At 71.7% G+C, this 56,896-nt stretch carries 48 protein-coding genes and 1 tRNA gene (1 of these 49 running past the window's edge); 30 read left to right on the top strand and 19 right to left on the bottom strand.

What is annotated here, in order from left to right:
- Positions 1 to 1,146, bottom strand: partial view of a dihydrodipicolinate synthase family protein gene (locus KBY47_RS16450; RefSeq protein WP_210921871.1) — the 5' portion only. It extends 6 nt beyond the left edge of the window; the window shows 1,146 of its 1,152 coding nt (coding positions 1-1,146); the start codon lies at positions 1,144 to 1,146; its stop codon lies beyond the left edge, outside the window.
- Positions 1,143 to 2,294, bottom strand: coding sequence for a Gfo/Idh/MocA family protein (locus KBY47_RS16445; RefSeq protein WP_210921870.1), 1,152 nt, complete (start codon positions 2,292 to 2,294; stop codon positions 1,143 to 1,145). The genes KBY47_RS16450 and KBY47_RS16445 overlap by 4 nt, the downstream gene beginning before the upstream one ends.
- A 319-nt stretch (positions 2,295 to 2,613) precedes the next feature.
- Here KBY47_RS16445 and KBY47_RS16440 point away from each other — a divergent pair, with 319 nt between their 5' ends.
- The 3 genes from KBY47_RS16440 to KBY47_RS16430 all read left to right on the top strand — a co-directional run bounded on the left by KBY47_RS16440 (position 2,614) and on the right by KBY47_RS16430 (position 5,684).
- Positions 2,614 to 3,660, top strand: coding sequence for a LacI family DNA-binding transcriptional regulator (locus tag KBY47_RS16440; RefSeq protein WP_210921869.1), 1,047 nt, complete (start codon positions 2,614 to 2,616; stop codon positions 3,658 to 3,660).
- Between the two features lie 246 nt (positions 3,661 to 3,906).
- Positions 3,907 to 4,842, top strand: a complete 936-nt coding sequence (locus KBY47_RS16435) for a bifunctional helix-turn-helix transcriptional regulator/GNAT family N-acetyltransferase (protein ID WP_210921868.1) — start codon at positions 3,907 to 3,909, stop codon at positions 4,840 to 4,842.
- A 38-nt stretch (positions 4,843 to 4,880) separates the two neighbouring features.
- On the top strand, positions 4,881 to 5,684 hold the full coding sequence (locus KBY47_RS16430) for a sugar phosphate isomerase/epimerase (protein ID WP_210921947.1): 804 nt from the start codon (positions 4,881 to 4,883) through the stop codon (positions 5,682 to 5,684).
- Positions 5,685 to 5,698: 14 nt separating this feature from the next.
- Here the strand turns inward: KBY47_RS16430 and KBY47_RS16425 are convergent, their stop codons facing one another.
- On the bottom strand, positions 5,699 to 6,247 hold the full coding sequence (locus tag KBY47_RS16425) for a flavoprotein (protein WP_247694787.1): 549 nt from the start codon (positions 6,245 to 6,247) through the stop codon (positions 5,699 to 5,701).
- A gap of 90 nt (positions 6,248 to 6,337) precedes the next feature.
- On the opposite strand from KBY47_RS16425, the gene KBY47_RS16420 reads away from it, so the two are divergent.
- On the top strand, positions 6,338 to 7,474 hold the full coding sequence (locus tag KBY47_RS16420) for an IS3 family transposase (protein WP_210921866.1): 1,137 nt from the start codon (positions 6,338 to 6,340) through the stop codon (positions 7,472 to 7,474).
- A 549-nt stretch (positions 7,475 to 8,023) separates the two neighbouring features.
- On the opposite strand, the gene KBY47_RS16415 is transcribed toward KBY47_RS16420, so the two are convergent.
- Together KBY47_RS16415 and KBY47_RS16410 are read right to left on the bottom strand one after the other, a co-directional pair.
- Complete coding sequence (locus KBY47_RS16415) at positions 8,024 to 8,800, bottom strand: hypothetical protein (RefSeq protein ID WP_210921865.1); 777 nt, start codon at positions 8,798 to 8,800, stop codon at positions 8,024 to 8,026.
- Positions 8,801 to 8,901: 101 nt separating this feature from the next.
- On the bottom strand, positions 8,902 to 9,792 hold the full coding sequence (locus KBY47_RS16410; RefSeq protein WP_210921864.1) for an EamA family transporter: 891 nt from the start codon (positions 9,790 to 9,792) through the stop codon (positions 8,902 to 8,904).
- A gap of 88 nt (positions 9,793 to 9,880) precedes the next feature.
- Between KBY47_RS16410 and KBY47_RS16405 the strand changes: the two genes are divergently transcribed.
- The 3 genes from KBY47_RS16405 (at position 9,881) to KBY47_RS16395 (ending at position 13,462) form a co-directional block, all read left to right on the top strand.
- A complete protein-coding gene (locus KBY47_RS16405; protein ID WP_210921863.1) occupies positions 9,881 to 10,792 on the top strand; it encodes a LysR family transcriptional regulator in 912 nt (303 codons plus the stop codon).
- A 99-nt stretch (positions 10,793 to 10,891) separates the two neighbouring features.
- Positions 10,892 to 12,760 carry a glycoside hydrolase family 3 protein gene (locus KBY47_RS16400; RefSeq protein WP_210921862.1) on the top strand — a complete coding sequence of 623 codons (1,869 nt, stop codon included), beginning with the start codon at positions 10,892 to 10,894 and terminating at the stop codon, positions 12,758 to 12,760.
- 96 nt (positions 12,761 to 12,856) lie between these two features.
- Positions 12,857 to 13,462: a hypothetical protein gene (locus tag KBY47_RS16395; RefSeq protein WP_210921861.1), complete on the top strand. Its 606-nt coding sequence runs from the start codon at positions 12,857 to 12,859 to the stop codon at positions 13,460 to 13,462.
- 18 nt (positions 13,463 to 13,480) lie between these two features.
- Here KBY47_RS16395 and KBY47_RS16390 read toward each other — a convergent pair whose 3' ends face one another.
- The 3 genes from KBY47_RS16390 to KBY47_RS16380 form a co-directional block, all read right to left on the bottom strand.
- Positions 13,481 to 14,899, bottom strand: a complete 1,419-nt coding sequence (locus KBY47_RS16390) for a S28 family serine protease (RefSeq protein ID WP_210921860.1) — start codon at positions 14,897 to 14,899, stop codon at positions 13,481 to 13,483.
- Positions 14,900 to 14,970: 71 nt separating this feature from the next.
- Positions 14,971 to 15,357, bottom strand: coding sequence for a hypothetical protein (locus tag KBY47_RS16385; protein ID WP_210921859.1), 387 nt, complete (start codon positions 15,355 to 15,357; stop codon positions 14,971 to 14,973).
- Positions 15,358 to 15,429: 72 nt separating this feature from the next.
- Positions 15,430 to 19,149: an ABC transporter ATP-binding protein gene (locus KBY47_RS16380; protein ID WP_210921858.1), complete on the bottom strand. Its 3,720-nt coding sequence runs from the start codon at positions 19,147 to 19,149 to the stop codon at positions 15,430 to 15,432.
- 192 nt (positions 19,150 to 19,341) lie between these two features.
- Here KBY47_RS16380 and KBY47_RS16375 point away from each other — a divergent pair, with 192 nt between their 5' ends.
- The 3 genes from KBY47_RS16375 (at position 19,342) to KBY47_RS16365 (ending at position 23,090) form a co-directional block, all read left to right on the top strand.
- Positions 19,342 to 21,591, top strand: coding sequence for an MMPL family transporter (locus KBY47_RS16375; protein ID WP_247694784.1), 2,250 nt, complete (start codon positions 19,342 to 19,344; stop codon positions 21,589 to 21,591).
- 122 nt (positions 21,592 to 21,713) lie between these two features.
- Entirely contained in the window at positions 21,714 to 22,514 is an 801-nt protein-coding gene (locus tag KBY47_RS16370; protein ID WP_210921856.1) for an endonuclease I family protein, read from the top strand.
- A 210-nt stretch (positions 22,515 to 22,724) separates the two neighbouring features.
- A complete protein-coding gene (locus KBY47_RS16365; RefSeq protein ID WP_210921855.1) occupies positions 22,725 to 23,090 on the top strand; it encodes a peptidase inhibitor family I36 protein in 366 nt (121 codons plus the stop codon).
- On the opposite strand, the gene KBY47_RS16360 is transcribed toward KBY47_RS16365, so the two are convergent.
- The 3 genes from KBY47_RS16360 to KBY47_RS16350 are packed head-to-tail and all read right to left on the bottom strand — an operon-like array spanning position 23,087 to position 27,311.
- Positions 23,087 to 24,808, bottom strand: coding sequence for a thiamine pyrophosphate-binding protein (locus tag KBY47_RS16360; RefSeq protein ID WP_210921854.1), 1,722 nt, complete (start codon positions 24,806 to 24,808; stop codon positions 23,087 to 23,089). The two genes, KBY47_RS16365 and KBY47_RS16360, sit on opposite strands and share 4 nt — an antisense overlap.
- Positions 24,805 to 25,785 carry an agmatinase gene (speB, locus tag KBY47_RS16355; RefSeq protein ID WP_210921853.1) on the bottom strand — a complete coding sequence of 327 codons (981 nt, stop codon included), beginning with the start codon at positions 25,783 to 25,785 and terminating at the stop codon, positions 24,805 to 24,807. The genes KBY47_RS16360 and speB overlap by 4 nt, the downstream gene beginning before the upstream one ends.
- A gap of 56 nt (positions 25,786 to 25,841) precedes the next feature.
- Positions 25,842 to 27,311, bottom strand: coding sequence for a sodium:solute symporter (locus KBY47_RS16350; RefSeq protein WP_210921852.1), 1,470 nt, complete (start codon positions 27,309 to 27,311; stop codon positions 25,842 to 25,844).
- A gap of 183 nt (positions 27,312 to 27,494) precedes the next feature.
- Between KBY47_RS16350 and KBY47_RS16345 the strand changes: the two genes are divergently transcribed.
- The 3 genes from KBY47_RS16345 to KBY47_RS16335 all read left to right on the top strand — a co-directional run bounded on the left by KBY47_RS16345 (position 27,495) and on the right by KBY47_RS16335 (position 31,207).
- On the top strand, positions 27,495 to 28,991 hold the full coding sequence (locus tag KBY47_RS16345; protein WP_210921851.1) for a PucR family transcriptional regulator: 1,497 nt from the start codon (positions 27,495 to 27,497) through the stop codon (positions 28,989 to 28,991).
- A gap of 112 nt (positions 28,992 to 29,103) precedes the next feature.
- On the top strand, positions 29,104 to 30,261 hold the full coding sequence (locus KBY47_RS16340; protein WP_210921850.1) for an acyl-CoA dehydrogenase family protein: 1,158 nt from the start codon (positions 29,104 to 29,106) through the stop codon (positions 30,259 to 30,261).
- A gap of 61 nt (positions 30,262 to 30,322) precedes the next feature.
- Positions 30,323 to 31,207, top strand: coding sequence for an acyl-CoA thioesterase II (locus tag KBY47_RS16335; RefSeq protein WP_210921849.1), 885 nt, complete (start codon positions 30,323 to 30,325; stop codon positions 31,205 to 31,207).
- Positions 31,208 to 31,218: 11 nt separating this feature from the next.
- Here the strand turns inward: KBY47_RS16335 and KBY47_RS16330 are convergent, their stop codons facing one another.
- From KBY47_RS16330 to KBY47_RS16315, 4 genes are all read right to left on the bottom strand, one after another.
- On the bottom strand, positions 31,219 to 31,512 hold the full coding sequence (locus KBY47_RS16330; protein ID WP_210921848.1) for a DUF3303 family protein: 294 nt from the start codon (positions 31,510 to 31,512) through the stop codon (positions 31,219 to 31,221).
- Between the two features lie 152 nt (positions 31,513 to 31,664).
- The gene (locus KBY47_RS16325) at positions 31,665 to 31,886 is read right to left on the bottom strand and encodes a hypothetical protein (RefSeq protein WP_210921847.1); all 222 of its coding nucleotides are present in this window, start codon (positions 31,884 to 31,886) and stop codon (positions 31,665 to 31,667) included.
- Between the two features lie 155 nt (positions 31,887 to 32,041).
- Positions 32,042 to 32,830: a phosphatase gene (locus tag KBY47_RS16320; protein ID WP_210921846.1), complete on the bottom strand. Its 789-nt coding sequence runs from the start codon at positions 32,828 to 32,830 to the stop codon at positions 32,042 to 32,044.
- A 299-nt stretch (positions 32,831 to 33,129) separates the two neighbouring features.
- Positions 33,130 to 33,726, bottom strand: coding sequence for a TetR/AcrR family transcriptional regulator (locus KBY47_RS16315; protein ID WP_210921845.1), 597 nt, complete (start codon positions 33,724 to 33,726; stop codon positions 33,130 to 33,132).
- A 111-nt stretch (positions 33,727 to 33,837) separates the two neighbouring features.
- On the opposite strand from KBY47_RS16315, the gene KBY47_RS16310 reads away from it, so the two are divergent.
- From KBY47_RS16310 to KBY47_RS16295, 4 genes are read left to right on the top strand one after another with little or no spacing between them, the layout of a single operon-like run.
- Complete coding sequence (locus tag KBY47_RS16310) at positions 33,838 to 35,454, top strand: carboxyl transferase domain-containing protein (RefSeq protein ID WP_210921844.1); 1,617 nt, start codon at positions 33,838 to 33,840, stop codon at positions 35,452 to 35,454.
- A 20-nt stretch (positions 35,455 to 35,474) separates the two neighbouring features.
- Positions 35,475 to 37,406 carry a biotin carboxylase N-terminal domain-containing protein gene (locus KBY47_RS16305; protein ID WP_210921946.1) on the top strand — a complete coding sequence of 644 codons (1,932 nt, stop codon included), beginning with the start codon at positions 35,475 to 35,477 and terminating at the stop codon, positions 37,404 to 37,406.
- A 17-nt stretch (positions 37,407 to 37,423) separates the two neighbouring features.
- On the top strand, positions 37,424 to 38,344 hold the full coding sequence (locus KBY47_RS16300) for a hydroxymethylglutaryl-CoA lyase (RefSeq protein ID WP_210921945.1): 921 nt from the start codon (positions 37,424 to 37,426) through the stop codon (positions 38,342 to 38,344).
- An 8-nt stretch (positions 38,345 to 38,352) separates the two neighbouring features.
- Positions 38,353 to 39,513: an acyl-CoA dehydrogenase family protein gene (locus tag KBY47_RS16295; RefSeq protein WP_210921843.1), complete on the top strand. Its 1,161-nt coding sequence runs from the start codon at positions 38,353 to 38,355 to the stop codon at positions 39,511 to 39,513.
- A 3-nt stretch (positions 39,514 to 39,516) separates the two neighbouring features.
- Here the strand turns inward: KBY47_RS16295 and KBY47_RS16290 are convergent, their stop codons facing one another.
- The gene (locus tag KBY47_RS16290; protein WP_210921842.1) at positions 39,517 to 39,894 is read right to left on the bottom strand and encodes a hypothetical protein; all 378 of its coding nucleotides are present in this window, start codon (positions 39,892 to 39,894) and stop codon (positions 39,517 to 39,519) included.
- 143 nt (positions 39,895 to 40,037) lie between these two features.
- Between KBY47_RS16290 and KBY47_RS16285 the strand changes: the two genes are divergently transcribed.
- From KBY47_RS16285 to KBY47_RS16260, 6 genes are all read left to right on the top strand, one after another.
- A complete protein-coding gene (locus KBY47_RS16285; RefSeq protein WP_210921841.1) occupies positions 40,038 to 41,087 on the top strand; it encodes an ABC transporter substrate-binding protein in 1,050 nt (349 codons plus the stop codon).
- Between the two features lie 53 nt (positions 41,088 to 41,140).
- The gene (locus KBY47_RS16280; RefSeq protein ID WP_210921840.1) at positions 41,141 to 42,001 is read left to right on the top strand and encodes a siderophore-interacting protein; all 861 of its coding nucleotides are present in this window, start codon (positions 41,141 to 41,143) and stop codon (positions 41,999 to 42,001) included.
- Positions 42,002 to 42,150: 149 nt separating this feature from the next.
- Positions 42,151 to 43,593, top strand: coding sequence for a lysine decarboxylase DesA (gene desA / locus KBY47_RS16275; RefSeq protein ID WP_210921839.1), 1,443 nt, complete (start codon positions 42,151 to 42,153; stop codon positions 43,591 to 43,593).
- Complete coding sequence (locus KBY47_RS16270; RefSeq protein ID WP_210921838.1) at positions 43,577 to 44,866, top strand: lysine N(6)-hydroxylase/L-ornithine N(5)-oxygenase family protein; 1,290 nt, start codon at positions 43,577 to 43,579, stop codon at positions 44,864 to 44,866. The genes desA and KBY47_RS16270 overlap by 17 nt, the downstream gene beginning before the upstream one ends.
- Positions 44,863 to 45,417, top strand: a complete 555-nt coding sequence (locus tag KBY47_RS16265; protein WP_210921837.1) for a GNAT family N-acetyltransferase — start codon at positions 44,863 to 44,865, stop codon at positions 45,415 to 45,417. Before KBY47_RS16270 ends, KBY47_RS16265 begins: the two co-directional genes overlap by 4 nt.
- Entirely contained in the window at positions 45,414 to 47,189 is a 1,776-nt protein-coding gene (locus KBY47_RS16260; RefSeq protein ID WP_210921836.1) for an IucA/IucC family siderophore biosynthesis protein, read from the top strand. Before KBY47_RS16265 ends, KBY47_RS16260 begins: the two co-directional genes overlap by 4 nt.
- A gap of 61 nt (positions 47,190 to 47,250) precedes the next feature.
- Here KBY47_RS16260 and KBY47_RS16255 read toward each other — a convergent pair whose 3' ends face one another.
- Positions 47,251 to 48,849, bottom strand: coding sequence for a beta-N-acetylhexosaminidase (locus KBY47_RS16255; RefSeq protein ID WP_210921835.1), 1,599 nt, complete (start codon positions 48,847 to 48,849; stop codon positions 47,251 to 47,253).
- Between the two features lie 97 nt (positions 48,850 to 48,946).
- Between KBY47_RS16255 and KBY47_RS16250 the strand changes: the two genes are divergently transcribed.
- The 3 genes from KBY47_RS16250 (at position 48,947) to glmS (ending at position 52,051) form a co-directional block, all read left to right on the top strand.
- Entirely contained in the window at positions 48,947 to 49,825 is an 879-nt protein-coding gene (locus tag KBY47_RS16250) for a DUF4429 domain-containing protein (RefSeq protein WP_210921834.1), read from the top strand.
- Between the two features lie 121 nt (positions 49,826 to 49,946).
- Positions 49,947 to 50,204 carry a hypothetical protein gene (locus KBY47_RS16245; RefSeq protein WP_210921833.1) on the top strand — a complete coding sequence of 86 codons (258 nt, stop codon included), beginning with the start codon at positions 49,947 to 49,949 and terminating at the stop codon, positions 50,202 to 50,204.
- Between the two features lie 29 nt (positions 50,205 to 50,233).
- Complete coding sequence (glmS, locus tag KBY47_RS16240) at positions 50,234 to 52,051, top strand: glutamine--fructose-6-phosphate transaminase (isomerizing) (protein ID WP_210921832.1); 1,818 nt, start codon at positions 50,234 to 50,236, stop codon at positions 52,049 to 52,051.
- 194 nt (positions 52,052 to 52,245) lie between these two features.
- On the opposite strand, the gene KBY47_RS16235 is transcribed toward glmS, so the two are convergent.
- Complete coding sequence (locus KBY47_RS16235) at positions 52,246 to 52,809, bottom strand: GPR1/FUN34/YaaH family transporter (RefSeq protein WP_210921831.1); 564 nt, start codon at positions 52,807 to 52,809, stop codon at positions 52,246 to 52,248.
- Positions 52,810 to 53,007: 198 nt separating this feature from the next.
- Positions 53,008 to 53,535, bottom strand: coding sequence for a universal stress protein (locus KBY47_RS16230; RefSeq protein ID WP_210921830.1), 528 nt, complete (start codon positions 53,533 to 53,535; stop codon positions 53,008 to 53,010).
- 327 nt (positions 53,536 to 53,862) lie between these two features.
- On the opposite strand from KBY47_RS16230, the gene KBY47_RS16225 reads away from it, so the two are divergent.
- The 4 genes from KBY47_RS16225 (at position 53,863) to KBY47_RS16210 (ending at position 56,693) form a co-directional block, all read left to right on the top strand.
- Entirely contained in the window at positions 53,863 to 54,159 is a 297-nt protein-coding gene (locus tag KBY47_RS16225) for a hypothetical protein (protein WP_210921829.1), read from the top strand.
- A 405-nt stretch (positions 54,160 to 54,564) separates the two neighbouring features.
- A complete protein-coding gene (locus tag KBY47_RS16220; protein WP_210921828.1) occupies positions 54,565 to 55,785 on the top strand; it encodes a helix-turn-helix domain-containing protein in 1,221 nt (406 codons plus the stop codon).
- A gap of 121 nt (positions 55,786 to 55,906) precedes the next feature.
- On the top strand, positions 55,907 to 56,509 hold the full coding sequence (orn, locus tag KBY47_RS16215) for an oligoribonuclease (RefSeq protein WP_210921827.1): 603 nt from the start codon (positions 55,907 to 55,909) through the stop codon (positions 56,507 to 56,509).
- Positions 56,510 to 56,620: 111 nt separating this feature from the next.
- Positions 56,621 to 56,693 (top strand) — tRNA-His (locus tag KBY47_RS16210).
- Positions 56,694 to 56,896 lie beyond the last annotated feature (203 nt).

The following is a 56,896-nucleotide window of genomic DNA, read 5'->3' as shown; positions in this document are numbered from 1 at the left end:
GTCGACTCCGTACAGCGCGAGCAGGGTCTTCATCCGTTCCTCGGCGAGCTTGGGGTCGGGGAACAGGCCGAGGCCGTCGGCGAGTTCGTAGGCGCGGGCCAGGTGGGGCAGGGAGCGGGCCGACTGGAGGCCGCCGACCATCGTGAAGTGGGACTGGTGGCCGGAGAGCCAGGCCAGGAGGACCACGCCGGTCTTGTAGAAGCGGGTGGGGGCCTGGAAGAGGTGGCGGGACAGTTCCACCGTCGGGTCGAGCAGGGCACGGAAGCCCGCGACGTCCCCGGTGTCCAGGACGCGCACCGCCTCCGCCGCGAGCGGTCCGAGCGGGTCGAAGATGCCGAGCAGGGCGTGACTGAAGCCCTGCTCGTCGCCCGCGATCAGCTCGGGGTAGTTGAAGTCGTCGCCGGTGTAGCAGCGCACGCCCTTCGGCAGGCGGCGGCGCAGGTCGATCTCGCGCTGGGCGTCCAGCAGGGAGACCTTGATGCCGTCGACCTTGTCGGGGTGGGCGGCGATGACGTCGAGGAAGGTGCCGGTGGCCACGTCCAGGTCGCTGGAGCCCCAGTAGCCCTCGAGGGCCGGGTCGAACATGGGGCCGAGCCAGTGCAGGATCACCGGTTCGGCGGCCTGGCGCAGCAGGTGGCCGTAGACCTCCAGGTAGTCCTCGGGGCCCCGGGCCGCCGCGGTCAGGGCACGGGAGGCCATGACGATGGCCTGGGCGCCCGCCTCCTCGACGACGGCGAGCTGCTCCTCGTAGGCCGCGCGGACCTCGGCCGTCGTACCGGCGGCGAGCTGGTCGGTGCCGACGCCGCAGGCGATCCGGCCGCCGACGGCCCTGGCCTCGGCGGCGCTGCGGCGGATCAGCTCGGCGGCGCCCGCCCAGTCCAGGCCCATGCCGCGCTGGGCGGTGTCCATGGCCTCGGCGACACCGAGCCCGTGGGACCACAGGTGGCGGCGGAAGGCGAGGGTGGCGTCCCAGTCGACGGCGGCGGGTGAGTCGGGGGACACGTCGGCGCGGGGGTCGGCGACGACGTGCGCGGCGGAGAAGACCGTACGCGAGGAGAAAGCGCCTTCTGCGGTGAGGCTGAGCGGGTCGGTGCGGGGCTCGTAGGTCCGCAGTACGCCCTGCGGGTCCGGGAGGCGGATGGTCACAGCGCGATCTCCGGTACGTCGATGCGGCGGCCCTCGGCCGAGGACCTCAGGCCCAGCTCGGCGAGCTGGACGCCGCGGGCGCCGGCCAGCAGGTCCCAGTGGTAGGGGGCGCCGGTGTGGACGTGCTTGAGGAACAGCTCCCACTGGGCCTTGAAGCCGTTGTCGAAGTCGGCGTTGTCCGGGATCTCCTGCCACTGGTCACGGAACGCCTCGGTGGCGGGGACGTCGGGGTTCCAGACCGGCTTGGGGGTGGCGCTGCGGTGCTGGACGCGGCAGTTGCGCAGGCCCGCGACGGCGGAGCCCTCGGTGCCGTCGACCTGGAACTCCACGAGTTCGTCGCGGTTGACGCGCACGGCCCAGGAGGAGTTGATCTGGGCGATGGCGCCGCCGTCGAGTTCGAAGATGCCGTAGGCGGCGTCGTCGGCGGTGGCGTCGTAGGGCTTGCCGTTCTCGTCCCAGCGCTGCGGGATGTGGGTGGTGGCGATGGCCTGGACGGACCTCACCCGGCCGAACAGCTCGTGCAGGACGTACTCCCAGTGCGGGAACATGTCGACGACGATGCCGCCGCCGTCCTCGGCGCGGTAGTTCCAGGAGGGGCGCTGGGCCGTCTGCCAGTCGCCCTCGAAGACCCAGTAGCCGAACTCGCCGCGCACGGACAGGATGCGGCCGAAGAAGCCGCCGTCGATGAGCCGCTTCAGCTTGAGCAGGCCGGGGAGGAAGAGCTTGTCCTGGACGACGCCGTGTCTGACGCCCTTCTCGTTCGCGAGACGGGCCAGCTCCAGGGCGCCTTGCAGGCCGGTGGCGGTGGGCTTCTCGGTGTAGATGTGCTTGCCCGCGGCGATCGCCTTCTTGATGGCCTCCTCGCGGGCGGAGGTGACCTGGGCGTCGAAGTAGATGTCGACGGTGGGGTCGGCGAGGACCGCGTCGAGGTCGGTGGAGAAGTGGTCGAGACCGTGGCGTTCGGCAAGCGCCTTCAGCGCGTGCTCACGACGGCCGACGAGGACCGGTTCCGGCCACAGCACGGTGCCGTCGCCGAGGTCGAGGCCGCCCTGTTCGCGCAGGGCGAGGATGGAGCGGACCAGGTGCTGGCGGTAGCCCATGCGCCCGGTCACGCCGTTCATGGCGATACGCACCGTCTTGCGTGTCACGTCAGTCCCTTCGTACGCGGTCCGCGCGCCGCGTACGCCCGGCCGTCACCGGGGGGCCGGTGCGCGGTGGTGAGCTGTGCAGCAAGCGTATGCAGCAAGCGCTTTCTATCACTCCAGAAGCTAGCCTCTGAACTGCGGTTGGACAAGACCACCGCGAAGGCGAGTCGTTCGAAGGGTCGAACAACGGTGTCCTTGGCCTTAAGGTCTGCTCCGGAACCGCGACCGAGGGTTCGGATGTGTAGGTGGGCGTACGCCCACGGCCGGGGCCCAGGGCCTGTACAACGGCGTACGACGAGATGCGCGACCGGAGGACGAGGACATGACGGTGACCCTGGCGGACGTGGCGGCCCGCGCCCAGGTCTCGCCCGCGACGGTGTCGCGCGTGCTGAACGGCAACTACCCCGTAGCCGCCTCCACCAGGGAGCGGGTGCTCAAGGCGGTCGACGAACTCGACTACGTCCTCAACGGCCCCGCGAGCGCCCTCGCCGCCGCCACCTCCGACCTGGTCGGCATCCTGGTCAACGACATCGCCGACCCGTTCTTCGGGATCATGGCCGGAGCCATCCAGTCCGAGATCGGCGGCCCCGGCGGACGCGCGGGCGGCGAGCGACTCGCCGTCGTCTGCAACACCGGCGGCTCGCCCGAGCGTGAGCTGACCTACCTGACCCTGCTCCAACGGCAGCGGGCCGCGGCGGTCGTGCTGACCGGCGGGGCCATGGAGGACGCGGCGCACGCGGCGGCGGTGGCGTCCAAGCTGCGCAAGCTGGGCGACGCAGGGACCCGCGTGGTGCTGTGCGGACGGCCGCCCGCGCCCGACACCGGGGCCATCGCCCTCACCTTCGACAACCGCGGCGGCGGACGACAGCTGACCGAACATCTCATCGGCCTCGGCCACCGACGGCTCGGCTACATCGCCGGGCCCGAGGAACGCACCACCACCCGGCACCGCCTGGAGGGCCACCGCGAGGCGCTCGCCGCCGCCGGGATCGACGAGGACCCCCGCTGGACCGTGCACGGCCGCTACGACCGCCGCTCCGGCTACGAGGCCACGCTGGAGCTGCTGCGCCGCGACCCCACCCTCACCGCCGTCGTCGCCGCCAACGACTCCGTCGCACTGGGCGCCTGCGCGGCGCTGCGGGAGTCCGGGCGGCGCATCCCGGACGACGTGTCCGTGGCCGGGTTCGACGACCTGCCGTTCAGCATCGACGCGGTGCCGTCCCTGACGACGGTCCGGCTGCCGCTGGCCGCGGCGGGGGCACGGGCGGGGCGGATCGCCATGGGGCGGGAGGAGGCGCCGCCCGGGGGGATCGCCATGGTGCGGGGGGAGTTGATGGTGCGGGGGTCTTCTGGGGTGCCTCGGGGGTGACGGTGCGGGGGGCTCCGGGGTGCGCCGGGGTAAGGGTGCGGGGGGCCTCCGGGACGGTTCGGGGCGGCGGTGCTCGGACCTCCGGGGGGCCGCGGGGGCGGCGGTGCGTGTGCGCGGCGTGGACGGGAGCCGGGGGGCGGCCTAGGCTTCGAGTCGACGGAACCTCTGACTGAGTCAGTTATCCGGGTCAAGGGCCCGGAGGTCAGATGTCGGGGGCACGCATCCGGGGCTGGAGGCCGATCGACCGTGACCGTCCAGGACATCCGCTCCTTCAACCGCTTCTACACCAACGTCATCGGCGCCCTCGACTACGGCCGCCACCTGTACGCCCCGTACACGCTCACCGAGTCGCGCGTGCTGTACGAACTGGCGCACTCCGCGCACACGGACGCCGCCGACCTGCGGGTTCAGCTGCATCTGGACGCCGGATACCTGAGCCGTATCCTCAACCGCTTCGAACAGGACGGGCTGATCGAACGGGGGCCGTCGGAGAAGGACCCGCGCCGACGCCGTATCAGCCTCACCGGCGCGGGACGCGAGACCGCCGCACGGCTCGACGAAAGGGCCCGGGAAACGGTCGGCGCGCTGCTCGCAGGGGTGGCGCCCGCCGACCGCCCCCGCCTCGCCGAGGCGATGCGCACCGTGCGGACCATCCTCGGCGACGGCGACCGCACGCCCCACCCCGAGGACGTCCTGCTGCGCGAACCCGGCCCCGGTGACCTCGGCTGGATCGTGCAGCGCAACGCCGCCCTCTACGCCGCCGAGTACGGCTGGAACACCGACTACGAGGGCCTCGTCGCCCGCATCGTCGCCGACTTCGCCGAGGACCACGACCCGCACCTGGAACGGGCCTGGATCGCCGAGCTGGACGGCCGCCCCGTGGGCTGCGTGATGTGCGTACGGGACGACTCGCCCGGCACCGCACGGCTGCGCCTCCTCCTCGTCGAACCCGACGCCCGCGGCCTCGGCATCGGCGACCGGCTCGTCACGGCCGTCGTCGACTTCGCCCGCGGCGTCGGCTACCGCGACCTGACCCTGTGGACCAACGACGTGCTCAGCGCCGCCCGCCGCCTCTACCAACGGCACGGCTTCGTCCTGGTCGCCGAGAAGCCGCACCGCTCCTTCGGCCACGACCTGATCGGCCAGGACTGGCGGCTGGCACTGCACTCGACGCCGGAGTGACGCGCCGGGCGGCGCGGCGCCGAGTAGGGTCGATGAGCATGAAACTGGCGTTCTCCACTCTCGGCGTCCCCGGTCTCCCCCTCCCCGACGTCATCCGACTCGCCGCCGACCACGGCTATCACGGCGTCGAACTGCGCGCCCACGCCGAGGAACCGGTGCACCCCGGCCTCAGCCCCGACGAACGGGCCGACGCGGCAGCCCAGTTCAAGGCAGCCGGGATCGAGGTGCTCAGCCTCGCCGGGTACGCGCGCGTGGCCGCGCCGGGCGACGACGAACCCGTACTCACGGAGCTGTACGCCCTGCTGGACCTCGCGCGCGACCTGGGCGCCCCGTACGTCCGTGTCTTCCCCGGCGCCGACGTGCACGGGCAGGCCCCCGACGAGGCCGACGCGACCGCCGCGCGCCGACTGGGGACGGCGGCGGAACACGCCACCGACGCCGGGGTGCGCATCCTCCTGGAGACCCACGACTCCCACCGCACCGCCGCCGACACCATCCGCGTCCTGGGCCTGGTCGGCCACCGCCAGGTCGGCGCCCTCTGGGACGTGATGCACACCTGGCTCGGCGGCGAACAGCCCTCCGAGACCTACGCCGCCCTCGCCCCCTACCTCGGCTACCTCCAGGTCAAGGACATCGCCTCCGCCGACGACACCACCCCGCTCCCCCTGGGCACCGGCGTCCTCCCCCTCGCCGAGTGCGTCGAGATCCTCTCCCGCCACGGCTGGGACGGCTGGCTGTGCTGGGAGTACGAAAAGCGCTGGCACCCGGACGCGGCACCCCTGCCGGAACTGCTGGACGGGGGGCGGGACCACCTGGCACGGCTGCTGAACGACTCGGCGTGAGGGGGCGGGGTCGCTCACCTGACGCAGACCTCGTCCACGGCGCTCAGCACCAGATCCCAGGGGTACTCACTCGGTTTCCCCTGCCCAGGCTCGTTGGGCACGAAGCCGCCCTCGCCGTACAGCACCCGCACACCCATCGCACGCAGCGCGCCGATGCTGCGTTCGAACTGTGGGTGCCGCACATAGGCGGCGTTGACACACGGCATCGTCACCATGGGGATGCCCTTGCCGACGCCCTCGGCGACGACACCCACGACGAACTGATGAGTAAGCCCGAGCGCCCATGAGTTCACCGTGTTGAAAGTGGCGGGCGCGACCGCGATCACGTCCGCCTTCGGCCACACGTCCGGCTGACCGGGCATCTTGTACTCGCTGCGCACCGGGTGCCCCGTCTGCCGCTCCAACTCGACGAGCTGGGGCGCCAGCCACCGCGCGGCGGTCGGCGTCAGCCCGAGGCACACGTCGAAGCCGTGGGCCTGCGCCGCCGCGACCGCGCGGGCGATATCGAAAACGGGCGGGGCCGCGGAGCCGAACAGGTAGAGGACACGGTCGGTTGGCTTCATACGCACATCCGACCACATGCAACCGCTCGCGGACTCAGGAGAGTCAGAGGCGGGTACGGTGCCACGTGGGTGCTTGGAACGGAGACCAGTATGCCCACGCTGGACGACAACCACACTGGCGCGCGCATCAAGGAACAGCGCAGACTGGCCAGGCTCACACAGCGCCAGATGGCCGACCTGCTCCCCTACTCGTACAGTCTGCTCAACCAAGTGGAGTGCGGTGCCCGCCCAGCGACAGCGGACTTCGTCGCGGCCTGCGCCAAGGTGCTCAGCATCGATGTCACGGCCCTGACCGGACAGCCGTACGTGACGGAACTACAGCGGGACCGCCTCGCCGAACTGGTCCGGCCTATCCGCGAATCCCTCGATCTCTACGACCTCGGCCGCAATCCGGACCTCACGGCGCGACCAGCAGACCAGCTGATCTCGGCGGCTGACCGTCTCTGTGAAGACGTGCGGGCCACACACCTACGGAAGGCTGCCCGGCAGTTGCCGAGCTTGATCGCGGAGCTGACGCACATGTCGTGGTCGGCTCCCTCGACCGAGCTGTGGAAGGCCCTCGCCTCCGCCTACCGGACAGCACACGACATCAGTGTGAAGCTCGGCTACTACGACCTCTCATCCGTCGCTCTGGATCGAATGGACTGGGCGGCACAGCGGGCGTCCAGTCCTTGCCTGGCGGCAGTGCGCCAGAACGAGCGGTGGGTGGCTGACTTCACCTATGTCGCCACCTGGTCGGGGATCGTCTACGTCGCGTTCGTCGTGGACGTGTTCTCCCGGGCGATCGTGGGCTGGTCCGTCGCCACCAGCAAGCGGGCCAAGCTCGTCCTCGACGCGCTCGACATGGCCTTGTGGCGTCGCGACCGAGCCGGAACTCCCGCTGGCCCGGGGCTGGTTCATCATTCGGACGCGGGCAGTCAGTACACGTCTTTCGCGTTCACCGCGCACCTGATCGAGGCCGGCATCGACGCCTCGATCGGCACCGTCGGCGACGCCTTGGACAACGCGCTCATGGAATCCCAGATCGGCCTCTACAAGACGGAGTTGATCAAGCCGCGCAGGCCCTGGCACGGCCTGGCCGACGTTGAACTCGCCACCGCGGAATGGGTCGACTGGTTCAACAACCAGCGCCTCCACACAGCGATCGGCGACATCCCGCCCTACGAGCACGAGACCAACCACTACGCTCAACACCAGCCCCAACCGGCGGCTGGAGTCAACGCATAGAGCCTCCACCGATCCCGGAGCGGTTCAAGGGTCCGGCCCCGGCCCGTGCCTCTTGCCCACCCGCACACCTGCCCACGGCCCTCCGAGGCTCGCTGAGCCGATCCGGCATGCCCCATCCACCGGACGCGCATCCCCCACCAACCGTCAGCCGCTGAGCCCGTCCCGGCGCGCCGCCTGCCTGATGCGCACCCCACCGGCCGATAGCCGCCAAGCCCATCCCGGCGTACCCCCGACCACCTGACGCGCACCCGCCACCGGGCCGCAACCCGCTGAACCCGCCCGGCGTGCAGGCGAGAGGCTGACGCACCCCCACAACCCCGACCCACCACGAAGCCCACCTGAAGGGACAACAGACCCTGGCCACCCGTCTTTCCGGGCCGCCCGCTCGCTTCTCACCCGGGCTGGAGCGGGCCGGGGTCAAGGGGCGGCCGCAGGCCGATCGCCGAAGGCGACGCGGAGCGTAGCGGAGCGCCCATGAGGCCGGGGCGCGGAAGCACGACCCTGGCAAAGAAGCGGGCGGCCCCAACGGTCACTTGCTCGGGGGCGTGGTTATGACGCCGTTCTTGCTGCGGCTGCCTGGATCTTCATCACCTGTTGGACCACCACCGGCTGGGGCACCTCCGCCTCGCCGCCCGTGCCCACGGCCGAGCTGAGGCGGACGAGGATGGAGCCCTGGCGGACCAGGGTGTACGAGGTCGGGGTGGCTCGGCCCGACAGGTGGAAGGAGATCGCCTCGTCGCCTACGGGGACGGGGGTGAGTTTGCGGACCTCGTTGAAGGTGAGTGCGCCTCCCTCGTAGCCGTTCGCGCACTTCGTCACCGCCGAGCGCAGGTCCGACATGGTCTTCTCGGCGTCCGTGGCGGTGAAGGCGGTCAGGGTGATCGTCGTGCCGGTGCCCCGGTAGTCGCCGGTCGTCGCCAACGCGAAGCGGCGGGCCGTGGCGGAGGGGGTCGCGGTGTAGGCGTCCAGGCGGAGGTTCTCCACCGGCTGGCACGTGGCGGGGCTGGCCTTGGTGGGTGGGATGTCACGGTCGCCGCCCGGGCTCTCCGTGATCTGGAACTCTGCCAGGTCGCCCGGCTTGAGGATGACCTCGTCCAGGTCTATGTCGGAGGCGGGGGCAGCCCCGGTGGGCGAGGGGTCGCTGGTCGGGGAGTCGGACGACGGGGTGGTCTCCGGGGGTGCCGATGTGCGTTCGCGTTCTGACGCCGGCGGCGAGCCGGCCGGTGCCCCCGCGTCGTCGTCCCCTCCCCCTCCTCCGCACCCGGCGAGCAGCAGCGCCGTCGCCGCCAGCCCTGCCCACAGGCCCATCCCCCCACGTCGTTCCATGCGTCGGCCGCTCCCTGTAACACGTCGTAGCCCAACTGGCCCTGCCCTCACGGGCGGCGCGGCAGTTTCCCACGGGCGGTCCTCCCCCGTCGTCCGGCAAACTACGTAGCCGCGCGCACCTCAACCGCCCGCCGCCGCCCCGGCGTCCTCCAGGTCGTCAGGGCCACTCCGCCCACCAGCAGGGCCGCCGCGCACCAGCGCTGTCCCGTCGCCGGCTCGCCCAGGAACAGTGCCGCCGAGGTCATGCCGAAGACCGGTACGAGGAGGGAGAAGGGGGCGACCGTGGACGCCGGGTGGCGGCGCAGGAGCCAGCCCCAGGCGCCGAAGCCGAAGACCGTCGTGATCCAGGCGACGTAGGCGATGGTGCCCGCGCCCTGCCAGTCCAGGGCGCGCAGGGCGTCCAGGTCGCGCTGCGCGCCCTCCAGCAGCAACGACAGCGCCAGCAGGGGGAGGACGGGGACCACGCTGACCCAGACCATGAAGTTGAGGGCGTCGGGTGGGGACGCCCTGCGGGTGAGGACGTTGGAGGCGCCCCAGCAGGCCGCGGCCAGGATCACGAGGGCGAAGGCGCCGAGGGGGCCGGTGGTGCCCTCGTCCAGGGCGGCTACGGCTATGCCGGACAGGGCGATGAGCATGCCCGTGGTGGCGAGGCGGGTCGGGCGTTCGGACAGGGCGGCGTAGGCGATCAGCGCCGTGAAGACCGCCTGGATCTGGAGGACCAGCGAGGACAGGCCCGCGGGCATGCCCGCGTCCATGCCGACGAAGAGCAGGCCGAACTTGGCCACGCCCAGTACCAGGCCGACGGCCAGGATCCAGCGCCACGCGACCTTCGGGCGGCCCACGAGGAACACCGCCGGGAGCGCCGCCGCGAGGAAGCGCAGGGCGGAGAAGAGCAGCGGCGGGAAGTGGTCGAGGCCGATCTCTATGACGGTGAAGTTGACGCCCCATACGGCGGCGACCAGGACGGCGAGGAGGACGTGTGCGGGGCGCATGTCCGGCAGGATCACCCGCGCCGACCGTGAAGCACCAGCGATCATTGCTGCATGGTTGGATTAAGCGTTGCTGATGGATGGAGGACCCGTGCTTGATCTTCAGCGGTTGCGTGCCCTGCACGCCGTGTCCGTGCACGGCACCGTCGGTGCCGCCGCCACCGCGCTCGGGTACACCTCGTCGGCGGTGTCCCAGCAGATCGCCAAGCTGGAGCGGGAGACCAGGACCGTACTGCTGGAGCGTGAGGGGCGCGGGGTACGGCTGACCGCAGAGGCGCGTCAGCTGGTCGACACGGCCGCGGAGTTGATGGCGATCGTGGAGCGGGCGGAGACGGAGCTGGAGGAGCGGCGCGGCACGCCCGCGGGGCGGCTGACCGTGGTGGCGTTCGCGTCGGCGGCGCGCGGGCTGCTGCCCGGGGTGCTGGCGGATCTCGCCGTACGGCATCCCGCGCTGGACGCGCGGCTCAGTGAGGTGGACCCGCACCTGTCGGTCGGCATGGTCGCCAAGGGCGCCGTCGATCTGGCCGTCGCGCACGACTGGGACATCGCCTCGCTGACGTTGCCGCCGGGGGTGGAGCAGGCGGCGATCGGGGAGGACGAGTGCACGCTGCTGGTGCCGCGCGGGCACCGGTTCGCCGGGCGGGAGTCGGTGCGGCGGGAGGAGCTGGGCGGGGAGCGGTGGGTGTGCCAGCCGCCGGGGCGGGTGTGTCATGAGTGGCTGGTGCGGACGTTGCGGACGGCGGGTCATGAGCCGGAGATCGTCCATCAGGCCGATGAGAATCCCACACTGGTCGCCCTGGTCGCGGCCGGGCTCGGCATCTGTCTGATTCCGCGGCTGGGGCGGGGGCCGTTGCCGGAGGGGGTGGTGGAGGTGGTGCTGGATCCGGTGCCGGTACGGCGGCTTTACGCGCTGTGGCGTTCGGGGCTGGGGCGGCGTCCGGCGATCGCCGAGACGGTGCGCACGCTCCGGGCCCACTGGCCGCCGCCCGCTGCCCGACCGTAGGCCCCGCCCGCGCGCACTCCCTTGACTGGCAGAAACTTCCCGGATATTGGTGGCACCTCGGAAGTTTCCTTCAGTGGATCTTCTCCGGAAGGAGCGCACGTGCACGACACCGGCGCGGGTAGCCCCGCATCCGCCCCCTCCGCCCCATCCGCCCCCTCCAGACGCACCGTCCTCGCCGCCACCGCGGGCGTCGGCGCCGCCCTCACCTTCGGCACCCACGCGTCCGCCGCCTCAGACACCCCAGATGGCACGGGCGCCCCCGACGACCACCGGCTCCGCGCCCTCGTCTCCCGTATGACACTGGAGGAGAAGGTCGGCCAGCTCTTCGTGTCCCGGGTCTACGGCCACTCCGCCACCGACCCCGACCGGGCCGACATCGACGCCAACCTCCAGCAGTTCGGGGTGCGCACGGCCGCCGAGCTGATCGCCAAGTACCGGCTCGGCGGCGTCATCTACTTCGCCTGGGCGCACAACACCCGTGACCCGCGGCAGATCGCCGACCTCTCCAACGGCATCCAGCGGGCGTCCCTCGGCCTCCCGCGCGGGCTGCCTGTGCTGGTCTCCACCGACCAGGAGCACGGCATCGTCGCCCGGGTCGGCAAGCCCGCCACGCTCTTCCCGGGTGCCATGGCGATCGGCGCCGGAGGGTCCGCCTCCGACGCCCGGACGCTGGGGCGGATCGCGGGGCGGGAGCTGCGGGCCATGGGCATCCGGCAGGACTACTCCCCCGTCGCCGACGTCAACGTCAATCCGGCCAACCCCGTCATCGGGGTGCGGTCGTTCGGGGCCGACCCCGGGGCGGTGGCGGAACTGGTCGCCGCCGAGGTGACCGGGTACCAGAAGTCAGGGGTCGCCGCGACCGCCAAGCACTTCCCGGGGCACGGGGACACCGAGGTCGACAGCCACTACGGCTTCCCGACCATCACGCACACGCGCGAGCAGTGGGAGACGCTGGACGAGCCGCCGTTCCGCGCGGCGATCGAGGCGGGCATCGACTCGATCATGACCGCGCACATCCTGGTCCCGGCCCTCGACGACTCCGGCGACCCGGCGACCCTGTCCCGCCCCATCCTCACCGGCATCCTGCGCGAACGCCTCGGCTACGACGGCGTGGTGGTCACCGACGCCCTCGACATGGCGGGCGTACGCACCAAGTACGGCGACGACCGGGTGCCCGTGCTCGCCCTGAAGGCGGGCGTCGACCTGCTGCTGAACGCCCCCGAGCTGGACCTCGCCTGGAACGCGGTCCGGCAGGCGGTGCTGGACGGCGAGCTGACCGAGGCGCGGCTGGACGAGTCGATCCTGCGGGTGCTGCGGCTGAAGGCCAAGCTGGGCCTGTTCGACGAGCCGTACGTCAGTCCGCGCGGCGTCCAGCGCACCGTCGGCACCCGGGGGCACCTGGAGGCCGCCGACCGCATCGCCGAGCGGACCACCACCCTGCTGGTCAACGAGGGCGCGCTGCTGCCGCTGTCGCCGCGCCGTCACGGCAGGCTCCTGGTGGCCGGGCCCGATCTCGCCTCCCCGTCCGCCACCACGGGCCCGCCGATGCGGGTCCTCGCGGACGCCCTCACCGGACTCGGCTTCACGGCGACCCCGTTGACCACCGGCACCAGCCCCTCCGCGGCGGTCGTCGAGCAGGCGGTGGCGGCGGCGCGGGACGTGGACGCCGTGGTCGTCGCCACCTACAACGTCACCGCGAGCAGCGCCCAGCGCACCCTGGTGCAGCGGCTGTCGGAGACCGGGAAACCGGTGGTCGCGGTGGCCATCCGCAACCCGTACGACGTCGCCCAGTTCCCGTCGGTGCGCGCCTGCCTGGCGACGTACTCCTGGACGGACGTCGAACTGCGGGCGGCGGCACGTGTGATCGCGGGGCGGGTGGGCCCGCGCGGGCGGCTCCCGGTGCCGGTGCAGCGGGCGGACGACCCGGCGCGGGTGCTGTACCCCATCGGGCACGGGTTGTCCTACTAGGGAGGCGCTCCAGCGCGCGCACCGCGTGCCGCACAGCCCTCCGCGCGTCTGGCGTGCGCCCGTTCGAGCGGGCCACGCTGGGCGTGGGGGGATGGCATGCGGGTGCGCGGTGGTGTGGTGGGGCTGACGGTCGTGGCCGTGGCGGTGACGGCGTGTCAGGTGGGCGGGGGCCCGCCGCGGGCGCGGCCGTCCGCGGTCCTCCACTCCGGGTACGGCAGCGTCTTCCTCGGCGTCGACGAGTGCAGTTCCTTCAGAGCACCGGGCTTCACCGAGGTCCCCTGCGCCAGTGAGCGGGCGGCGGCGCGGGTGGTGGCGCGGCATGACGGCGCCGTACGCGACGGGCCGCCCTGCCCGGCGAGAACCGACTTCGTGCTGCACATCAGCGAGCGGCGGCCCGCGTCCGACGAGGACGGCGACGGCCATGTGCCGCGCGGCTACGCCTGCATGCGTTCCCTCCAGCCGCCGCATCCCGGGGACCCGGGCGCCGGGGGCGGGCCGCGCACCATCGTCGGCGACTGTCTGTACGGCGTCGGGGGCGGCCGGGTCCGGGAGACCGCCTGCGAGGGTGACGGGAAGGGCGGGCCGCGACCGGAGTACCAGGTCACGGCGGCGGTCGGCAGCCGCGACCGGTGTCCGGCCTCGACGTCCCTGTACGTACGGCTCGACGGGGTGCGTCCGGTGGGCTGCGCCCGCCCCCTGTAGGCGCGGCCCACCGTCAGCTCACGGCCTCAGTGTGCGCTCGGCGCCCCGCTTGTCCAGCTTGGCGTCGAACTTCGCGAGCGGCTTCGCGGCCGTCGGGTCCGCCTGGACGGCGGCCGGGGCCACGCCCGCCCACTCGAGGATGCGGGCCGTGGCGAGCGCCCGCTCGTTCTCGACCAGACCGGCGACCCGGGCACCGTGGTTGGCGCCGGGGGCGGTGAAGACGTAGCTGTCCCGTGCGCCCTTGCCGAGGCGGAACGGCTCGGCGCCCCACGGGTCGTTCTCGCCGTAGACGAACAGCATCCGGGTGGCGTTGTGCCGCACCCAGTTGTCGATGTCGCGCATCGCGGACGGCTGGAACCGCATCGGGATGTCCCGGGGCACGAAGTAGCGCGGCGGGAGGTAGCCGTAGCGGACGTACTTCTTCTCGATGTGCGGGAAGTGGATCGTCGGCGCGCCCAGCTGGGTGCCCGCCTGGTAGTAGTACGGCGTGTACGGGGACAGGCCCTGGTCGGTGTAGAAGGAGAAGCCCGCGATGGTGTCGACGGTCTCCCAGATCTGGTCGTCGGTGGCGTTCTTCGCGTCGGCCGGGATGGTGTCGCAGTCCGACAGCAGGCTGTACTGCCAGAAGCCCCAGACGAAGTCGAGGACGGTGGCCTCGTACGCCTTGTCGAGGCTGCCGACGGTGTTGAACGTGAAGCCGTTGTCGGCGGCGTAGGCGGCGTAGCGCTGCTCCAGCGGCTCGCGGCGCACCAGCGCCTCCCGCTGGACGCCGTTCAGGCGGTCGCGGCACTCCTTGGTGCCGACCGTGGCGAAGAAGCGGTCGTAGGCCGAGTCCTCCTTGTTGACGACGTCGTTGGGGGCCACGTAGGCGACGACGGCGTCCATGTCACGCGGGTAGAAGCGCTCGTAGTACGTGGCGGTCATGCCGCCCTTGGAGCCGCCCGTGGACAGCCACTTCCTGTCGTAGACCGGCTTGAGCGCCTTGAAGATGCGGTGCTGGTCGCTGGCGGCCTGCCAGATGTCCAGCTTGGTCCAGTCGGCCGGGTCGGGGCGCGACGGGGTGAAGAAGCGGTACTCCATGGAGACCTGGTTGCCGTCCACGATCTGGGTCGGCTCGCGGCGGCTGGGAGTGGTGGAGACGTTGTAGCCGCCGGTGTAGAAGACCGTCGGGCGGGACTCGTCCTTGTGCAGCACGGTGATGCGCTGCTGGAACGTGCCCTTGGACGGGTGCCGGTGGTCGACCGGCTGGGTGTAGTTCAGGACGAAGAAGCGGTAGCCGGGGTACGGCTTCTCCTCGACCAGGCTCATGCCCGGGATGTCCAGGAGCCGGTCCTTGATGTCCGCGGCCTCCGGCTGGACGGCGGTGGCCGTTCCCGCCGTGCTCAGGGTGCCTATGAGCACCGTGAGCGCAAGCAGCCATCTGAGCGCCTTGCGCATGCAGCAGCCTCCCTGTGAAACATATGTGCGCCGGAAGCTATCGGAGCAACCTCCGGCGCACCAGGGGGACTTCAGCACAGGATCCAGCCGGAGCTGACCGAACCCCGGCCGACCCTGCCCTTGACCCACACGCAGCGCTGACCGGCGTGCACGGTCACCGGACCCGCGCGGTAGCGGTACTCGCCCTTGTCGACGACGGGACGGTTGCCGCGGGCCTGCACGCTCACCGACATGGTGCGCCGCGGGCCGGGGCTCCTGGGGAGGGTGACGGCGCAGACGTAGCCGCCGCTGCGGTGGACGTGCACGGTGCCGGTGGAGAAGGGCAGCGACCTGACCTTGCGGCCCGCGCAGGACGACGCGGCCTGCGCGTCGGTGGGCACGGTGAGGATCAGCAGTCCGGCGGTGGTCAGCACCGCCGTGCCCAGTACCAGCCACCGGCGTATCGCGCCTGCGCCCACCGACGTCCCCTCCCCTGACCGGTCAACGAACGTACTGGTGTACGGACGCTTGGCGTAGGCGAGTTGGTTGCATCAGCGGGACACCGGGGTCAGGTCCTTCTGCTCCGGTACGCCGATGAACGTCCGCCACAGTTCGGCGTAGCGGCCGTCGCGGGCGAGGAGTTCGTCGTGGGTGCCGTCCTCGGCGACCCGCCCGTGGTCCATGACGACGACCCGGTCGGCGCGCGCCGCCGTGGTCAGCCGGTGGGCCACGACGAGCGTGGTGCGGCGGCCCGCCAGCCGGTCCGTCGCCTGGTTGACCTGCGCCTCGGTCGCCAGGTCCAGCGCGGCCGTCGCCTCGTCGAGCAACAGCACGTCCGGGTCGACGAGTTCGGCGCGGGCCAGCGCGATCAGCTGCCGCTGCCCGGCGGAGAGGTTGCGGCCCCGCTCGGCGACCTCGTGGAGGTAGCCGCCCTCCAGCGTGGCGATCATCTCGTGGGCGCCGACCGCGCGGGCCGCCGCCTCCACCTCGGCGTCGGTGGCGTCGGGCCGCCCGTAGGCGATGGCGTCCCGGACGGTGCCGGGGAACAGGTACGCCTCCTGCGGTACGACGCCGAGGCGGTGCCGGTACGCCGTCAGGTCGAGGTCGCGGACGTCGGTGCCGTCGGCGGTGACCCGGCCGCCGGTCGGGTCGTAGAACCGGGCCACCAGCTTCACCAGCGTCGACTTGCCCGCGCCGGTCTCGCCGACGAACGCGACGGTCTGCCCGGCGGGGATGCGCAGGTCGATGCCGGTGAGCGCCTCCTCGTCGTCGCCGTAGGCGAAGTGCACGTCCTCGAAGGCGATCTCGCCGCGCAGGGAGCGCACGTCGGCCGCCTTCTCGGCGTTCCGCGTGGAGGTCGGCTCGCGCAGGAGTTCCTGGATGCGGCCGAGGGAGACGGTGGCCTGCTGGTAGCCGTCGAAGACCTGGGAGAGCTGCTGGACGGGCGCGAAGAACAGGTCGATGTAGAGCAGGTACGCCACCAGCGCGCCCGTCGTCAGGGTGCCCGCCTCGATGCGGCCCGCGCCGACGATGAGCACGGCCGCCGCGGCGGCCGACGACAGGAACTGTACGAAGGGGAAGTAGACGGAGATCAGCCACTGGCCGTGGATGCGGGCCTGGCGGTAGCCGTCGCTGCGCTCGGCGAACGCCCGGCCGCCGTCGCCCTCGCGCCGGAAGGCCTGCACGATCCGCAGCCCGGCCACCATCTCCTGGAGGTCGGCGTTGACCGTGGAGACCCGCTCGCGGGCCAGTTCGTACGCCTTGACGCTCGCCCGGCGGAAGAAGAACGTGGCGACGATCAGCGGCGGCAGGGTGGCGAAGACGACGAGGGCGAGTTCGACGTCGATCACCAGCAGGGCGACCATGATGCCGAAGAAGGTGACGACCGAGACGAACGCGGTGACCAGGCCGGTCTGGAGGAACGTCGACAGGGCGTCCACGTCCGTGGTCATCCGGGTCATGATCCGGCCGGTCAGCTCACGCTCGTAGTAGTCGAGGCCGAGCCGCTGGAGCTGGGCGAAGATCTTCAGGCGCAGCGCGTACAGGACCCGCTCGCCGGTGCGCCCGGTCATCCGGATCTCACCGGTCTGCGCCGCCCACTGCACCAGCACGGAGACCAGCGCGAGCAGCGAGGCCGCCCAGACCGCGCCGATCGCCATCTCGGTGACGCCGCTGTCGATGCCGTGGCGGATCAGCACGGGCAGCAGCAGGCCCATGCCCGCGTCCACGGCGACCAGGCCGAGGCTGATCAGCAGCGGCAGTCCGAAGCCGCGCAGCAGCCGGCGCAGGCCGTAGGAGTCCTCTGGGGTGACGGCGCGGCTCTCGTCGATGTCGGGGGTGTCGGTCGCCGGGGGCAGCGCGTCGACCTGGGCGAGGAGTTCGGGGGTGGCGGGGCTGCCCTCCATCGCCGCGTCCCGGGGCTGCCGTTCGCCCGCCCAGAGCCTCGGGGTGATGCCGCGCTCGGCGTCGAACTCGGCGTCCAGTTCCTCCCGTACGGAGGTGTCCTCCGCCGGTACCTCGGGCAGGGCGTGGCCCGGGGAGACCGCGCCCAGCTCGTCGGGGTCGGTGAGGAGACGGCGGTACAGGGCCGAGCGGGCTTGCAGCTCCTCGTGGGTGCCGACGTCGGCGAGGCGTCCGGCGTCGAGGACGGCGATGCGGTCGGCGAGGCCCAGGGTGGAGCGGCGGTGCGCGATAAGGAGGGTGGTGCGGCCCGCCATGACGTGCTGGAGGGCCTCGTGGATCTCGTGCTCGACGCGGGCGTCGACGGCGGAGGTGGCGTCGTCGAGGACGAGCAGGCGGGGGTCGGTGAGCAGGGCGCGGGCGAGGGCGAGGCGCTGGCGCTGGCCGCCGGAGAGGGTGAGGCCGTGTTCGCCGACCTTGGTGGCGTAGCCGTCGGGCAGCTCGGCGATGAAGCGGTCCGCCTGGGCGGCGCGGGCGGCCTGCTCGATCTGCTCGTCGGTGGCGTCCGGGTGGCCGTAGGCGATGTTGTTGCGGACGGTGTCGGAGAAGAGGAAGGAGTCCTCGGGGACCAGTCCGATCGCGGCCCGCAGTGATTCCTGGGTCAGGTCGCGCACGTCGTGGCCGCCGATGCGGACGGCGCCGCCGGTGGCGTCGTAGAAGCGGGGCATGAGCAGGGAGACCGTCGACTTGCCGGAGCCGGAGGCGCCGACGACGGCGAGGGTCTCGCCGGGGGCAATGCGGAAGGTGAGGCCGTCGAGGACGGGGCGGTCGGGGGCGTAGCCGAAGGAGACGTCGTCGAACTCGACGGTCGCGGGGGCGTCGGAGGGCAGGTCCTTCGTGCCGTCGGTCAGGGACGGCTCGGTGTCGATCAGTTCGAGGACGCGTTCGGTGCCCGCGCGGGCCTGCTGGGCGACGGTGAGGACCATGGCGAGCATCCGGACCGGGCCGACGAGCTGGGCCAGGTAGGTGGAGAAGGCGACGAACGTGCCGAGTGTGATGTGCCCGCCGACGGCGAGCCAGCCGCCGAGGGCCAGCATGGCGACCTGGCCGAGCGCGGGCACGGCCTGGAGGGCGGGGGTGTACCGGCTGTTGAGGCGGATGGTGCGCAGCCGCCCCGCGAACAGCTTCCGGCCGACCGCGCGCAGCTTCCCGGTCTCCTGGGCCTCCTGCCCGAAGCCCTTGACCACGCGTACGCCGCTGACCGCCCCGTCGACGACGCCCGCGACGGCGGCGGCCTGCGCCTGCGCGTACCAGGTGGAGGGGTGCAGCCGGGTGCGGCTGCGCTTGGCGATCCACCACAGCGCGGGGGCGACGGCGAGGGCGACCAGGGTGAGCGGTATCGACAGCCACGCCATGATCACCAGGGAGATCAGGAAGAGCAGGAAGTTCCCGATGGTCATGGGGAGCATGAACAGCAGGCTCTGGATCAGCTGGAGGTCGCTGGTGGCCCGGCCGACGACCTGCCCGGTGGACAGCTCGTCCTGACGGCGGCCGTCGAGCCGGGTGATCGTGCCGTACATCTCCGTGCGGAGGTCGTGCTGGACGTCGAGGGCGAGCCGGCCGCCGTAGTAGCGGCGGACGTAGGTGAAGACGTAGACGAGGACCGCGGCGCCGATCAGGCCGCCCGCCCAGGGCGCCATGCCGCGGGTCTTGTCGCCGATGACGTCGTCGATGATCACCTTGGTGATCAGCGGTACGACCGCCATCACGGCCATTCCGGCGAGGGAGGACCCCAGGGCGAGGACGACGTCCTTCGGATACCGCCAGGCGTATCCGGCCAGCCGCCGTGCCCATCCCCGTTGCCTGTCCACGCGGGTGCCTTCCCCTCCATCGACCTGATCTTCCGGAAGGCACCAACGCGGGCGGGGGCGGATTTCATCCCGCCGCTACAATTCCCCGCGGTCCGGCAGGGGCGTCACCCGGTCGGCCCGCCCGGGGTGCCCCGGCCCCGCCGCCGTCCTTCAATCGGCATGTCCGGTGCCGGGGACAGGCGGGAGTGGGCCATGCCGGGACCTCGTTCCGCGCTCGGCGCGACAGGGCGCTGGTGCGCCCGGCACTGGGTGACCGTGCTGGTGGCCTGGCTGGCCGCGCTGGTGCTGCTCCAGGTCGCGGACCGCACCTGGGGCGGGGACTACAGCGACGACTTCTCGGTGCCGGGCACCCAGTCGCAGGACGGCCTCGACGTGCTGCGCGCGCACGATCCGGCGGCGGGCGGGTACAGCTCGCAGATCGTGCTGCACGACGCGGACGAACAGCTCGGCGAGGTGTCCGGCCAGGTGTCGACCGCCGTCGCCGACCTGACGAAGCTCCCCCATGTGCTGTCCGCGCAGAACCCCCTCGGCGGCCAGCCGCAGCAGCCCGCGGGGACGCCCGATGTCGGCCCCTTGTCCACCGACGGGAAGACCGCCTACATCACCGTCCGCTTCGACGTCCAGCCCAGCACCCTCGGCAGCGGCTACCTCGACGGCGTGGACGACGCCGTGGAGCCGTTGCGGAAGGCCGGGGTGGAGGTGGAGTACGGCGGACCGCTCGGCGAACTCGCCCGGCCGGAGCCGAACGACGTGCTCAGCGAGGCCATCGGCTTCGGTGTGGCCGTGCTGGTCCTGCTGGTCGGCTTCGGCAGCGTGCTGGCCGCCGTACTGCCCCTGGTCACGGCACTGATCTCGGTCGTCTGCGGGCTGGCCCTGCTGGGGCTGCTCGCCGCCGCCTCCACCTTCGCCACGGTCTCCCCCACGCTGGCCACGATGATCGGCCTGGGCGTCGGCATCGACTACGCCCTGTTCCTCGTCACCCGGCACCGGCAGAACCTGATGGACGGCGCGGACCCGGTGCGGGCGGCCGGGCACGCCACCGCGACCAGCGGCAAGGCCGTCCTGGTGTCGGGGTGCACGGTGATCATCGCGCTGGCCGGGCTGTGGGTCTCCGGCATCTCCTTCATCGGCAAGCTGGGCCTGGCCGCCGCGGTCACCGTCGTCACCGCCGTCCTCGGGGCGCTCACCCTCGTCCCCGCCCTGCTCGGCCTGATCGGCCGCCACATCGACCGGCTGCGGGCCCGCACCCCCGTCGCGGAGACCGACGCGGCTCCCGGCGCCCAGCCGCAGGGCACCTGGCACCGGTACGCGCAGCGCGTCGAGCGCCGACCGTGGTGGTTCCTGGCGGGCGGTGTGGTCGTGCTTGCCGTGCTGTCGATCCCGGTCCTGTCGATGCGGCTCGGGCACATCGGGGACGGCGCCGACCCCACCTCCTTCACCGACCGGCGCGCCTTCGACCTGATGTCCGACGCCTTCGGGCCCGGCTCCAACGGGCCGCTCACACTGGTCATCGACCAGAGCGAGGTGCCCTCCTCGCAGCGCTCGGCCCTCGCCGACCAGGCGGCGAAGTCGCTCACCGGCGTCCCGGACGCCGCGTACATCACCCCGCTGACGCCGACGCAGGACGGGGACGTCCTGATCGGCACCGCCTACTCCACCGCCGCACCGCAGGACGCGGCGACGACCGACCTGGCCGACCACCTCCGCGAGGACGTGCTGCCGCAGGCGGTCTCCGGCACCTCCGCCGACACCTATCTGACCGGGACGACGGCCGCGCAGATCGACTTCCTGGACATCGTCTCCGCCCGGCTGCCGCTGATCATCGCGGTGGTGGTGGCGCTGGCCTTCCTCGTCATCCTGACCGTGTTCCGCGGCCCGCTGGTCGCGCTGAAGGCGGCCGTCCTCAACGTGCTGTCCATCGCCGCCAGCTACGGCGTCGTCGTGGCGGTCTTCCAGTGGGGCTGGGGCGGCCCCGCGCTGGGTGTCTCGGGGACCGTGCCCATCGAGAGCTACGTCCCGATGATGATGTTCGCCATCGTCTTCGGGCTGAGCATGGACTACGAGATCTTCCTGCTCTCCCGCGTCCACGAGGCCTGGCTGCGCACGGGCGACGCCCAGGCGGCGGTCGCCCACGCCCTGGAGATCACCGCCCGGGTCATCACCTGCGCCGCGCTGATCATGGTGAGCGTCTTCGCGGCGTTCATCATCAGCGACAACGTGGTGGTGAAGATGCTCGGCCTCGGGCTGGCCGCGAGCGTGCTCATCGACGCGACCGTGGTGCGGCTGCTGCTGGTGCCCGCCGTGCTGACCCTGCTCGGGCGTGCGGCCTGGTGGACGCCGCGGTGGCTGGACCGGGTGCTGCCGCACCTCGACCCGGAGGGACGGGACGACGACGTGCGCGGCCGGGTCCCGTCCCCTTCCGGGCCGGGGTCCGGGTCATAGCCGCATCAGGAGAACCGGAACTTTGACGCATGGCGGAAATCCGCCGTTCACCCGTGGGTATGCATGTTCATGCCAGGCTGCCTCTCGGCCGCTCAGTCAACCCGCGTAGAACGGACACCCCCATGCCCGTACGCCCCCGCCGCCTCAAGTCCCTCGCGCTGGCCGTCTCCACGGTCCTGGTCGCCCTCACCGCCCCGGCCCTCACCGCCACCCCGGCCGCGGCGACGACCACCGCCTACGACACGACGTACTACAAGAACGCGATCGGCAAGACCGGCGCCAGCCTGAAGAGTTCGCTGAACACGATCATCAGCAGCCAGACGAAGATCTCCTACTCGGCGGTCTGGGAGGCGCTGAAGGTCACCGACCAGGACCCCAACAACAGCGCCAACGTGGTCCTGCTCTACTCCGGCATCTCCCGGAGCAAGTCCCTCAACGGCGGCAACGTCGGCAACTGGAACCGCGAGCACGTGTGGGCGCAGTCCCACGGCGACTTCGGCACCTCCGCCGGTCCCGGCACCGACCTGCACCACCTGCGCCCCGAGGACGTCCAGGTCAACAGCACCCGCGGCAACAAGGACTTCGACCTGGGCGGCAGCTCGTTCACCAACAGCGGTGGCAGCCTGACCGACGCCAACTCCTTCGAGCCCCGCAACGCCGTCAAGGGCGACGTGGCCCGCATGATCCTCTACATGGCCGTGCGGTACGAGGGCACCGACGGCTGGCCCGACCTGGAGCCCAACGACGCGGTGACCAACGGCAGCGTGCCCTACCACGGCCGTCTGTCGGTGCTGAAGCAGTGGAACGAGCAGGACCCGCCGGACGCCTTCGAGGAGCGCCGCAACCAGCTCATCTACACCAACTACCAGGGCAACCGGAACCCGTTCATCGACCACCCGGAGTGGGTGGAGGCAATCTGGTAGCCGCGTCCCGGCCGGCCCGAGGGCGCCGGTGTCCGGGGCCCGCGCGCCCCGCGCACCGGCGCCCGGCCGCCGTCCGCCCCGGCCGCGCCGAGCCACCGGTTCGCTCCAACAGGTGGTGTGAACGGCCGTTCACGGGAAGGCGGGTCGCGGACTCGGGACCATGGCAACGCCCCGGCAGCCGTGCCGGGGCGTCGCTCGAAGGAGAACGCCGTGAAGCTTCGTACCTGGTCCGCAGCCGCCGCACTCGCCCTCACCGCCCTGGTGCTGCCCGCCCCGGGCGCCGCCGCCGCACAGCTCGCCGCCGCCGCGCCGCCCGCCTGCGCCGACGGGTCGGTGTGCTTCTGGAGCAAGGAGGGCTTCGGCGGCGACTACTGGGAATGGACCGCCCGCAGCGGCTACCGCGACATGCCGCCCAGCCTCCACGACCACGTCGGCTCGTTCGTCGCCTCCACCCGGGCCTGCTTCGTCAACTGGGGGCCGGTCGAGAAGCGCGACGTCTTCAACGGCGACTGGCGCTCGCGCTACCTCGGCGACTTCGGCGGCCGTATCGACGGGGTGGGCCCGGGGGCCTGTTAGGCCCTGTCGTCAAATTCCCGGCTGTCCGGCGGGGTCTGAAGGTGCGTGGGCGCGAACATCCGCAGCACCGCCGGGAGCACCACCACCGACGGCCCGGGTGACGCCAGCGCCTTGGCGAGGTCCGCCTCCAGGGTCCCGGGGCTGCTACGGACCCCCGGTACCCCGAACGACTCGGCGAGGGCGACGTAGTCCGGCCGGGTCAGCTCGGTCGCCGTGGCCTCGCCGAAGGCGTCGGTCATGTACTCGCGCAGGATGCCGTAGCCGCCGTCGTCGACGATCAGCCAGGTCACGTCGAGGCCGTACTGCCGGGCCGTCGCCAGCTCGGCGATGGAGTACAGGGCGCCGCCGTCGCCGGACACCGCCAGCACCGGGCGGGTCGGGTCGGCGGCGGCCGCGCCGAGGGCGGCGGGGAAGCCGTAGCCGAGTCCGCCCGCGCCCTGCGCGGAGTGCATGGTGTTGGGCGCCTTGGCGTCGAAGGCAGACCAGGCCCAGTAGGCGAGGATCGTCATGTCCCAGAAGGACGGGGACCGCTCGGGCAGGGCGCGGCGGACGGCTGCCAGCACCTCCTGCTCCAGGGTGAGGTCCTGGGCGGCGATGCGCTCGCGCACCCGGTCCAGCACCGGGCGCACCCGCTCGGGCGCCGTGGGGTCGGTGCGCTCCCCGACCGTCTCCAGCAGGGCCTGGAGCGCCAGCCGGGCGTCGGCGTGGATGCCGAGCGCCGGGTGGTTGGACTCCAGTTTGCCGAGGTCGGCCTCGATCTGGATGACCCGGCCGCGCGGCGCGAACGTGTGGTAGTTCGAGGAGAGTTCGCCGAGTCCGGAGCCGACGACGAGCAGGACGTCGGCGTCCTCAAGGAAGTCGGTTATGTGCCGGTCCTCCAGCCAGGACTGGAGGGACAGCGGATGCGTCCAGGGGAAGGCGCCCTTGCCGCCGAAGGTGGTGACGACGGGCGCGTCCAGCCGTTCGGCCAGCTGCCGCAGCTTCTTCGCCGCGTCCGCGCGGACGACCCCGCCGCCCGCGATGATCGCCGGCTGGGCGGCCCTGGACAGCAGGTCGGCGGCGAGGGCGGTCAGCTCGGGGCGCGGGGGCAGCTCCTCCGGGAAGGCGTCGCCGCCGGTCACCACCGGGATCGCCGTCTCGGCCAGCAGCACGTCCTGCGGGATCTCCACCCACACCGGCCCGTGCGGGGCGGTCAGCGCCGACTGCCAGGCGGCGGCGATCGCGGACGGGATCTGCGACTGCGTACGGACCGTGTGCACCGACTTCACCACGCCCCGGAACGAAGCGGCCTGGTCGGGGAGTTCGTGCAGATAGCCGTGGCGTCCGCCACCCAGCCCGGCGACCGGGACCTGGCTGCTGATCGCCAGCACCGGCGCCGAAGCGGCCGCCGCCTCCTGGAGCGCGGCCAGCGAGGTCAGCGCGCCCGGCCCGGTCGACAGCAGCAGCGGCGCGGCCTCACCGGTGATCCGGCCGTACGCGTCCGCCGCGAACCCGGCGTTGTTCTCCACCCTGAGGCCGATGTACCTCAGGTCGGAGCGGCGCAGCGCGTCGAACATGCCGAGGGCGTGCTGGCCGGGCAGCCCGAAGACGGTGGTCGCGCCGAGCCCGGCCAGGGTCTCCACGACCAGGTCCCCGCCGGTGCGGCCGGGGGGAGGGTTGAGGGCGGCCTCCGTCTGCGCGGGCGTGGGGCGGAGCACCAGGTCGTGGTCGTGGGTCACTGCGCTGCCTTCTCCCGCTTCTGGTGGGCGATCTGCCGGGACATGATCGTGGTCAGTTCGTACGCCGTGTGGGACGCGGCCACCGACGTGATCTCGGCGTGATCGTACGCGGGCGCCACCTCGACGACGTCCGCCGAGACCAGGTGGCAGGAGGCCAGCCCGCGCAGGATCTCCAGCAGTTCGCGGGAGGTCATGCCGCCCGCCTCGGGGGTGCCGGTGCCGGGGGCGTGGGCCGGGTCGAGGCAGTCGATGTCGATGGAGATGTACAGCGGCCGGTCGCCGATGCGCTGGCGCAGCTGGTCGGCGATCTCGTCGGCGCCCCGGCGGTAGACGTCCGCCGAGGTGACGATGCCGAAGCCCATCTTCTCGTCGTCGGTGAGGTCCTGCTTGCCGTAGAGGGGACCGCGGGTACCGACGTGGGAGAGGGCGGAGGTGTCGAGGATGCCCTCCTCGACGGCGCGGCGGAACGGGGTGCCGTGGGTGTACTCGGCGCCGAAGTAGGTGTCCCAGGTGTCGAGGTGGGCGTCGAAGTGGAGGAGGGCGACCGGGCCGTGCTTCCTGGCGACCGAGCGCAGCAGGGGCAGCGCGATGGTGTGGTCGCCGCCGAGGGTCATCAGCCGGGCGCCGGTGCCGAGGAGGTCGTCCGCGGCGGCCTCGACGGTCTCGACGGCCTCGTTGATGTTGAACGGGTTCACGGCGATGTCCCCGCCGTCCGCGACCTGCGCGAGCGCGAACGGGGAGGCGTCCTGCGCCGGGTTGTAGGGCCGCAGCAGCCGGGACGCCTCGCGGATGGCGTTGCCGCCGAAGCGGGCGCCCGGCCGGTAGGAGACACCCGAGTCGAACGGCACCCCGACCACGGCGACATCGGCGGTACCGACCTCGTCGAGGCGGGGCAGCCGGGCGAAGGTCGCGGGTCCGGCGTACCGCGGGACGCGGGAGGAGTCGACGGGGCCGCGGGGTGTCTCGGGGGCGGTCATGACGGGATGCCTTCTTTCTCACGCTTCATCGCGTATGCACTGCTTGTCGTACGACTCTACTGGTGGACGGAGACCGGTTCGGTACCGGATTCGGCCGCCTCGGGGGCCCGTCCCGCCAGCCGCTCCCGCCAGGCGGCGAGGACGGCCGCGTCGGTGGCGGGGGTGGCGAGGGAGACGACGAGGTAGGCGGCGAGGGAGGCCAGCAGCCCGTAGTAGACGGGCTCGTTGGCGAGGATGCCGTAGGCCGCCATCAGCCCGACCACCGCGAGGCCGCCCACGGCGACGGAGGCGAGGGCGCCGTGCACCGTGCCGCGCCGCCACAGCAGTCCGCCGAGGATCGGCACCAGCAGCCCGCCGACGAGCAGGTTGTAGGCCACGGTCAGCGCCTCGACGACGTTGTTGAGCACGATCGCCGTGATGATCACCGCGACGCCCATGAGCAGGATGAAGGCCCGGTTGCCCCTGATCTCGTCGGGCTCCCGGCCGGACGGGCGGACGGCGCCGCGCAGCCGGGACCAGATGTCGTTGTTGGCGACGGTCGCGCAGGCGATCAGGGCGCCGGAGGATGTCGACATCACGGCGGCCAGCGCGGCGGCGAGGACCAGTCCGCGCACGCCCGTCGGCAGCTCGTCCTTGACGATCGTGGCGAACGCGTCGTCGGGGCTGCCCAGGTTCGGGTACAGCACCTTGGCCGCCGTACCGATGACGGCACCGGCGACGGCGTACGCCAGGCAGTAGGTGCCCGCGACGGTGCCGCCCCACTTGGCCGTGCGGTCGTTGCGGGCGGTGAAGACGCGCTGCCAGATGTCCTGCCCGATGAGCATGCCGAAGGTGTAGATCAGGACGTAGGTGAAGATCGTCTCGCCGCCGATGCCCAGCGGATCGAAGTACGACGTCGGCAGCTGGGCCCTCATCTCGCTGAACCCGCCCGCCTTGACGACGGCGATCGGCAGCAGCAGGAGCAGCACGCCGATGGTCTTCACCACGAATTGCACCATGTCGGTGAGCGTGATCGACCACATGCCGCCGAGCGTCGAGTAGGCGACCACGATCGAGCCGCCGAGGACGATCGCGAGGGTGCGGTTCATGTCGAACAGGACGTCGAAGATCGTGGCGTACGCGATGGTCGAGGTGACCGCGAGCATCAGCGTGTACGCCCACATGACCACGCCGGTGATGACGCCCGCCCGGCCGCCGTAGCGCAGGTCGAGCATCTCGGAGACGGTGTAGACCTTCAGCCGGGCGATGCGGGCCGAGAAGAACACGGAGAGGGCGAGCAGACCGAGGCCGATCGTGAAGACCATCCAGGCGCCGGAGAGACCGTACTGGTAGCCGAGCCCGACACCGCCGATGGTGGACGCGCCGCCCAGGACGATCGCGGCCATGGTGCCGGAGTACATACCGGGGCCGAGCCGTCGCCCCGCCACCAGGAACTCGCTCTTGGACTTGGCGCGGCGCATGCCCCACCAGCCCATGGCCAGCATGCCGGCCAGATAGACGACGATCACTGTGTAGTCGACGGCCATGGGCCTCTCCTTCGCGCGCGGTCGGTGGCGTGTCGTGCGGATGCGTCGATCCCGGCAGCCGTCCCCGGGGACATCCGCCCGTACCCGGGGCTGCCGGTCCGGACCGACACTAGGTGGCCGGAAAGCGACTGCGAAGTGTACGTTTCCTCCATCCCGCGGGCCCGAAATGGAGGAACCGCACACATGCCACCGGACTCGTCCACCACCGTCCCGCCCACGCCACCGGTCGCCCTGTCGGAGCTGCTGGCCCGCGAGGACCTCGCGCTGCGGCAGATCGCCGGACCCGCCGCGTCCGGCGTCGTCGTCCACGGCGCGCACACCTCCGAGATGTCCGACCCGTATCCGTATCTGCTCGGCGGTGAGCTGCTGCTGACGGCGGGCGTGCACATCCCGGAGGCGGCGGGCTCGGGCACGTACTTCGACGACTACGTGTCCCGGGTCGTCGCGGCGGGCGGCGCGGCGCTCGGCTTCGGCCTGGCACCGGTGCACGACACCGTGCCGCGGGCGCTGGTCGCGGCCTGCGAGGCGTACGAGCTGCCCCTGCTGGAGGTTCCGCCGGGCACCACCTTCGCGGGTGTGGCCCGGGCCGTCTGGCAGCTCATGGCCCGCGCCCGGCACGCCGAACTCCGCCGGGTCACCGAGGCCCACCAGAGCCTGGCCGCCGCGGCGGCCCGCCCCGACCCGGTCCCCTCGGTACTGCGCCAGCTCGCCCAGCGCCTCGGAGGACGGGCGGTGCTGTACGGGCCGGAGGGCACCCAGCCCGCGGGCGCGGGGCGGGACATCGGCGCCACGGCGGCGGCGAGGCTGGCGGACCTGGCGGGGGTGGTGCGGGCGCGGGGGATGACGACGGCCACGGACGTGGTCACAGAGGAGACCACCCCCGCCCCCGGCGTCACCCACCTCACGGCCTACGCGCTCGGTGCCACCCCCGGCCAGGAGGGATACGCCCTCGGGGTGGCCGTCGCCCGGCGCGACCCCGGCGATCACACCATCGCGTCCGTGGCCGCCGTACTGCTGTCCCTGCTCACCGGGGAGCAGCTGAGCGGTGCGGCCTCCGCGCGCTCGTCCGCGCTGGTGCGGCTGCTGCTGGGGGCCGCGCCCGACGAGGTCGCCCCGTTGCTCGGTGCCGAGCGGTGGCTGGTGGTGCACGGCCGTCCGCAGGCGCCGCCCGTCGACCCGGCGGCGGTGTCGGCGCTGGGCGCGGCGCTGGGTTCGCCGCTGGTCGACGCCGACGTCACGGGGGAGGTCGTACGCGTCCTCGTCCCCGCCGACCGCGAGCCGACCGCGCAGCCCGGCTGGACGCTGGGCGTCAGCGCCTCCGTGCCCGCGCCGGAGTGGCCCGCGGCCGACGCCCAGGCGGCGCGTGCCCTGGCCCGGGCCCGGGCGACCCGCGCCCCGCTGGTCCGGCACGGCGCCGCCCCCTCCCTCACCGACCTGCTGCCGCCCGCGGAGGCGGACGCGCACGCCCGTGCGCTCCTGGCTCCGCTCGGCCCGGCCCTGGCCGAGACGCTGCGCGCCTGGCTGTCGCTGCACGGCAGCTGGGACCGCACGGCCGTGGCACTGTCCGTCCACCGCAACACGGTGCGCCAGCGCATCGCCCGCTGCGCGGCGCTGCTGGAGAGGGACCTGGACGATCCGGACGTACGGATGGAGCTGTGGTTCGCCCTGAGGCGGACGTGACCGTGGGGAGCGTGACGAGCCCCACGTGACCCGGTCTGGACGCCGATCCGTACTCGCCGGTACGGTAACCCTCTGAGCAAGCGCTTAGACATGTATCCGTGGAGGTGGCGGCGTGCGCCGTACGGTGTTCAACGAGGATCACGAGGCGTTCCGGGAGACCTTGCGCGCCTTCATCGAGGCCGAGGTCGTACCCGTGTACGACGAGTGGTTCGCCGCGGGCCAGGCGCCGCGCGACTTCTACTACAAGCTCGGTGAGCTGGGCGTCTTCGGCATCAACGTGCCGGAGGAGTTCGGCGGCGCGGGCCTGGAGACCCACAAGTTCGAGGCGATCCAGTACGAGGAGACGGCCCGCGCGGGCGTCACCTTCGGCGGCTCGGGCGTCCACGTCCTGCTCGCCCTGCCCTACATCAAGATGCTCGCCACCGACGAGCAGAAGAAGCGCTTCCTGCCGAAGTTCGTCTCCGGCGAGGAGATGTGGGCCATCGCGATGACCGAGCCGGGCACCGGCTCCGACCTCGCGGGCATGAAGTCCACCGCCAAGCTGAGCGAGGACGGCACGCACTACGTCCTCAACGGCGCCAAGACCTTCATCACCGGCGGCGTCCACGCCGACAAGGTCATCGTCTGCGCCCGCACCGCCCCGCCGACCGCCGAGGACCGCCGCCACGGCATCTCCCTCTTCGCCGTCGACACCAAGTCCGAGGGCTACAGCGTCGGCCGCAAGCTCGACAAGCTGGGCCTGAAGACCTCCGACACCGCCGAGCTGGCCTTCGTCGACGTCAAGGTCCCGGTGGAGGACCTCCTCGGCGAGGAGAACAAGGGCTTCTACTACCTCGGCGCCAACCTGCCCTCCGAGCGCTGGGGCATCGCCTTCGGCGCCTACGCGCAGGCCAAGGCCGCCGTCCGGTTCGCCAAGCAGTACGTCCAGGAGCGCACCGTCTTCGGCAAGCCGGTCGCCGCGTTCCAGAACACCAAGTTCGAACTGGCCGCCTGCCAGGCCGAGGTGGACGCCGCCGAGGCGGTCGCCGACCGCGCGCTGGAGGCCCTGGACGCCGGTGAGCTGACGGCCGCGGAGGCCGCGAGCGCCAAGCTGTTCTGCACCGAGGTCGCGCACCGCGTCATCGACCGCTGCCTCCAGCTGCACGGCGGCTACGGCTACATGAACGAGTACCCGATCGCCCGCCTGTACGCGGACAACCGGGTCAACCGCATCTACGGCGGCACCAGCGAGGTCATGAAGATGATCATCGCCAAGGACATGGGTCTGTGAGGACCCGCGAGGACACGGGTCGGTAAGGTCCGAGAAAAGATTGCCCGGTACAACTGACCCCATGAGTCAGGCACTTCAGTCTCTGCTCGAGCTGCTCGACCTGGAGCAGATCGAGCAGGACATCTTCCGCGGGCGCTCCCGGTCCGCCGTCGTCCCCCGGGTCTTCGGCGGCCAGGTGGCGGCCCAGGCCCTGGTCGCCGCGGGCCGTACGGTCCCCGGCGACCGCCCGGCCCACTCCCTGCACGCGTACTTCCTGCGCCCCGGGGACCCGGAGGCGCCGATCATCTACACGGTGGACCGCATCCGCGACGGCCGCTCGTTCACCACCCGCCGGGTGGTGGCCGTCCAGCACGGTCACCCGATCTTCCACCTCTCGGCGTCCTTCCAGACGGCGGAGGAAGGGCTGGACCACCAGTACCCGATGCCGCCCGCCCCCGACCCGGCCACCCTCCCCACCTCGGAGGACCGCCTGCGCGGCTACACCCATCTGGACCCGGAGGTGGTGGAGCGCTTCCTCGAGACCCGCGCCGCGGTCGACCTGCGCCATGTCGAGGAACCCCCCTACGGTGACTTCGGCGAACCCCGCGACCCGCACTCCCAGGTCTGGTTCCGCACCAACGGCAAGCTCGACGGCGACATCGACACCCCGCTGCTGCACGTCGTCCTCGCCACCTACGTCTCCGACATGACGCTCCTCGACTCGGTCCTGCTGGCGCACGGCCGCGGCGGCTGGGCCGTCGGTGACGTGGTCGGCGCGTCCCTGGACCACGCGATGTGGTTCCACCGCCCGTTCCGCGCCGACGAGTGGCTGCTGTACGACCAGCAGTCCCCGTCGGCACACGGCGGCCGGGGCCTGGGCCAGGCCCGCATCTACACCCAGGACGGCCGACTGGCGATCACGGTGATGCAGGAGGGCGTGGTGCGGGTACCGCGGGGGCGGGACTAGGGCGCGGCCCTTTACTGCTGAAGGGCGCTGAGGCCCTTGCGCAGGTCGTCGGCGTTCATCACCGGCTGGATCTCGACCTCCGCGCCGAACTGCTGGAACAGCGGCTCGGAGACGCTGGGCATCTGCGAGGTGTCCTGCATGTCGAAGACGAGGATGCAGGACCTCGCTCCGTGGTTCGGCGTGAAGTAGGCCGCCTCGGGCTTGAGCCGTTCCATCATCGACTCCACGGCCTTCGGCAGGGTGCCGTTCTTGATGCCCTCGTTCGCGGCCTCGGTGTTCATGGTGGCCCTCAGCATGACCCTCATCGCGTTCGCTCCGTTCGTTCCGCGCACCACGGCCGACGCGGTCCGACCGCGCTCAACGGGACCGGGTGCCGCCCTGCTCAGGCTCACCTCGACGCGCCGGGGCGGCAACATCTCGTCGGCCATCGGTGCGGTGCGGTGCGGTGCGGGGCCCCTCAGGCCCCGAAGTGGTGCCCGGCCGCCAGGTCGGACAGCAGCCCCGGATGCTCGGGCCGCCAGCCCAGCGGCTCCCGGGTCCGGGCGCCGGAGGCCGGGTTGCCGGTGCCGACGGCGAGGGACAGGAACCCGAAGTGCTCCTGGCCCTCCTCGCGGGAGATCCCGGCCACGGGCACGTCCAGTCGCCGCCCGACGACCTCGGCGATCTCCCGGAACGGCACCCCCTCGTCCCCGACCGCGACCAGCCGGGCCCCCGCGGGGGCGCCCTCCAGCGCCAGCCGGAACAGCCGGGCCGCGTCGAGGGTGTGCCCGCTGCAGCCGGCGTTCCGCGCACTGGCGCGGACCCATCTGGCCGGGCAGGCGTAGGGCCCCGGGGCTAGGCCAGCCCCGCCTCCGCCAGCAGATAGGCGGTCATGGGGTCGTAGTACCGAGGGCTGACGACGTGGTCGTCGAGCGGTACGGCCACCTGGAGGGTGCCCTCGGACTCCGCGAGGAAGAGGGCGGGGTCGTTGCAGTCGGCGTAGCCGACGGCGTCGACGCCGTGCTGGGCGGCGTAACCGGCCCAGCCGTGGTCGGCGACGACGAGATCGGGCAGCGGGCGGCCCTCCCGCTCCAGCGCGGTGAGGATGGCCTTCATCGGCTCCCCGGAGTGCGTGTGCCACAGGGTCGCCCCGTGCTCCAGCACCGCCACGTCCGCGAACTGCATGACGTAGCCCTCGTCGGTCTGGAGCCCGTCCGGGATGACGACGACCTCGCACCCGGCGCCGCGCAGAGCGGTCGCGGTGGCCCGGTGCACGTCCAGCAACCCGCCCGGGTGCCCGGTCGCGAACAGCACCCGCTGCCGTCCGTCCGCCGCCTTCCGCAGCCGCCCCGCCATCCGCTCCAACGCGGCGACGGTCAGCTCCGGGTCGATGGTGTCCTGCCCGTACCGGTACTCGTGGTCATCATTCACTCCCACCCGCTCCGCCATCACCGCGAGCACGTCCTGCTCGTCGGTCCAGCGGTCCCCCAGCTCCAGCCCGAGCCAGAAGTTGCGCACACCGTTGGACAACTGGCGGTAGTGGGAGAGGTTGTTCTCGCGCGGCGTCGCGACCTCGCCCGCGATACGGGTTCTGACGAGGTGGTCGACGAGTTCTGCGCGGCTGGGTGTCCCGGATATCGGCATGCCTCCCATTGTGAGGCAGCCCCCGGCCCCCGTCCCGGCCGTTCCGCCCGCTGGGACACGGCTCACGCGGCCACGCCGGAGACGCTGCGTCACCTGGCCGCCCCCGCTGCGGCCGTTGGCCGGCCTGCCGATGACCTCGGGCCGGCCATCCCGGGCCCGGCCCTGAGGCTCGCCCTCCGCACGGAACAACGGTCGGCCCGGCACGCGTTCGGCGCTGCGGTTCACGGCACCGCTTCGGCGACGCGCTCCACCGGTCGCCGGCGGTGGGGCACCGCCCCGGCTGAGCGGGCCCGGAGGGGTCAGGCGCCGCCCGCCGCCCCGAAGGCCCCCCGGGCCATGCGGTGGAGCAGTTCCGACGTTGCCGCGCGGCCCGGCAGGGAGCCTCGGCGGCCCAGGTGGGGGGTGGAGTTCAGCAGGCCGAAGACCGAGTGGACGGCTGAGCGGGCCGTGGGTTCGGTGAGGGAGGGATAGACCTCTCGGACCACCGCGACCCACAGTTCGACGTACTGCCGCTGGAGCTGGCGGACCAGTTTGCGGTCACTGTCGCGGAGGCGGTCCAGCTCGCGGTCGTGCAGGGTGATGAGGGGACGGTCGTCCAGGGCGAAGTCGATGTGGCCCTCGATGAGGGAGTCGAGGACCGCCGAGGGCGCGCTGCCGTCGGCGTCCGCCAGGCGGCGCTTCGCTCCGGTGAGGAGCTGGCCGCTGATGCCGACCAGCAGCTCGGCGAGCATCGCGTCCTTGCCGGGGAAGTGGCGGTAGAGGCCGGGACCGCTGATGCCCACGGCGGCGCCTATCTCGTCGACCCCGACGCCGTGGAAGCCGCGCTCGGCGAAGAGCCGGGCGGCCTCCTTGAGGATCTGTTCGCGCCGGGTGGGGGCGTCGGTCCTGATGCTCATGGAGGCAATTGTAGACAGCGTGGTTAGCGGTCGTTAACATGGGCGACATACGTTAACGCTCATTAACACGGCCGTCCCACCGGTCGGCCGTACGGGTGAGGGGATCGCAGGATGCAGGAGGCACCCGAGCTGACGACCGCGGCCGACCCCGCGTCGGAGGCCTGGCGGGCCAACGAGGAGGCGCACCGCGCACTCGTCGAGGAGCTGCGCGGCAAGCTCGCCGCGGCCCGGCTGGGCGGTGATGAGAAGGCCCGCGCCCGGCACACCGCGCGCGGCAAGCTGCTGCCGAGGGACCGGGTGGACACCCTGCTCGACCCCGGCTCGCCCTTCCTGGAGCTGGCGCCGCTCGCCGCCGACGGGATGTACGACGGACAGGCTCCGGCCGCCGGGGTGATCGCCGGGATCGGGCGGGTCAGCGGACGGGACTGCGTCGTCGTCGCCAACGACGCCACCGTCAAGGGCGGGACGTACTACCCGATGACGGTGAAGAAGCACCTGCGGGCGCAGGAGGTGGCCCTGGAGAACCGGCTGCCCTGCCTCTACCTCGTCGACTCCGGCGGTGCCTTCCTGCCCATGCAGGACGAGGTCTTCCCGGACCGGGAGCACTTCGGGCGGATCTTCTACAACCAGGCCCGGATGTCCGGTGCCGGGATTCCGCAGATCGCCGCCGTGCTCGGGTCGTGCACGGCGGGCGGGGCGTATGTGCCCGCGATGAGCGACGAGGCCGTCATCGTCCGGAACCAGGGGACGATCTTCCTCGGCGGGCCGCCGCTGGTGAAGGCCGCCACCGGGGAGGTCGTCACCGCCGAGGAGCTGGGCGGCGGCGAGGTGCACGCGCGCGTGTCCGGTGTCACCGACCATCTGGCGGAGGACGACCCGCACGCGCTGCGCATCGTGCGGAACATCGTCGCCACCCTCCCCGCCCGCGGCGACCTGCCCTGGCGCACGGAGCCCGTCGCCGAGCCCAAGGTCGACCCGTACGGGCTGTACGGCGCCGTGCCGGTCGACTCCCGCACCCCCTACGACGTCCGCGAGATCATCGCCCGGGTCGTCGACGGCTCCCGGTTCGCGGAGTTCAAGTCCGAGTTCGGGCAGACCCTCGTCACGGGCTTCGCCCGCATCCACGGCCACCCGGTCGGCGTCGTCGCCAACAACGGCATCCTGTTCTCCGAGTCCGCCCAGAAGGGCGCCCACTTCATCGAGCTCTGCGACCAGCGCGGCATCCCGCTGGTCTTCCTCCAGAACATCTCCGGCTTCATGGTCGGCAAGGACTACGAGGCCGGTGGCATCGCCAAGCACGGCGCGAAGATGGTCACCGCCGTCGCGTGCACACGCGTACCGAAGCTGACCGTCGTCGTCGGCGGGTCGTACGGCGCGGGGAACTACTCCATGTGCGGGCGCGCGTATTCACCGCGCTTCCTGTGGATGTGGCCCAACGCCAAGATCTCCGTCATGGGCGGCGAGCAGGCCGCCTCCGTCCTCGCCACCGTCAAGCGGGACCAGCTCGAGGCGCGCGGGGAGGACTGGGCGCCGGAGGACGAGGACTCCTTCAAGGCGCCCATCCGGGAGCAGTACGAGCGCCAGGGCAACGCCTACTACGCCACCGCCCGGCTCTGGGACGACGGCGTCATCGACCCGCTGGAGACCCGGCAGGTGCTGGGCCTGGCACTGACGGCCTGCGGCAACGCGCCCCTGGGTGACCCCCAGTTCGGCGTCTTCCGGATGTGAGGGGGAGCTACGAGATGACCATGTTCGACACCGTCCTGGTCGCCAACCGCGGCGAGATCGCCGTCCGCGTCATCCGCACCCTGCGCGCGCTGGGCGTGCGCTCGGTGGCCGTCTTCTCCGACGCGGACGCCGACGCCCGGCACGTGAGGGAAGCCGACACCGCGGTGCGGATCGGGCCCGCCCCGGCGGCCGAGAGCTATCTCTCCGTGGAGCGGCTGCTGGAGGCCGCCGCGCGGACCGGCGCCCAGGCCGTCCACCCCGGGTACGGCTTCCTCGCGGAGAACGCGGCCTTCGCGCGCGCCTGCGCCGACGCCGGTCTGGTGTTCATCGGGCCGCCCGCCGAGGCCATCGCCCTGATGGGCGACAAGATCCGGGCGAAGGAGACCGTCAAGGAGGCCGGGGTGCCCGTCGTCCCCGGCGGCCGGGACCCCGATCTCGCCGAGGCCGCCCGGGAACTGGGCGCGCCCGTGCTGCTCAAGCCCAGCGCGGGCGGCGGCGGCAAGGGCATGCGGCTGGTGCGCGACCTCACCCTCCTGGAGGAGGAGATCGCCGCCGCCCGCCGTGAGGCCCGCGCCTCCTTCGGCGACGACACGCTCCTGGTGGAGCGGTGGATCGACCGGCCCCGGCACATCGAGATCCAGGTGCTGGCCGACGGCCACGGCAACGTGGTGCACCTCGGGGAGCGCGAGTGCTCCCTCCAGCGGCGCCACCAGAAGGTCATCGAGGAGGCGCCGAGCGTGCTCCTCGACGAGGCGACCCGCGCGGCGATGGGCGAGGCGGCCGTGCAGGCGGCGCGCTCGTGCGGCTACCGGGGCGCGGGGACGGTGGAGTTCATCGTCCCGGGCGGCGACCCGACGTCGTACTACTTCATGGAGATGAACACCCGCCTCCAGGTGGAGCATCCGGTCACCGAGCTGGTCACCGGGGTGGACCTGGTGGAGTGGCAGCTGCGGGTGGCGGCGGGCGAGCCGCTGGGGTTCGCCCAGGAGGACGTCTCCCTCACCGGGCACGCCGTGGAGGCCCGGATCTGCGCCGAGGACCCCGCGCGCGGCTTCCTGCCGTCCGGCGGCACGGTGCTGCGGCTGCGCGAGCCCCAGGGCGACGGCATCCGCACGGACTCCGGGCTCAGCGAGGGCACCGAGGTCGGCAGCCTCTACGACCCGATGCTGTCCAAGGTGATCGCGTACGGCCCCGACCGCGCGACCGCCCTGCGCAGGCTGCGGGCCGCCCTCGCGGAGACGGTCACGCTGGGCGTGCCCACCAACGCCGGGTTCCTGCGGCGGCTGCTGGCGCACCCGGCGGTCGTCGCGGGCGACCTGGACACCGGCCTGGTCGAGCGCGAGGTGGAAGGGCTGGTCGCCGCCGTCGTACCCGAGGAGGTGTACGAGGCGGCGGCGGCCGTACGGCTGGACGCCCTGCGGCCGAACGGGGCGGGCGGCTGGACCGATCCGTTCTCCGTGCCCGACGGCTGGCGGCTCGGCGGCACCCCCCGTCCGGCCCGCTTCCCGCTGCGGGTGCGCGAGGCGGTGGAGTACGCGCCGCGCGGGACGCACTCCGTCACCGACGACCGGGTGTCCGTCACCCTCGACGGTGTCCGCCACACCTTCGACCGCGCCACCGCGCCGGACGGCGTCTGGCTCGGCCGCGCGGGCGACGCCTGGCACGTGCGCGACCACGACCCGGTGGCCGAGTCCCTCACCCGTGCGGCGCATTCGGGTGCCGATTCCCTCACCGCCCCGATGCCGGGCACGGTCACGGTCGTCAAGGTCGCCGTCGGCGACGAGGTGGCGGCCGGGCAGAGCCTGCTGGTGGTGGAGGCGATGAAGATGGAGCACGTCATCTCCGCCCCGCACGCGGGCACGGTCGCCGAGCTGGACGTCCGCCCGGGCACCACGGTGGCCATGGACCAGATCCTGGCGGTGATCGCCCCGCACGAGGAGGCGGAACAGTGACTGTCCCCCAGCTGCCCATGGTGGTCCCGGACGCGGCCCTGCCCGCCCGGGTCCGCATCCACGAGGTGGGCCCCCGCGACGGCCTCCAGAACGAGAAGGCGACCGTCCCGACGGAGGTCAAGGCGGAGTTCATCCGCAGGCTGGCCGACGCCGGGCTGACGACCGTCGAGGCGACCAGTTTCGTCCACCCCAAGTGGGTGCCCCAGCTGGCCGACGCCGAGGAGCTGTACCCGCGGGTGGCCGGCCTGCCGGTGGCGCTGCCCGTCCTGGTGCCGAACGAACGCGGCCTGGACCGGGCACTCGCCCTGGGCGCCGACCGGGTCGCCGTGTTCGCCAGCGCCAGCGAGTCCTTCGCGCGGGCCAACCTCAACCGCACGATGGACGAGGCGCTGGCGATGTTCGAGCCGGTCGTCACCCGCGCGAAGGCGGCGGGCGTCCATGTGCGCGGCTATCTGTCGATGTGCTTCGGCGACCCCTGGGAGGGCGAGGTCCCCGTCCCGCAGGTGGTGCACGTCTGCCGGGCGCTGCTGGACATGGGCTGCGACGAGCTGAGCCTCGGCGACACCATCGGCGTGGGCACACCGGGCCATGTGTCCGCCCTGCTCACGGCGCTGACCGAGGCGGGCGTGCCGGTGTCCGCCCTCGGCGTGCACTTCCACGACACCTACGGCCAGGCCCTCGCCAACACCCTCACCGCCCTGCGGCACGGAGTGACCACCGTCGACTCCTCCGCGGGCGGCCTGGGCGGCTGCCCGTACGCCAAGTCCGCCACCGGCAACCTCGCCACCGAGGACCTGGTGTGGATGCTGCGGGGCCTCGGCATCGACACCGGCGTCGACCTCGGCCGCCTCATCGCCACGAGCGTGTGGATGGCCGGACAACTGGGCCGACCCAGCCCGTCCCGCACCGTACGAGCCCTCTCCCACCAGGAGTCGTGATCAGAGCCATGGACCACCGTCTCTCCCCCGAGCTGGAAGAACTCCGCCGCACCGTCGAGGAGTTCGCGCACGACGTGGTCGCCCCCAAGATCGGCGACTACTACGAGCGGCACGAGTTCCCGTACGAGATCGTCCGGGAGATGGGCCGCATGGGCCTGTTCGGGCTCCCCTTCCCCGAGGAGTACGGCGGGATGGGCGGCGACTACCTCGCCCTGGGCATCGCCCTGGAGGAGCTGGCCCGGGTGGACTCCTCGGTCGCCATCACCCTGGAGGCGGGCGTCTCGCTGGGCGCGATGCCGATCCACCTGTTCGGGACCAGGGAGCAGAAGGAGAAGTGGCTGCCCCGCCTCTGCTCCGGCGAGGTCCTCGGCGCGTTCGGCCTGACCGAGCCGGACGGCGGCTCGGACGCGGGCGCGACCCGGACGACGGCCCGCCTGGACCCGGAGACGGACGAATGGGTCATCAACGGCACCAAGTGCTTCATCACCAACTCCGGTACGGACATCACCGGCCTGGTGACGGTCACCGCGGTCACCGACCGCACCCCGGAGGGCAAGCCGCGGATCTCCTCGATCATCGTCCCGTCGGGCACGCCCGGGTTCACGGTGGCGCCCGCCTACTCCAAGGTCGGCTGGAACGCCTCCGACACCCGTGAGCTGTCCTTCACCGATGTCCGGGTCCCGGCCGCCAACCTGCTCGGCGAGGAGGGCCGCGGGTACGCGCAGTTCCTGCGCATCCTCGACGAGGGCCGCATCGCGATCGCGGCGCTGGCCACGGGCCTGGCGCAGGGCTGCGTCGACGAGTCGGTCCGCTACGCGAAGGAACGGCACGCCTTCGGCCGCCCGATCGGCGCCAACCAGGCCATCCAGTTCAAGCTCGCCGACATGGAGATGCGCGCCCACACCGCCCGCCTCGCCTGGCGCGACGCGGCGTCCCGGCTGGTCGCCGGTGAGCCCTTCAAGAAGGAGGCCGCCCTCGCGAAGCTGCACTCCTCCACGATCGCCGTCGACAACGCCCGCGACGCCACCCAGATCCACGGCGGCTACGGCTTCATGAACGAGTACCCGGTCGCCCGCATGTGGCGCGACTCCAAGATCCTGGAAATCGGCGAGGGCACCAGCGAGGTCCAGCGGATGCTGATCGCCCGGGAACTGGGGCTGGCGGGCTGACCTTCACCCGACGGCGGCCAGGACACCGGCCAGGGCCGCCGTCGGGCCCAGCAGCAGGGCCGCGCTGACCCCCCAGTACCGCCGCCCCGGCACGGCGCGCCCGTCCCGCAGCCACGCGTTGAGCGAACCCCACAGCGCGAGCAGCAGCGTCCACATCGGCACCAGCAGGAGCGCCCATGGCAGCATGCCGTCGTTCTCCGTGGGTTCCCGGCTGGTGAGCCCCAGGGCCGCGAGGGGGAAGTTGGCCAGAAAGAACCACAGGAAGGCCAGCGGGACGACGGCCACGACCCCGACCGCGAGATTCAGGACCACGGGCAGCGCCCAGGTCCGCAGCGCGCTCCGCCCGCCGGGGGGAGGGGAGTTGCCGGATGGCGTGGGCATCGGACGACTGTGTCACACACGGGGCAGTGATCCACACCACGCACCGTCAGGGCCCCCAGACCCTGGACAAGATCTGAGGTTAGGCTAACCTACCTTCGAATTGTCCGGCGGGCGCCCCGCCCTGTTCGAAAGCAGTCACGCCCATGTCCAACGCCCGTGCCACCCACCTCACCCGCCGCGGCATCCTCGCCGCGGGCGGCGCCCTCGGCCTCGGCGCCGTGCTCGCAGCCTGCGGCGACGAAGACACGAACAGCGGTGGCGCGGACGCGACGGCCTCCGGCAAGGAGTCCGGCCCCTGGACGTTCAAGGACGACCGCGGCGAGACGGCGAAGGCCGACAAGGTCCCCGCGAACATCGTCGCGTTCACCGGCGTCGCCGCCGCGCTCTACGACTACGGCATCGAGGTCAAGGGCGTCTTCGGCCCGACCGAGACCGCCGACGGCAAGGCGGACGTCCAGGCCGGTGACATGGACATCAGCAAGGTCGAGATACTCGGCAACGAGTGGGGCCAGTTCAACATCGAGAAGTACGTCTCCCTCACCCCGGACCTGCTGGTCTCCACGATGTTCGACGACCAGGGCACCCTCTGGTACGTCCCGGACGAGTCCAAGGACAAGATCCTCGCCGTGGGCGCCCCGAGCGTCGGCGTCTCCGTCTACGACCGTCAGCTGACCGAGCCGCTCCAGCGCATGCTGGACCTCGCCAAGTCGCTGGGCGCGGACGTGACCTCGTCGAAGATCACCGAGGCGAAGAAGCGCTTCGAGGACGCCTCGGCCCGGCTGCGCGCCGCCGCCAAGGCCAAGCCGGACCTCAAGGTGATGGCGGGCTCCGCGAGCCAGGACATCTTCTACGTCTCCGGCACCAACCTCTCGGTCGACCTGGAGTACTTCAAGGCCCTCGGCGTGAACTTCGTCGAGCCGCCGGAGGACGCCAAGGCCGAGGGCGGCGGCTGGTTCGAGTCGCTGAGCTGGGAGAACGTCGACAAGTACGACGCGGACATCATCATGATGGACGACCGCACCTCCGCCATCCAGCCCGCCGACATCACCGAGGGCACCTGGAAGAAGCTGCCCGCGGTCAAGGCCGGCCAGGTCATCGCCCGCTCCGCGGAGCCGATCCTCTCCTACGACAAGTGCGCCCCGCTGGTGGAGGCCCTGGCCGAGGCGCTGGAGAACGCCAAGAAGGTCAGCTGACCCGCGTACCGCGTCCGCACAAAGCCCCCTGACGTCACATCAGGAGTCATCGCATGTCCACGGCCGTAGCCGCCCCGTTCCGTTTCTTCTCCCTCCAGGTCGTACGGACGAGGCGGCTCGGCCCGTCCCTGGTCCGGATCACCTTCGCCGGGCCCGAGCTGCGGGACTTCCGCTCCGACGGCCTCGACCAGTCCCTGTCGCTGTTCCTGCCGCACCCGGGCCAGGAGGAGCCGGTGGTGCCGGTCGAGGAGGGCGACGACTGGTGGCAGGCCTGGATGGCCCTCCCGGCCGAGGAGCGGGCGGTGATGCGCTCGTACACGCTGCGGGAGCTGCGCCGGGACACCGACGGGGCGACCACGGAGATCGACATCGACTTCGTGCTGCACGGCGTCGAGCCGGACGCGGCCGTCCCCGCGGGCCCCGCCTCCCGCTGGGCGGCCCAGGCGGGTCCCGGCGACCGGGTCCGGCTGATCGGCCCGGCGATCGCCGACAACCGGGCGATCCGGTTCCGGCCGCCCGAGGACACCGACCTGGTGGTGGTGTGGGGCGACGAGACCGCCGTACCCGCCGCCTCCGCGATCCTGGAGTCGCTGCCGTCCGGCACCCGCGCCGTCGCCTGGCTGGAGGCGCAGCACGCCGACGACGTACAGGAGCTGACGGTGGCGGCGGACGCGGACATCACCTGGCTCATCACCGGCGACGACGGGTCTCCCACGGCCGTCGACGCCATCCGCGCCGCCCGGCTCCCCGCCGCCGAGGCCCCGTACGTCTGGATCGCGGGCGAGTCCGGCCGCATGAAGGAGCTGCGCCGTCACTTCGTGGGCGAGCGCGGCGTCGACCGCCGCCGGGTGGCCTTCGTGGGGTACTGGCGGCAGGGGCTGACGGAGGAACAGCTCCGCGAGCAGGGCGAGTAGGCCATAAGCGGCAACTCTCCGTGTCACGGCTGTTGTTCAACGTGACGGCAGTCACGCATGAGGCCGCGTTTCCCGCAAGTTAATTAGGTTAGGCTTACCTAAGTCGATCCCCCTTGAGACCCGGACTGTCCCCACCGGAGGACCCCCACATGCGCTCGCACCTGCTCAATGACACGACCGCGGAGCACTACCGCCGCTCCGTGACCGAGGGAGTGGAGCGGGTGGCGGCCAAACTCGCCACCACCGACCGGCCGTTCACCGGAGTGACGGTCGACGACCTCACCCCCCGCCTCGAGCAGATCGACCTCGACCGCCCCCTGAACGACACCGCGGCGGCCCTCGACGAACTGGAGGAGGTCTACCTCCGGGACGCGGTCTACTTCCACCACCCCCGCTACCTCGCCCACCTCAACTGCCCGGTCGTCATCCCGGCCGTGCTCGGCGAGGCGATCCTCTCCGCCGTCAACTCCTCGCTCGACACCTGGGACCAGTCCGCGGGCGGCACCCTCATCGAGCGCAAACTGATCGACTGGACCGCCGACCGCATCGGCCTCGGCCCGGCCGCCGACGGCGTGTTCACCTCCGGCGGCACCCAGTCCAACCTCCAGGCGCTGCTGCTCGCCCGCGAGGAGGCCAAGACCAAGGACCTCGGCAGCCTGCGCGTCTTCGCCTCCGAGGCCAGCCACTTCAGCGTGAAGAAGTCCGCGAAACTGCTCGGTCTCGGCCAGGACGCCGTGGTCGTCGTCCCCGTCGACCACGACCAGCGCATGCAGACCGTGGCGCTCGCCCACGAGCTGGAGCGCTGCGCCGCGGACGGCCTCGTCCCCATGGCCGTCGTCGCCACCGCGGGCACCACCGACTTCGGCTCCATCGACCCGCTGCCCGAGGTCGCCGAGCTGTGCGCCCAGTTCGGCGCGTGGCTGCACGTCGACGCCGCCTACGGCTGCGGACTGCTCACCTCCCGCACCCGCCGCTCCCTGCTGGAGGGCATCGAGCGCGCCGACTCGGTCACCGTCGACTACCACAAGTCCTTCTTCCAGCCGGTGAGTTCCTCCGCCGTGCTGGTCCGGGACGCCGCCACCCTGCGGCACGCCACCTACCACGCGGAGTACCTCAACCCGCGCCGGATGGTGCAGGAACGTATCCCCAACCAGGTGGACAAGTCCCTCCAGACCACCCGCCGCTTCGACGCGCTCAAGCTGTGGATGACCCTGCGCGTGATGGGCGCCGACGGCATCGGCCAGCTCTTCGACGAGGTCTGCGACCTGGCCGCCGAGGGCCACGACCTGCTCGCCGCCGACCCGCGCTACGACGTCGTCGTCGAGCCCACCCTGTCCACCCTCGTCTTCCGCTACGTCCCGGCGGCCGTCACCGACCCCGCCGAGATCGACCGGGCCAACCTCTACGCCCGCAAGGCCCTGTTCGCCTCCGGCGCCGCCATCGTCGCGGGCACCAAGGTGAACGGCCGCCACTACCTGAAGTTCACCCTGCTCAACCCCGAGACGAAGGCGTCCGACATCGCCGCCGTACTCGATCTCATCGCCGGCCACGCCGAGCAGTACCTGGGAGAGTCCCTTGACCGCGCTTGCTGACACCACGGACCGCACCTACGACTTCGTGGGCATCGGACTCGGCCCCTTCAACCTCGGCCTGGCCTGCCTCACCGAGCCCATCGACGAACTCGACGGCGTCTTCCTGGAGTCGAAGCCCGACTTCGAGTGGCACGCCGGGATGTTCCTGGACGGCGCCCACCTCCAGACCCCGTTCATGTCGGACCTGGTCACCCTCGCCGACCCGACCTCCCCCTACTCCTTCCTCAACTACCTGAAGGAGAAGGGCAGGCTCTACCCGTTCTACATCCGCGAGAACTTCTACCCCCTGCGCGTCGAGTACGACGACTACTGCCGCTGGGCCGCCGCCAAGCTGAGCAGCATCCGCTTCAGCACCACGGTCACGGAGGTGACGTACGAGGACGACCTGTACGTCGTCACGACCGCCGCCGGTGACACCTACCGCGCCCGCCACCTCGTCCTCGGCACCGGCACCGTCCCCTACCTCCCCGAGCCCTGCCGGGACCTGGGCGGCGACGGCCTGCTGCACACCGCCGAGTACATGCACCGCAAGGCGGAACTCCAGAAGAGCGAGTCGATCACGATCGTCGGCAGCGGACAGAGCGCCGCCGAGATCTACCACGAACTCCTCGCCGAGATCGACGTCCACGGCTACCAGCTCAACTGGGTCACCCGCTCCCCGCGCTTCTTCCCCCTCGAGTACACCAAGCTGACCCTGGAGATGACGTCCCCGGACTACATCGACTACTTCCGCGCGCTGCCCGAGGACACCCGCTACCGGCTGGAGAAGCAGCAGAAGGGCCTGTTCAAGGGCATCAACTCCGACCTCATCGACGCGATCTTCGACCTGCTCTACCAGAAGGACGTCGAGAGCGGCGACCGCCCGGTCCCCACCCGTCTGCTCACCAACTCCACCCTCCGCACCGCCCGGTACGAGGACGGCACGTACACGCTCGGCTTCCACCAGGACGAACAGGGCAAGGACTTCGAGATCACCACCGAGGGCCTGGTCCTGGCCACCGGCTACCACTACGCCCCGCCCGCCTTCCTCGCCCCGGTCCACGACCGCCTGCGCTTCGACTCCCACGGCCGCTTCGACGTCACCCGCGACTACGCCATCGACGTCACCGGCAGAGGCGTCTTCCTCCAGAACGCCGGGGTCCACACCCACAGCATCACCTCACCCGACCTGGGCATGGGCCCCTACCGCAACAGCTGCATCATCCGTGAGCTGCTCGGCAGCGAGTACTACCCGGTCGAGAAGTCGATCGCGTTCCAGGAGTTCTCCGTATGACCACCCGCACCACCGCAGGGATCGGCACCCTCACCCTGCGCCCCCTCGACCCCCTCAAGGACGCCGGGCTGCTGCACTCCTGGGTCACGCACCCCAAGGCGGCCTTCTGGATGATGCAGGACGCCCGGCTGGAGGACGTCGAGCGCGCGTACATGGAGATCGCCGCCGACGAGCACCACCACGCCCTGCTCGGCCTGCACGACGGCGTCCCCGCGTTCCTGATGGAGAAGTACGACCCGGCCCACCGGGAACTGGTCGGCCTGTACGAACCGCTCCCCGGGGACGTCGGCATGCACTTCCTGGTCGCCCCCACCGACCGGCCCGTGCACGGCTTCACCCGCGCCGTCATCACCGCCGTGATGGCCCACCTGTTCGAGGACCCGGCGACCGAGCGGGTCGTCGTCGAGCCGGACGTCTCCAACAAGGCCGTCCACACGCTGAACGAGGCCGTCGGCTTCGTTCCCGAGCGGGAGATCCAGAAGCCGGAGAAGCGGGCGCTGCTCAGCTTCTGCACGCGCGAGCAGTTCGAGAAGGCGGTGGCGAACGCATGACGCACCTCGCCGACGCCGTCAGCCACCTCTCCCCCGAGCACTGGGAGCGGGCCAACCGCCTCCTGGTCCGCAAGGCCCTCGCGGAGTTCGCCCACGAGCGCCTGATCACACCAGAGCACGAAGACGGCCGCTGGACCGTCCGCAGCGACGACGGCCTGACCCACTACCGCTTCACCGCCACCCGCCGCGCCCTGGACCACTGGCAGGTGGACGCCGACTCGATCACCCGTCACGGCGAGGGCGGCGCCGAACTCCCGCTCACCGCCCTGGACTTCCTCATCGAGCTGAGGACCTCCCTGGGCCTGAGCGACGCGATCCTCCCGGTGTACCTGGAGGAGATCTCCTCCACCCTCTCCGGCACCTGCTACAAGCTCGCCAAACCGCAGGTCACGGCCGCCGAGCTGGCGGCGTCCGGGTTCCAGGCCATCGAGACCGGCATGACCGAGGGCCACCCCTGCTTCGTCGCCAACAACGGACGGCTCGGCTTCGGCATCCACGAGTACCTGTCGTACGCCCCCGAGACCGCGAGTCCCGTCCGCCTCGTCTGGCTGGCCGCCCACCGCTCCCGCGCCGCGTTCACGGCCGGGGTCGGCATCGAGTACGAGTCCTTCGTCCGCCAGGAGCTGGGCGAGGCGACGGTCGCCCGCTTCCACGGCACCCTGCGCGAGAAGGGCCTGGACCCCGCCGACTACCTGCTCATCCCCGTCCACCCCTGGCAGTGGTGGAACAAGCTCACCGTCACCTTCGCCGCCGAGGTCGCCCGCCGGCACCTGGTCTGCCTCGGCGAGGGCGACGACGAGTACCTGGCCCAGCAGTCGATCCGGACCTTCTTCAACACCACCAGCCCCGAGAAGCACTACGTCAAGACGGCCCTGTCCGTCGTCAACATGGGCTTCATGCGCGGACTGTCGGCCGCCTACATGGAGGCGACCCCGGCCATCAACGACTGGCTCGCCCAGCTCATCGAGAACGACCCCGTCCTCAAGGACACGGGCCTGACGATCATCCGTGAGCGGGCCGCCGTCGGCTACCGGCACCTGGAGTACGAGAAGGCGACCGACCGCTACTCGCCGTACCGCAAGATGCTGGCCGCGCTGTGGCGGGAGAGCCCGGTGGCGTCCCTGAAGGACGGCGAGACCCTCGCGACCATGGCGTCCCTCCTGCACGTCGACCACGAGGGCGCGTCCTTCGCGGGCGCCCTGATCGAACGCTCGGGCCTGACCCCGGTGGAGTGGCTGCGCCGCTACCTGCGCGCCTACTACACCCCGCTCCTGCACAGCTTCTACGCCTACGACCTCGTCTACATGCCGCACGGCGAGAACGTGATCCTCGCCCTGAAGGACGGGGCCGTGGAGCGGGCGATCTACAAGGACATCGCCGAGGAGATCGTCGTCATGGACCCGGACGCGGTGCTGCCGCCCGAGGTCCAGCGCATCCGCGCAGAGGTCCCGGACGACATGAAGCTGCTGTCGGTCTTCACGGACGTCTTCGACTGCTTCTTCCGCTTCCTCGCGGCGAACCTCGCCGGCGAGGGCATCCTGACGGAGGACGACTTCTGGCGCACGGTCGCCGAGATCACCCGGGAGTACCAGCAGTCGGTCCCCGAACTCGCCGACAAGTTCGCCCAGTACGACATGTTCGCCCCGACGTTCGCCCTGTCCTGCCTGAACCGGCTCCAGCTGCGCGACAACCAGCAGATGGTGGACCTGGCGGACCCGTCGGCCGCGCTCCAGCTGGTCGGCGACCTGCACAACCCGATCGCCGGGTTCTGAGCCCCACCGAACGGACGGGTGCCCCGGAGTACGGTCCTCCGGGGCACCCGTCAGCTCCTTCCTACGCGCTCGGCCAGGGCACCTCCGGCGCCCGGTAGTAGTCCACGCCCAGCGCCTCCCACCGCGGGCCCTGTGCCGCGAGCCGGCTCCGGTAGTCGTCCCAGTCGTGGGTGGACGCCGGGGACCAGCCCAGCTCGGCGACGCCGGGCAGCCGGGGGAAGGCCATGTACTCGATGTGCGCGGAGGTTTCGAGGGTCTCCGACCACAGCGGCGCCTCCACGCCCCGGACCGCCGACGCGGGCGCGCCCGGCAGATAGGCGCCCGGGTCCCAGTCGTAGGACCGCCGTACGTCGACGTAGCCCGCCCAGGACAGCCCGAGCGGGGTCCGGGCGTCGTACTTCATGTCGAGGTAGATCCGGTCGGCCGGGGAGAGGACGAGCCCGGTGCCGTTGCGGGCGGCCGCCGCGACCTGTTCCTTCTCCGCGGCGGCGGTGCCGTCCAGGCCCCAGTACTGGGCGAGGGCGCCCGGCGCGGGGGTGGCGCCGGTCAGCTGGTGCCAGCCGACGACCGTCTTGCCGTACCCGGCGACGATCGGCTGCACCCGCTCCATGAACCTGACGTAGTCCTCGTGGCTGGTGGAGTGCGCCTCGTCGCCGCCGATGTGGAGGTAGCGGCCGGGGGTGAGGGCGGCCAGTTCCCGGACGACGTCGTCGACGAAGTCGTAGGTGATCTCCTTGTCGACGCAGAGCGAGCTGAAGCCGACCGCGGTGCCGGTGTAGAGCGGGGGTGCCACTCCGTCGCAGTTCAGCTCCGCGTAGGAGGCGAGGGCGGCGTTGGTGTGGCCCGGCATGTCTATCTCCGGGACGACCTCCAGGTAGCGGGAGGCGGCGTGGCGGACGATCTCCCGGTAGTCGTCCTTGGTGTAGAAGCCGCCGGGGCCGCCGCCGACCTGGGTGGAGCCGCCGTAGGTCGCGAGGCGGGGCCAGGAGTCGATGGCGATGCGCCAGCCCTGGTCGTCGCTGAGGTGCAGATGCAGCTTGTTGATCTTGTAGAGGGCGAGCTGGTCGATGTACCGCTTCACCTGGTCGACGGTGAAGAAGTGCCGGGAGACATCGAGCATGGCACCGCGCCAGCCGTAGCGCGGGGAGTCCTGGACGGTGCCGCCGGGCACTAGCCACGGTCCGGGCTGTACGGTGTCCCGCTCGACGGCGGCGGGCAGCAGCTGCCTGAGGGTCTGGACGCCGTGGAAGAGCCCGGCGGGTTTCGCCGCGGTGACGGTGACGCCGCCGCGACCGCTGTCGAGGCGGTACCCCTCGGCGCCGTAGGGGCCCTTGGCCAGCCGCAGCCGGATGCCGTCCGCGCCGCCGCCCTTGGTGACGGGCAGCGGATACCCGGTGGACGGCCGGAGCACCCCCGCGAGGTAGTCCCCGATGCGGCGGACCTCGGCCGGACCGTCGACGCGGATGCGGGTGCGGTCGGTGACGCGGTACGGCGATCCGCCCGCCTCGGCCGAGACGGGGGCCGGGATCACCCGGTCGAGGGGTGCGGCGCGGGGTCCCTCCGCGGGCGCGGCGGCGGTGGCGAAGGCACCGGCCGAGGCGACGAGCAGCAGGGAGACGAGAAGGCGAAGCGTTCTGTGGTGCGGTCGGAGCGGTCTCACAAACGATCCCTTCCTGAACCTGAGCCTGACTCTGAACCTGGGGAGTTCCAAAAGGTCTGGACCACTGTCTCGCGAAACCGGTGAAACAATCCCCCTCATGGCGGAAATCTTCCAGAAGGACGGCTCCTGGGCCTTCGACGGCGACGCCCTGCGGCTGACCCCCGGACGCGACAAGAGCGTCAGCCTGTTCCGCAAGACCCTGGGCGAACTCGTCGTCCCGCTGGGCGCGTTGGCGGGCATCTCCTTCGAGCACGGCCGCCGGACCGGACGGCTGCGGCTGAGGCTGAGGGACGGCGCCGACCCCCTGCTGCACGCCACCGGCGGTCGTCTCGGCGAGCCCCACGACCCCTACCAGCTCACGGTGGACTCGGACCGCTTCGGTGTCGCCGAGTACTTCGTGGACGAGGTCCGCAACGCCCTGCTGCTGGACCAGGTCCCCTCCGATCCGGTCGACGAGTACCTGCTGCCCGGCCCGCCAGTCCCGCTGTCGGCGTCCGCCGGGGACGGCACGGTGAGCTTCGACGGCGAGCAGATACGGCTGGAGTGGAACTGGAAGACCGAGGACGCCAAGTCCGCCGCCGGGCCGCGCACCCTGGCCGTCGGCGACATCGTCGCGGTGGAGTGGCACCCGGCGGTCGGCCTGGAGAACGGCTACCTCCGCTTCACCGTCCGGAACTCCCCCACCACCGCCCCGCCCAAGTACGACCCGCACGCCGTCGACCTGTGGGGCTTCAAGAAGGACCCGCTGATGGCCCTGGTCGCCGCCGCCGTCCAGGCCCGCCTCCCGCACCCGGCGGCCCCCGCCGAGGCCCGGCGGACGGAGCCCGAGGCGCCCCGCGCCCTGCCCTCCGCCGCCGAGGACGACCACGACGCCCTGCTGCGCCGGTTGCGGGAGCTGGGTGAGCTGCACCGCACGGGCGTGCTGACGGACGAGGAGTTCAGCCTGGCCAAGCAGGCGATCCTGAAGCGGATGTAGGCCTTCCCCATGGAGCGGATGTAGACCTCCCCCTGAAGCGGATGTAGACCTCCCCGCGCCACCTGCCCGGAATCGGGCAGGATTCTTGCGAAACCGTGGCGCATACTCCAGGATCTACCGGGTGCACGACGAACTCGTAGATCATCTGACGCGGTCCACGCCCCTGAGCCGGGGCGAGGCACTGCGGGTGATCCAGGACGTGCTCGCCTACTTCGACGAGACGACCGAGGACTACGTCCGTCGCCGCCACCGCGAGTTGCAGGCCCAGGGCCTGGTCAACGCGACGATCTTCGAACGGATCGAGGCGGACCTCAAATACCGCGCCGTGGCACCGCCGGAGCTGACCCTCAGGCAACTGCGGCGCATCGTCTACGGCTGAACACCGAGCTAGCTGAGGAACACCCATACATGTGCGGAATCGTCGGATACATCGGGAAGCGTGACGTCGCCCCCCTCCTGCTGGAGGGCCTCCAGCGCCTGGAGTACCGCGGCTACGACTCGGCGGGCATCGTCGTCACCTCCCCCAAGGCCGCCGGTCTGAAGATGGTCAAGGCCAAGGGCCGGGTGCGCGACCTGGAGGCCAAGGTCCCCGCCCGCTTCAAGGGCACCACCGGGATCGCCCACACCCGCTGGGCCACCCACGGCGCCCCCTCCGACGTCAACGCCCACCCGCACCTGGACGCCGGGGGCAAGGTCGCCGTCGTCCACAACGGCATCATCGACAACGCCTCCGACCTGCGCCGCAAACTGGAGGCGGACGGCGTCGAGTTCCTCTCCGAGACCGACACCGAGGTCCTCGTCCACCTCATCGCCCGCTCCCAGGCCGAGAAGCTGGAGGACAAGGTCCGCGAGACGCTGCGCGTCATCGAGGGCACCTACGGCATCGCCGTGATGCACGCCGACTTCCCGGACCGCATCGTCGTCGCCCGCAACGGCTCCCCGGTCGTCCTCGGCATCGGTGAGAAGGAGATGTTCGTCGCCTCCGACATCGCCGCCCTGGTCACCCACACCCGGCAGATAGTGACCCTCGACGACGGCGAGATGGCCACCCTCAAGGCCGACGACTTCCGCACCTACACGACGGAGGGCACCCGCACGACGGCGGAGCCCACGACCGTCGAGTGGGAGGCCGCCTCCTACGACATGGGCGGCCACGACACCTACATGCACAAGGAGATCCACGAGCAGGCCGAGGCCGTCGACCGCGTCCTGCGCGGCCGCATCGACGACCGCTTCTCCACCGTGCACCTCGGCGGCCTCAACCTGGACGCCCGCGAGGCCCGCCGCATCCGCCGCGTCAAGATCCTCGGCTGCGGCACCTCGTACCACGCGGGCCTGATCGGCGCCCAGATGATCGAGGAGCTGGCCCGCATCCCCGCGGACGCCGAGCCCGCCTCGGAGTTCCGCTACCGCAACGCGGTCGTCGACCCCGACACCCTCTACATCGCCGTGTCGCAGTCCGGCGAGACGTACGACGTCCTCGCGGCCGTCCAGGAGCTGAAGCGCAAGGGCGCGCGGGTGCTCGGCATCGTCAACGTGGTCGGCTCGGCGATCGCCCGCGAGGCGGACGGCGGCATCTACGTACACGCGGGGCCCGAGGTCTGCGTGGTCTCGACCAAGTGCTTCACCAACACCACGGTCGCCTTCGCCCTGCTCGCCCTGCACCTCGGCCGCACCCGCGACCTCTCGGTCCGCGACGGCAAGCGGATCATCGCGGGACTGCGCAAGCTGCCCGCCCAGATCGCCGAGATCATGGAGCAGGAGGCGGAGATCGAGAAGCTGGCCAAGGCCTACGCCGACGCCCGCTCGATGCTCTTCATCGGCCGGGTCCGCGGCTACCCCGTCGCCCGCGAGGCCTCGCTGAAGCTGAAGGAGGTCTCCTACATCCACGCCGAGGCCTACCCGGCCTCCGAGCTGAAGCACGGCCCGCTGGCCCTGATCGAGCCCGCCCTGCCGACCGTCGCCATCGTCCCCGACGACGACCTGCTGGAGAAGAACCGCGCCGCGATGGAGGAGATCAAGGCCCGCAGCGGCAAGATCCTGGCGGTCGCCCACCAGCACCAGGAGAAGGCCGACCAGACCCTGATCGTCCCCAAGAACGAGGACGAACTCGACCCCATCCTGATGGGCATCCCCCTCCAACTCCTCGCTTACCACACCGCCTTGGCCCTCGGCAGGGACATCGACAAGCCCAGGAACCTCGCCAAGTCGGTCACGGTCGAGTAGTCCCCCCCCTAAAGGACGCGGGGCACGCGGAACACCCGGGTCACACAGCCGACTCAGGGGCGCGGGGAACTGCGCGACCAGCCCCCCACGACCCGCACCGGCCGCACAACAGAACGGGCCCCCACGCGCTGCCACCAGGCACAGGGGGCCCGCTCCACTCGGCCGGGACCAAAACCTCCGCCCAGCCAGCGCAGCTAACCGGTGGCCGTCACTCCCCGGCCCGCAGCGCGTCGAGGAAGCCCCGTCGGCCAGTGCGCCAGCACCGCCGTCGCCGCGTACCAGGCCACCGCCCCCGCCGCGACGGTGAACCACCCGCCGACCTTGGCCAGCCCCTCGCTCTCCCCGAACCGGGCGATCGCCAGCAACAGCAACCCCACGAAGAACAGCCCGTACGCGCCCTGCCCGAGCTGGTCGCCCCCCGCCAGGGTGAGCGACAGCACCACGAGGGCGAACAGCAGCAGGAACAGCCCGGCCGCGTTGGCGGACGCCGCCGCGTCGGCGGAGACGGCCCAGGTGAACCAGAGCGCGCCCAGCGCGGCGAACGCCGTCCCGTTCGCGGCGTCGTGCTCACGGAAGGCCAGCAGTCCGGCGACGAACAGGGCGACGCCGCCCACGTACTGAGCGACCGTCAGGGTGTCGGCGGTCGTCACCCCGTCGATGACGGCGGTGTGGGCGAGACCGACGGCCAGCAGGGTGACGGCCAGCGCGAGTCGGCCGACGACGGTGGTGGTGTTTCCCGCAGAGACTCCGTTGTCCACGGCGGGCTCCCTTCATGCATGTGCAGTTGTGCGGTGAGCGATATATGCCCTTCACAAAGGCACAAACACCTCTACGCACGAGTAGATTCACGCGGGGGAGAACCGGAGAAGCGCTGCCCGGAACGGGAGTTGAAAGAACGGGAGTTGAAAGAAGGACGGCCCCTGCCCACGGGGCATCTCACCTGGGCCAACAGGACGTCACGGAATCACAACGACCGGCCGCTGCGCCCGCTTGGCGAGCCGCCCGGCCACCGAGCCGAAGATCCGGCCCACGATGCCGTGCGTGGAGCCGACGACGATCGCGTCCGCCTCGTACTCCCGCCCCACCTCTTCGAGTTCGTGACAGATGTCACCGCCGCGCTCGACCAGGATCCAGGGCACCTCGGCGAGGTAGTCCGCACAGGCCAGCTCGAGACCGAGGACCTCGGTGCGGTGGTCCGGCACGTCCACGAAGACCGGGGGCTCGCAGCCCGCCCAGACCGTGGTGGGCAGCCGGTTGGCGACATGCACGATGATCAGGCCGGAGCCGGACCGCCGGGCCATGCCGATCGCGTAGGCGAGCGCACGCTCACTGGAGGTCGAGCCGTCGAAGCCGACGACGACCCCGTGCTTGAAGGCGGGATCGCAGGACTGGCGTGGCTCTTCCGCCGCCAGGGGATCGGCCGCCGTGGGTTCGGCGAGCGGTCGCTTGCGGTCCGCGGGTTCGAAGAATTCGTGACCGGCCATGGCTGTCTCGGCGTTTTGATCCTTGTGTGGGTGGGACGACCGTGTGCGGCGGAGCTGTGTCCGGGAATCATCTTCCCAACCCCATACCCCCAAGGGTACGGCGGCACGCCTCCTTCGCCCAGATCCCGCGCACGGGCCGCGGCGGGTTCCCCGGAGCATGCACGAGGGGACGCCCGTAACGCAATGGTTGCTGCCCCGTACAGGCGGTTTGCACAGAATTCAATCAACGCCGCTTCCGTATTCAACCAACGCGGCTTCCGGTACACACAGTGACCGACCCCCCGACCGGCCGTTGAACCCCACGACCGCCGCCCCAGGGAGCCCGCGATGCGTTCAGCCCGCCCCACACCCGACACCACCTCCGGCGTCATCGGCTGGGCGGCCTTCGCCTGCGTCCTCGTCCCGGTGGTCCTGGTGGCGTTCGGCACCTCGCTCGCCGGTGCCGCCGGTACGGCGCTGGGGCTGGCCGCCGTCACCGCCGCCTGCCGTGTCCTGCTGCGCCGGTCCGAGCGGTGCGCGGCCCGGGAGCGGGCCGCGGAGTCCGCCGGGCCGCCGAGGGGCCGGCACCACCGCTCTCCGGCCGGTGCGCGCCGGGCCGGTCGCCACTCAGGCCACTCGGGCTAAAACACACCGGTCGGCTGACCGGTTTCCATGCATCAGCCCGTAGCTTTTCAGCCAACTTCCAGATCTCGTGCATTGCCACCCCCAACCACCCCCCAACCCCCGTTCGACCTGCATGGACAGGGTCCTGGGGGGTTCGCGCACCCTACGCTGATTGGCCACCGCGGTCAGGCGCACTTCCCTACGCGGCCCACGAGTGCAACGCTTCGTGATCGAATGCTTTACGCCAAGTTGCCAAGTCGACAATGTGCCTAGGCCCGAACTGGCCACCTGGGCACGGCGTAACGCAGTAGATTCGATCTTGACTGTCTTACGGCGGGGGACTCGTGCAGGACCGAGGGGAAACGTGTTGGAGCGACAGACCCGAAAGGATCAGGGCGCCGCGACCACCGAGGGGGGCTTAGCAGTATGAGCCACGACTCCACCGCCGCGCCGGAAGCCGCGGCCCGGAAGCTGTCCGGGCGTCGGCGCAAGGAGATCGTCGCGGTGCTGCTGTTCAGCGGCGGTCCCATCTTCGAGAGTTCCATACCGCTGTCGGTGTTCGGGATCGACCGCCAGGACGCCGGCGTACCGCGCTACCGGCTGCTCGTGTGCGCGGGCGAGGAAGGCCCGCTGCGGACCACAGGGGGCCTGGAACTCACCGCGCCGCATGGCCTGGAGGCGATCTCCCGGGCGGGCACCGTCGTCGTGCCGGCCTGGCGGTCGATCACCTCACCGCCACCGGAGGAAGCACTCGACGCGCTGCGCCGGGCCCATGAGGAAGGCGCCCGCATCGTCGGGCTGTGCACCGGCGCCTTCGTCCTGGCCGCGGCCGGCCTGCTGGACGGCCGCCCGGCCACCACCCACTGGATGTACGCCCCGACGCTGGCCAAGCGCTACCCGTCGGTGCACGTCGATCCCAGGGAACTCTTCGTCGACGACGGAGACGTCCTGACCTCCGCCGGTACGGCGGCCGGGATCGACCTCTGCCTCCACATCGTGCGCACGGACCACGGCAACGAGGCGGCGGGCGCGCTGGCCCGGCGCCTGGTGGTACCGCCGCGCCGCAGCGGCGGACAGGAGCGCTATCTCGACCGGTCTTTACCGGAGGAGATCGGCGCCGACCCGCTCGCCGAGGTCGTCGCCTGGGCACTGGAACACCTCCACGAGCAGTTCGACGTGGAGACGCTGGCGGCACGCGCGTACATGTCGCGCCGCACCTTCGACCGCCGCTTCCGCTCCCTGACGGGTTCGGCCCCGCTCCAGTGGCTGATCACCCAACGGGTGCTCCAGGCGCAGCGGCTGCTGGAGACGTCCGACTACTCGGTGGACGAGGTCGCGGGTCGCTGCGGCTTCCGCTCACCGGTGGCGCTGCGCGGTCACTTCCGCCGCCAGCTCGGCTCGTCCCCGGCGGCCTACCGCGCCGCGTACCGGGCACGCCGTCCGCACGGCGACCGGCCGATGGAGTCCGACGGTCCGGTGAGCCCTGCCCCGCAGGTCGCACCGGCCCCCGGTCCGAGCGCGCCGGTCGGCCCGCCACCCAGCCTCCATCCCGACAGCCCGCTGCCCCACCAGTCCCGCCGCCCGGCGACGGTCGGCTCAACCTCGCCGTCGCTGGCGGGCCTGCCGGGCCAGCGCAGCGGCGCGTGACCACCCGTTCACGGCGGGCTCCCGGGTTCCCGGCCCGGGGGCCCGCCGTGGGCGTTGCGGCGCGTCGAAGGTCCCCGTCGCCGGGGTCGGGTTCGAACGCCGGGGCCGTAGGGTTAGACACATGAACGATCGCATGGTGTGGATCGACTGCGAGATGACCGGCCTCTCGCTGTCCGACGACGCGCTCATCGAGGTGGCCGCCCTCGTCACCGACTCCGAGCTGAACGTGCTCGGCGACGGCGTGGACATCGTCATCCGTCCGCCGGACGCGGCGCTGGAGACGATGCCGGAGGTGGTGCGTCAGATGCACACCGCGTCCGGTCTGCTCGCCGAGCTGGAGGGCGGCACGACGCTGGCGGACGCCGAGGCGCAGGTCCTGGCGTATGTGCGCGAGCACGTCAAGGAGCCGGGCAAGGCCCCGCTGTGCGGCAACTCCGTCGGCACCGACCGCGGCTTCCTGCTGCGGGACATGCCCACCCTGGAGGACTACCTCCACTACCGGATCGTCGACGTCTCCAGCATCAAGGAGCTGGCCCGGCGCTGGTACCCGCGGGCGTACTTCAACAGCCCCGAGAAGAACGGCAACCACCGCGCCCTCGCCGACATCCGCGAGTCCATCGCGGAACTGCGCTACTACCGCGAGGCCGTCTTCGTCCCGCAGCCCGGCCCGGACTCGGAGACCGCGAAGGCGATCGCCGCCAGGCACGTCGTACCCGCCCGTTAGCCGGCCCCCGGGCCCGTGCGGGGGCCCCGGGAAAAGGCGGGCGCGAGCACCCCTTCGGACCCTGTACACTTTTTCTCGGCCGGTCGGACAGACCACGAACCACCGGTCATGGTGGGTGTAGCTCAGCTGGTAGAGCACCTGGTTGTGGTCCAGGATGCCGCGGGTTCGAGTCCCGTCACTCACCCTTACTGATCAAGGCCCGACCTGTGAGAACAGGTCGGGCCTTGGTGTTCTTGGTCACCATGGGAACGCGGCGGGAACCAATCACGGATTCCACGGCCTGTCTTCCCTGCCTGGCGAGCATCGTGGAGCGACCCCAGAAGAGCGGCGCCATCACCTTCCCCGCGCAGGCCCTCGTCACACCGCCACCCCTTCGTGTGACAGAAA

The organism is Streptomyces sp. B93 (assembly GCF_018070565.1).
GTDB lineage: Bacteria > Actinomycetota > Actinomycetes > Streptomycetales > Streptomycetaceae > Streptomyces.
Note: the sequence above shows the minus strand (reverse complement) of the source record. Positions and strands in the feature narration are given on the sequence as shown.

What these genes read in the sequence shown, in the direction of transcription:
- KBY47_RS16440 (WP_210921869.1), top strand. Translation starts at nt 2,614, where the DNA reads ATGACGGTGACCCTGGCGGACGTGGCGGCCCGCGCCCAGGTCTCGCCC.
- KBY47_RS16430 (WP_210921947.1), top strand. Translation starts at nt 4,881, where the DNA reads ATGAAACTGGCGTTCTCCACTCTCGGCGTCCCCGGTCTCCCCCTCCCC.
- KBY47_RS16425 (WP_247694787.1), bottom strand. Translation starts at nt 6,247, where the DNA reads ATGAAGCCAACCGACCGTGTCCTCTACCTGTTCGGCTCCGCGGCCCCG.
- KBY47_RS16420 (WP_210921866.1), top strand. Translation starts at nt 6,338, where the DNA reads ATGCCCACGCTGGACGACAACCACACTGGCGCGCGCATCAAGGAACAG.
- KBY47_RS16415 (WP_210921865.1), bottom strand. Translation starts at nt 8,800, where the DNA reads ATGGAACGACGTGGGGGGATGGGCCTGTGGGCAGGGCTGGCGGCGACG.
- KBY47_RS16410 (WP_210921864.1), bottom strand. Translation starts at nt 9,792, where the DNA reads ATGCGCCCCGCACACGTCCTCCTCGCCGTCCTGGTCGCCGCCGTATGG.
- KBY47_RS16395 (WP_210921861.1), top strand. Translation starts at nt 12,857, where the DNA reads ATGCGGGTGCGCGGTGGTGTGGTGGGGCTGACGGTCGTGGCCGTGGCG.
- KBY47_RS16390 (WP_210921860.1), bottom strand. Translation starts at nt 14,899, where the DNA reads ATGCGCAAGGCGCTCAGATGGCTGCTTGCGCTCACGGTGCTCATAGGC.
- KBY47_RS16375 (WP_247694784.1), top strand. Translation starts at nt 19,342, where the DNA reads ATGCCGGGACCTCGTTCCGCGCTCGGCGCGACAGGGCGCTGGTGCGCC.
- KBY47_RS16370 (WP_210921856.1), top strand. Translation starts at nt 21,714, where the DNA reads ATGCCCGTACGCCCCCGCCGCCTCAAGTCCCTCGCGCTGGCCGTCTCC.
- speB (WP_210921853.1), bottom strand. Translation starts at nt 25,785, where the DNA reads ATGACCGCCCCCGAGACACCCCGCGGCCCCGTCGACTCCTCCCGCGTC.
- KBY47_RS16350 (WP_210921852.1), bottom strand. Translation starts at nt 27,311, where the DNA reads ATGGCCGTCGACTACACAGTGATCGTCGTCTATCTGGCCGGCATGCTG.
- KBY47_RS16345 (WP_210921851.1), top strand. Translation starts at nt 27,495, where the DNA reads ATGCCACCGGACTCGTCCACCACCGTCCCGCCCACGCCACCGGTCGCC.
- KBY47_RS16335 (WP_210921849.1), top strand. Translation starts at nt 30,323, where the DNA reads ATGAGTCAGGCACTTCAGTCTCTGCTCGAGCTGCTCGACCTGGAGCAG.
- KBY47_RS16330 (WP_210921848.1), bottom strand. Translation starts at nt 31,512, where the DNA reads ATGAGGGTCATGCTGAGGGCCACCATGAACACCGAGGCCGCGAACGAG.
- KBY47_RS16320 (WP_210921846.1), bottom strand. Translation starts at nt 32,830, where the DNA reads ATGCCGATATCCGGGACACCCAGCCGCGCAGAACTCGTCGACCACCTC.
- KBY47_RS16315 (WP_210921845.1), bottom strand. Translation starts at nt 33,726, where the DNA reads ATGAGCATCAGGACCGACGCCCCCACCCGGCGCGAACAGATCCTCAAG.
- KBY47_RS16310 (WP_210921844.1), top strand. Translation starts at nt 33,838, where the DNA reads ATGCAGGAGGCACCCGAGCTGACGACCGCGGCCGACCCCGCGTCGGAG.
- KBY47_RS16305 (WP_210921946.1), top strand. Translation starts at nt 35,475, where the DNA reads ATGTTCGACACCGTCCTGGTCGCCAACCGCGGCGAGATCGCCGTCCGC.
- KBY47_RS16300 (WP_210921945.1), top strand. Translation starts at nt 37,424, where the DNA reads ATGGTGGTCCCGGACGCGGCCCTGCCCGCCCGGGTCCGCATCCACGAG.
- KBY47_RS16295 (WP_210921843.1), top strand. Translation starts at nt 38,353, where the DNA reads ATGGACCACCGTCTCTCCCCCGAGCTGGAAGAACTCCGCCGCACCGTC.
- KBY47_RS16290 (WP_210921842.1), bottom strand. Translation starts at nt 39,894, where the DNA reads ATGCCCACGCCATCCGGCAACTCCCCTCCCCCCGGCGGGCGGAGCGCG.
- KBY47_RS16285 (WP_210921841.1), top strand. Translation starts at nt 40,038, where the DNA reads ATGTCCAACGCCCGTGCCACCCACCTCACCCGCCGCGGCATCCTCGCC.
- KBY47_RS16280 (WP_210921840.1), top strand. Translation starts at nt 41,141, where the DNA reads ATGTCCACGGCCGTAGCCGCCCCGTTCCGTTTCTTCTCCCTCCAGGTC.
- desA (WP_210921839.1), top strand. Translation starts at nt 42,151, where the DNA reads ATGCGCTCGCACCTGCTCAATGACACGACCGCGGAGCACTACCGCCGC.
- KBY47_RS16265 (WP_210921837.1), top strand. Translation starts at nt 44,863, where the DNA reads ATGACCACCCGCACCACCGCAGGGATCGGCACCCTCACCCTGCGCCCC.
- KBY47_RS16260 (WP_210921836.1), top strand. Translation starts at nt 45,414, where the DNA reads ATGACGCACCTCGCCGACGCCGTCAGCCACCTCTCCCCCGAGCACTGG.
- KBY47_RS16250 (WP_210921834.1), top strand. Translation starts at nt 48,947, where the DNA reads ATGGCGGAAATCTTCCAGAAGGACGGCTCCTGGGCCTTCGACGGCGAC.
- glmS (WP_210921832.1), top strand. Translation starts at nt 50,234, where the DNA reads ATGTGCGGAATCGTCGGATACATCGGGAAGCGTGACGTCGCCCCCCTC.
- KBY47_RS16230 (WP_210921830.1), bottom strand. Translation starts at nt 53,535, where the DNA reads ATGGCCGGTCACGAATTCTTCGAACCCGCGGACCGCAAGCGACCGCTC.
- KBY47_RS16225 (WP_210921829.1), top strand. Translation starts at nt 53,863, where the DNA reads ATGCGTTCAGCCCGCCCCACACCCGACACCACCTCCGGCGTCATCGGC.
- KBY47_RS16220 (WP_210921828.1), top strand. Translation starts at nt 54,565, where the DNA reads ATGAGCCACGACTCCACCGCCGCGCCGGAAGCCGCGGCCCGGAAGCTG.
- orn (WP_210921827.1), top strand. Translation starts at nt 55,907, where the DNA reads ATGAACGATCGCATGGTGTGGATCGACTGCGAGATGACCGGCCTCTCG.